This is a genomic window from Candidatus Harpocratesius sp. (assembly GCF_054039255.1).
The window spans coordinates 1-57671 of the sequence record NZ_JBPLBG010000052.1; the positions used below are offsets into that span (position 1 = coordinate 1).

The 57671-nt window shown below is 30.7% G+C and carries 43 protein-coding genes (1 of these 43 running past the window's edge); 10 read left to right on the forward strand and 33 right to left on the reverse strand.

The features are described from left to right. Positions 1-183: 183 nt before the first annotated feature. From ACXLDF_RS12405 to ACXLDF_RS12460, 12 genes are all read right to left on the reverse strand, one after another. Positions 184-1134: a hypothetical protein gene (locus ACXLDF_RS12405; RefSeq protein ID WP_457558853.1), complete on the reverse strand. Its 951-nt coding sequence runs from the start codon at positions 1132-1134 to the stop codon at positions 184-186. A 335-nt stretch (positions 1135-1469) separates the two neighbouring features. After that, positions 1470-2576, reverse strand: coding sequence for a hypothetical protein (locus ACXLDF_RS12410; RefSeq protein WP_457558854.1), 1107 nt, complete (start codon positions 2574-2576; stop codon positions 1470-1472). Positions 2577-2587: 11 nt separating this feature from the next. Beyond that, positions 2588-3463 (reverse strand): DNA replication complex subunit Gins51, encoded by an 876-nt coding sequence (locus ACXLDF_RS12415; RefSeq protein ID WP_457558968.1) that lies wholly within the window; start codon positions 3461-3463, stop codon positions 2588-2590. 126 nt (positions 3464-3589) lie between these two features. Beyond that, on the reverse strand, positions 3590-4864 hold the full coding sequence (locus ACXLDF_RS12420) for a DNA primase small subunit domain-containing protein (RefSeq protein ID WP_457558855.1): 1275 nt from the start codon (positions 4862-4864) through the stop codon (positions 3590-3592). Between the two features lie 13 nt (positions 4865-4877). Next, positions 4878-6188, reverse strand: a complete 1311-nt coding sequence (locus tag ACXLDF_RS12425; protein WP_457558856.1) for a hypothetical protein — start codon at positions 6186-6188, stop codon at positions 4878-4880. Positions 6189-6375: 187 nt separating this feature from the next. Next, a complete protein-coding gene (locus ACXLDF_RS12430) occupies positions 6376-7056 on the reverse strand; it encodes a hypothetical protein (RefSeq protein ID WP_457558857.1) in 681 nt (226 codons plus the stop codon). Between the two features lie 25 nt (positions 7057-7081). After that, positions 7082-7516, reverse strand: coding sequence for a putative zinc-binding protein (locus tag ACXLDF_RS12435; RefSeq protein ID WP_457558858.1), 435 nt, complete (start codon positions 7514-7516; stop codon positions 7082-7084). Positions 7517-7518: 2 nt separating this feature from the next. Next, positions 7519-7941 carry a putative zinc-binding protein gene (locus tag ACXLDF_RS12440; RefSeq protein ID WP_457558859.1) on the reverse strand — a complete coding sequence of 141 codons (423 nt, stop codon included), beginning with the start codon at positions 7939-7941 and terminating at the stop codon, positions 7519-7521. Then, positions 7938-8873 carry a glycine cleavage system protein GcvH gene (gene gcvH / locus ACXLDF_RS12445; RefSeq protein WP_457558860.1) on the reverse strand — a complete coding sequence of 312 codons (936 nt, stop codon included), beginning with the start codon at positions 8871-8873 and terminating at the stop codon, positions 7938-7940. Before gcvH ends, ACXLDF_RS12440 begins: the two co-directional genes overlap by 4 nt. Positions 8874-8915: 42 nt before the next feature. Next, entirely contained in the window at positions 8916-9239 is a 324-nt protein-coding gene (locus ACXLDF_RS12450; RefSeq protein ID WP_457558861.1) for an ATP-binding protein, read from the reverse strand. Beyond that, complete coding sequence (locus tag ACXLDF_RS12455) at positions 9232-9612, reverse strand: hypothetical protein (RefSeq protein WP_457558862.1); 381 nt, start codon at positions 9610-9612, stop codon at positions 9232-9234. Before ACXLDF_RS12455 ends, ACXLDF_RS12450 begins: the two co-directional genes overlap by 8 nt. 79 nt (positions 9613-9691) lie before the next feature. Continuing rightward, positions 9692-10039 carry an ArsR/SmtB family transcription factor gene (locus ACXLDF_RS12460; RefSeq protein WP_457558863.1) on the reverse strand — a complete coding sequence of 116 codons (348 nt, stop codon included), beginning with the start codon at positions 10037-10039 and terminating at the stop codon, positions 9692-9694. Between the two features lie 309 nt (positions 10040-10348). On the opposite strand from ACXLDF_RS12460, the gene ACXLDF_RS12465 reads away from it, so the two are divergent. After that, the gene (locus ACXLDF_RS12465; RefSeq protein ID WP_457558864.1) at positions 10349-11206 is read left to right on the forward strand and encodes a methyltransferase family protein; all 858 of its coding nucleotides are present in this window, start codon (positions 10349-10351) and stop codon (positions 11204-11206) included. Positions 11207-11417: 211 nt separating this feature from the next. On the opposite strand, the gene pcn is transcribed toward ACXLDF_RS12465, so the two are convergent. After that, positions 11418-12203 (reverse strand): proliferating cell nuclear antigen (pcna), encoded by a 786-nt coding sequence (gene pcn, locus ACXLDF_RS12470; protein ID WP_457558865.1) that lies wholly within the window; start codon positions 12201-12203, stop codon positions 11418-11420. A gap of 336 nt (positions 12204-12539) precedes the next feature. Here pcn and ACXLDF_RS12475 point away from each other — a divergent pair, with 336 nt between their 5' ends. Then, the gene (locus tag ACXLDF_RS12475; protein WP_457558866.1) at positions 12540-12887 is read left to right on the forward strand and encodes a hypothetical protein; all 348 of its coding nucleotides are present in this window, start codon (positions 12540-12542) and stop codon (positions 12885-12887) included. A 102-nt stretch (positions 12888-12989) separates the two neighbouring features. Here the strand turns inward: ACXLDF_RS12475 and ACXLDF_RS12480 are convergent, their stop codons facing one another. The 4 genes from ACXLDF_RS12480 to ACXLDF_RS12495 all read right to left on the reverse strand — a co-directional run bounded on the left by ACXLDF_RS12480 (position 12990) and on the right by ACXLDF_RS12495 (position 15277). After that, positions 12990-14165, reverse strand: a complete 1176-nt coding sequence (locus ACXLDF_RS12480) for an alkaline phosphatase family protein (protein ID WP_457558867.1) — start codon at positions 14163-14165, stop codon at positions 12990-12992. A gap of 139 nt (positions 14166-14304) precedes the next feature. Then, on the reverse strand, positions 14305-14655 hold the full coding sequence (locus ACXLDF_RS12485) for a transcription factor S (RefSeq protein ID WP_457558868.1): 351 nt from the start codon (positions 14653-14655) through the stop codon (positions 14305-14307). A 118-nt stretch (positions 14656-14773) separates the two neighbouring features. Then, positions 14774-14974 (reverse strand): 30S ribosomal protein S27e, encoded by a 201-nt coding sequence (locus ACXLDF_RS12490; protein ID WP_457558869.1) that lies wholly within the window; start codon positions 14972-14974, stop codon positions 14774-14776. 21 nt (positions 14975-14995) lie between these two features. After that, positions 14996-15277 carry a 50S ribosomal protein L44e gene (locus tag ACXLDF_RS12495; protein WP_457558870.1) on the reverse strand — a complete coding sequence of 94 codons (282 nt, stop codon included), beginning with the start codon at positions 15275-15277 and terminating at the stop codon, positions 14996-14998. 571 nt (positions 15278-15848) lie between these two features. Here ACXLDF_RS12495 and pyrB point away from each other — a divergent pair. Continuing rightward, positions 15849-16784, forward strand: coding sequence for an aspartate carbamoyltransferase (gene pyrB / locus ACXLDF_RS12500; RefSeq protein ID WP_457558969.1), 936 nt, complete (start codon positions 15849-15851; stop codon positions 16782-16784). Between the two features lie 399 nt (positions 16785-17183). On the opposite strand, the gene ACXLDF_RS12505 is transcribed toward pyrB, so the two are convergent. After that, on the reverse strand, positions 17184-17879 hold the full coding sequence (locus tag ACXLDF_RS12505) for a hypothetical protein (RefSeq protein ID WP_457558871.1): 696 nt from the start codon (positions 17877-17879) through the stop codon (positions 17184-17186). Positions 17880-18310: 431 nt separating this feature from the next. Here ACXLDF_RS12505 and ACXLDF_RS12510 point away from each other — a divergent pair, with 431 nt between their 5' ends. Then, positions 18311-20563 carry an ArsR/SmtB family transcription factor gene (locus tag ACXLDF_RS12510; protein WP_457558872.1) on the forward strand — a complete coding sequence of 751 codons (2253 nt, stop codon included), beginning with the start codon at positions 18311-18313 and terminating at the stop codon, positions 20561-20563. Between the two features lie 37 nt (positions 20564-20600). On the opposite strand, the gene ACXLDF_RS12515 is transcribed toward ACXLDF_RS12510, so the two are convergent. The 8 genes from ACXLDF_RS12515 to ACXLDF_RS12550 all read right to left on the reverse strand — a co-directional run bounded on the left by ACXLDF_RS12515 (position 20601) and on the right by ACXLDF_RS12550 (position 31079). Continuing rightward, entirely contained in the window at positions 20601-21203 is a 603-nt protein-coding gene (locus ACXLDF_RS12515; RefSeq protein WP_457558873.1) for a TetR/AcrR family transcriptional regulator, read from the reverse strand. 140 nt (positions 21204-21343) lie between these two features. After that, positions 21344-22183: a 30S ribosomal protein S7 gene (locus tag ACXLDF_RS12520; protein WP_457558874.1), complete on the reverse strand. Its 840-nt coding sequence runs from the start codon at positions 22181-22183 to the stop codon at positions 21344-21346. Between the two features lie 23 nt (positions 22184-22206). Further along, complete coding sequence (locus ACXLDF_RS12525) at positions 22207-22650, reverse strand: 30S ribosomal protein S12 (RefSeq protein WP_457558970.1); 444 nt, start codon at positions 22648-22650, stop codon at positions 22207-22209. 298 nt (positions 22651-22948) lie between these two features. Continuing rightward, complete coding sequence (locus tag ACXLDF_RS12530; RefSeq protein ID WP_457558875.1) at positions 22949-23317, reverse strand: 50S ribosomal protein L30e; 369 nt, start codon at positions 23315-23317, stop codon at positions 22949-22951. Positions 23318-23483: 166 nt separating this feature from the next. Continuing rightward, positions 23484-24752 (reverse strand): DNA-directed RNA polymerase subunit A'', encoded by a 1269-nt coding sequence (gene rpoA2, locus ACXLDF_RS12535; RefSeq protein WP_457558876.1) that lies wholly within the window; start codon positions 24750-24752, stop codon positions 23484-23486. Positions 24753-24767: 15 nt separating this feature from the next. Next, positions 24768-28349, reverse strand: a complete 3582-nt coding sequence (locus tag ACXLDF_RS12540) for a DNA-directed RNA polymerase subunit A' (protein ID WP_457558971.1) — start codon at positions 28347-28349, stop codon at positions 24768-24770. Between the two features lie 259 nt (positions 28350-28608). Continuing rightward, on the reverse strand, positions 28609-29796 hold the full coding sequence (locus ACXLDF_RS12545; protein ID WP_457558877.1) for an ABC transporter permease: 1188 nt from the start codon (positions 29794-29796) through the stop codon (positions 28609-28611). Between the two features lie 104 nt (positions 29797-29900). Next, positions 29901-31079, reverse strand: coding sequence for an ABC transporter permease (locus ACXLDF_RS12550; RefSeq protein ID WP_457558878.1), 1179 nt, complete (start codon positions 31077-31079; stop codon positions 29901-29903). Positions 31080-31730: 651 nt separating this feature from the next. On the opposite strand from ACXLDF_RS12550, the gene ACXLDF_RS12555 reads away from it, so the two are divergent. Continuing rightward, positions 31731-34682, forward strand: coding sequence for a cation-translocating P-type ATPase (locus ACXLDF_RS12555; RefSeq protein WP_457558879.1), 2952 nt, complete (start codon positions 31731-31733; stop codon positions 34680-34682). Between the two features lie 267 nt (positions 34683-34949). Here ACXLDF_RS12555 and ACXLDF_RS12560 read toward each other — a convergent pair whose 3' ends face one another. The 3 genes from ACXLDF_RS12560 to ACXLDF_RS12570 all read right to left on the reverse strand — a co-directional run bounded on the left by ACXLDF_RS12560 (position 34950) and on the right by ACXLDF_RS12570 (position 46173). Continuing rightward, entirely contained in the window at positions 34950-44048 is a 9099-nt protein-coding gene (locus ACXLDF_RS12560) for a hypothetical protein (RefSeq protein ID WP_457558880.1), read from the reverse strand. Positions 44049-44342: 294 nt separating this feature from the next. Beyond that, a complete protein-coding gene (locus ACXLDF_RS12565) occupies positions 44343-45044 on the reverse strand; it encodes an acetate--CoA ligase family protein (protein ID WP_457558881.1) in 702 nt (233 codons plus the stop codon). 85 nt (positions 45045-45129) lie between these two features. After that, positions 45130-46173, reverse strand: a complete 1044-nt coding sequence (locus tag ACXLDF_RS12570; RefSeq protein WP_457558882.1) for a Rab family GTPase — start codon at positions 46171-46173, stop codon at positions 45130-45132. A gap of 297 nt (positions 46174-46470) precedes the next feature. Here ACXLDF_RS12570 and ACXLDF_RS12575 point away from each other — a divergent pair, with 297 nt between their 5' ends. Continuing rightward, complete coding sequence (locus ACXLDF_RS12575; protein WP_457558883.1) at positions 46471-47190, forward strand: YiiX/YebB-like N1pC/P60 family cysteine hydrolase; 720 nt, start codon at positions 46471-46473, stop codon at positions 47188-47190. Between the two features lie 113 nt (positions 47191-47303). Here the strand turns inward: ACXLDF_RS12575 and ACXLDF_RS12580 are convergent, their stop codons facing one another. Beyond that, on the reverse strand, positions 47304-48188 hold the full coding sequence (locus tag ACXLDF_RS12580) for a competence/damage-inducible protein A (protein ID WP_457558884.1): 885 nt from the start codon (positions 48186-48188) through the stop codon (positions 47304-47306). Between the two features lie 95 nt (positions 48189-48283). Here ACXLDF_RS12580 and ACXLDF_RS12585 point away from each other — a divergent pair, with 95 nt between their 5' ends. Both ACXLDF_RS12585 and ACXLDF_RS12590 read left to right on the forward strand, forming a co-directional pair. Then, a complete protein-coding gene (locus tag ACXLDF_RS12585; RefSeq protein ID WP_457558885.1) occupies positions 48284-49126 on the forward strand; it encodes a hypothetical protein in 843 nt (280 codons plus the stop codon). A 28-nt stretch (positions 49127-49154) separates the two neighbouring features. Then, a complete protein-coding gene (locus tag ACXLDF_RS12590; protein WP_457558886.1) occupies positions 49155-49700 on the forward strand; it encodes a hypothetical protein in 546 nt (181 codons plus the stop codon). A gap of 2 nt (positions 49701-49702) precedes the next feature. Here the strand turns inward: ACXLDF_RS12590 and ACXLDF_RS12595 are convergent, their stop codons facing one another. The 3 genes from ACXLDF_RS12595 to ACXLDF_RS12605 all read right to left on the reverse strand — a co-directional run bounded on the left by ACXLDF_RS12595 (position 49703) and on the right by ACXLDF_RS12605 (position 52763). Then, positions 49703-50623: a sensor histidine kinase gene (locus ACXLDF_RS12595; protein WP_457558887.1), complete on the reverse strand. Its 921-nt coding sequence runs from the start codon at positions 50621-50623 to the stop codon at positions 49703-49705. A 103-nt stretch (positions 50624-50726) separates the two neighbouring features. Continuing rightward, positions 50727-51968: a thiolase family protein gene (locus ACXLDF_RS12600; RefSeq protein WP_457558888.1), complete on the reverse strand. Its 1242-nt coding sequence runs from the start codon at positions 51966-51968 to the stop codon at positions 50727-50729. 258 nt (positions 51969-52226) lie between these two features. After that, complete coding sequence (locus tag ACXLDF_RS12605; protein ID WP_457558889.1) at positions 52227-52763, reverse strand: hypothetical protein; 537 nt, start codon at positions 52761-52763, stop codon at positions 52227-52229. A gap of 408 nt (positions 52764-53171) precedes the next feature. On the opposite strand from ACXLDF_RS12605, the gene ACXLDF_RS12610 reads away from it, so the two are divergent. Together ACXLDF_RS12610 and ACXLDF_RS12615 are read left to right on the forward strand one after the other, a co-directional pair. Continuing rightward, positions 53172-56162 (forward strand): DNA-directed DNA polymerase I, encoded by a 2991-nt coding sequence (locus tag ACXLDF_RS12610; RefSeq protein ID WP_457558890.1) that lies wholly within the window; start codon positions 53172-53174, stop codon positions 56160-56162. 20 nt (positions 56163-56182) lie between these two features. After that, positions 56183-57671 carry the 5' portion of an NAD+ synthase gene (locus tag ACXLDF_RS12615; RefSeq protein WP_457558891.1) on the forward strand. The gene runs 284 nt beyond the window's last position, so 1489 of the gene's 1773 nt are visible here — the first part of the coding sequence; the start codon lies at positions 56183-56185; its stop codon lies off the right edge, out of view.

The window sequence follows — 57671 nt, forward strand, 5'->3', positions numbered from 1 at the left end:
TCTCTTCGAAAATGGTTAATATGGCAATGTCAGCATTATTAACGAGTGAAATATGTGCATAGTGAGATTTAAAAAGATTAAAAAATAAATTATTTTTGTCGAACAAGGGAAATTAAAAATTCTCATTTTATATTAATCAAAATTCATTATATTCATTTCTTTTGAAATTAATTCATCAAAATACTATAGTGGATCTGGAGTAAATATCTTAAATATTAAATTTTCTGCTGATTCAAATTGATTTGTATTTCCAGACCATTTCTTTAGCTTAGCTGAAAACATTCTCTCAAAAGAGCTGCTAAACTCTTTCAATTTCTTGCGAATTGTAATGCTATCTTCAGATACAAATAAAGCGATGAAACAATACATCCCGAATTCAAGAAGTATAATTAAATTATCTTTATGAATCACATCGCTTTTTGATGATTTTTGCGGTGTTATTTCTTGAGCAATAGTGTTCATTGCTAATAAAAGACTTGTTGTAAGATCTGTATCTGTTGATGCCTCTGAGATTGTTTGAAATTTTAGAAAATCATAGCCAAATAAACATAAGCCAGTAGGGTGGATTACAAACATTTTTTGTAATTTATCATACCATGTAAATTCATTTAAGGATGGTAAAAAGAAAAATGCAACAGCTAATAGGAGAATCCCGAAAAGTTGAATAAAATCCCCAACCAATCTCCCACTTAAATCCAAATTTGGAAGATCTCGAGTATTAAAAAGTAGTTGACTGATGAGAAATCCTGCAATAAAAAAGAAAAATCCTAAGAATAAAGCATAAAAAGGGTATCGAAATGTCCGAAATTTTTTTGTTTGGATTAAAGTCATCCATCCATATTGGATTAATAGAATTAAAATTAAGGGAATAGCTAAAAGAAGAAGAAGGATAGTTATATTAGGAGAAAATATAGTAAAAATAAAAATTATTGCAGAAAGAAGCCCAAATCCTTTAGAAATTAAGTAAAAATTCGATTTCAACTCACTTGATTCTAATGAGAAACTGAATAGAGACAAAGATAGTATAAACTCTAAATTTCGCCCATAAATAAAGAAATATCTTATTTTCTTTTCAGAAAAGTAGAAATCGCCAATAATTTGTAAAACCATCATATTCCCAATTAGAAAAAACATAATACCCCAACATAATTCTCTATTTTGGAGAATTGAAAGAATTTTTTTACAATTTTTTATTATTTTTAATATTACTTGTCTAAATACTGAAATATTTAAAATTTGATTTGATTCTTTATTCTGTATTATTGAAAATTTGGAAGATGTGTTGTTCGAGATAGATTCATTTGTTTTTTTCGAATATTGCTCAAAAAATAACAAAAAAAATTCAAAACTTAAAAAAGTAATTACAATCTCAAGGGAAAAGGATATCATTACAGAGAGCGAGGCAAATTTTAATAATATCATTCTGGACAATTTCCTACTTTTTTTTGGATAAAATTTTCTTTCTCTAATTAACCATAAACTATTTGATATAATCGTTGAAGAAATGGTTTAAATTCAACTTGATTTAGCTTAATTCTTCTTTTGCGAATCAGAATATAATGATATTCATATGAAAATTCTACAAGAATTTTCAAAAGTAATCTAGGATAGATATAAAATGGTTGAGAAGTGATTAAAACACCAATTAAATTCTTATAATACAAAATTATCAATTGGTTTTGATCTCTTTCGATATTTATTGCTTCAGTTTTATGAGGATTAATTTCAATCAATTTAAGAATTTCTTCTAAAGCATTGATTGATGAAGAAAAATTAGTTATATCGCTCATTTTTTTCTTAGTAAAATTTTGATATAATAATATTTCTTTAGATTCTTGATGAATTAGTGCAATTTCTAAAATAGAAGAGCGCCAATCAGCATCATTAAGAGTTTTGATTTGAAAAACAGCATGAAATTGCAAGACACAACCAATAAACTGCCCAATATACAAAATAATATAGGGGATCTCAGAAAAAAAATATCCTTCTATCTGTTTATTCATTGCTATCAAATTCAATGAACCAATGATAAATCCAATCATTATATCGAGTAAAAATTTCTTTAATTGATTTGAACTTTTTAGATATAACCTAAGCCAATAGAAAAAAATAAAAAAATTAATTATGAAGAATAATAAAACTGAAAAATAACCTAAAGTCGTATTTTTCCAATTGAAAAGATTAATAAGAATTAAAAAAAACGATAGAGAAGAAAAAAGATATGGATACTTAGAAGTTAGGATGAAACTTCGTTCAAAGATTAAACTTGCTCCAAATCCCCCAATACCGAATAAATACCAACCAATAATATAAAAATATTCATTTGACCATCCACTGAGAAGATCCCAAATTAAAAATCGATCTAAGGATAGGAAAATAAATCCAAACATTTGACTTGTAAGAAGAAAACCATAAGCAAATAGAATTTGACTTGTAAAAGGAGAACTTTTCTTATAGAGAAAACTCCTATATAAAGCAATTCCAGCAGTTTGAAGGAGGAGAATAATAATAACAAACGAAATTGGAATATAAAATTGAAGATTGTTTGAAGTAGGAAAGGAAATTTCGAATAACATGGAACACATTATCATTTGTGATTTGATCTAATAAGCTTGATCATATTTTCTCCTTGAAAAATCTGAGCATTTTTTTCAGGGATACATGCAATTTCGCCCTTTGCTAAAGGTCCATAGATAATAAGATCATGACCAACAAAAGGGGAAATATCAGAATTAGAAATAATAGTTTGATAATTAATTTTCGATCTATTTCTCTCAGATTTAAAGAAGTCTATTGAAGATTCTTTGGTGAAAGAATGTTTTTGTGTGTCAGAATGAAATTTTTGATCTTCTTGAGAGTCATCTGTTGAATGATTATTGGATTTTGGATTATAGCTTGATTCAGACATATATATAGAATATGATGAAGAATTAATATCTTCAGAAATAGATTCTGATGAATCAATAAATGATAAGTTATCTTCATATTTTTGGATAAAATCATTATCATCATTTTCAAAATCTTGAGAACTATCTTCAAAATCGATTAATTTATTTTGCGACAAATTTCCATTGAAATTAAAAGATTGAAGAATTTGTTGTTTTGATTTTAAAAAACCACGAAATGAAGGTTGTAATTGATGATAAAATTGCAGTTCAAAAGGGAATAAGAGTGATTCTTCCACAAATTCATTAGTTTTTGCAGAATTTGTTATTTTTTCTGCACGTATTTCAAGAATATCTGATACCATATAACGGACATTATCTAAAGTTTTCTGAATGATTAATTGTATTGTTGAATTCTTAGTTTCACTTAATTGTTTTATAAGTGCTTTACCCAATTCTCGTACACCAGAGAGAAATTCTTCTTTTTGTTTTATTTTTATAATTTTTTTACTTGAATGCACACGTTCCCAAATTCGAAGTAAATTTATGTAGATTTTTTCTTGGGTAAAGGCATCCATTTCTTTCAATCCTGATTTCTTTCATTCTAACTAATTATAATTTTCATTTTGTATTGAAGAACTGTATTACTATTAATTTGTAAATGGTGTATGAAATATAATATAGGTAAAATTCTCAAATTTTTATTAGTTTTTTATTAATTCCGCAACATCTTTACAAAGTAAAAACAATCCGACATTTATAGGAACAGTATATTCTTTATCATATTGAAAATTATCATATGTTGTTTTACCAATTCTAATTGGAGGGCAGATAGGAGCAGTAATCTTAATTGTTAGTTTGTTTAAACTTTCTTTAGGAAAAGTTAATGCATCATTTAGAGGATCAAATTCATCTAATTTTCCATAGGGAACATCAATTACTCTTAAACCCGCTTTTCCATGAATTGAACCTTCCAAACGAATTAATCGGTGAACATCAATCGAAACAACAACATCAATATCTGCTTTAATCCGATCTCTCAAAATTTCAAAAATGCGATGCCATGTAGCAAGACCAACATGAGGAATTCCCCATATTGAACTTTTTTTCTCAAGTCTTCGAATGAGATCTATTCTTCTTTCAATCAAAGGTCGCAAAACATTGGAACGAATAGGAATCCCATATCGAGGATTAGCAAACACATTTTCAGCATAATCAGTTCCTTGAGATAAAACATTATAGAATTCACGCGCAATTTTACCAGGCCAACCAGGTTGATCAATACGAAATCCATACATATTGGCTTGAACTGGTTTATAATTCCATATATTATAAGAAAAACCTTGACCTGTAACGTAATCTGCAATTTCACGACGTTCTTCTTGATCAAGTGAACGAAAAACCTTAGATTCAATACGCACATGATATCCTCGATGACCAGAAAAATTCAATTTAATAGCAGAAAGTGGAATATTAAAATCATTTTTTAAAAATCCGTCAATCAAATGGTGAACTTGTTCTTTTGAAACATCTAAACATTCATCGCAAATCCAGACAATTTTTTTAAATTTTTTGCTGTGACAGTCCGGACACTCCTCTGGTTTATCTCCCAAGAGAAGTTTACCGCAATTTTTACAAATAACATAGTTATGACGATGTTGACAAGATGTAGGAATGTGATCAGAATCGATATCAACGACAAAATCACAACCTAAATAACCTTTATGCTCCATTTTATCTGCGGATGGAGTGGAATAGATTGTTGCGCTTCGATAACTGTGTCGTGGAGCATATTTTACCAAATAATTCATTAAATAGTCCTTTTTTGGATATCCAATATGACGTTGCATTCCAGGATGATCCCAACGTATAAAAGCAAATTCTCTATTTGGTAAATCACTGATAGTGGGATATTTCTTCAGATGTGCCTTATAATATGCTTGAAATAGTTTATATAAATAATATTGGGTTAAATTCATCTAACAGAACGCCCTATTTTTTGGTTAATTCAGAGTGTACAGAAGATACAGAATCTTGAGAGGTTTGAGAACTTTTGGAACCATCTAATGTCTTAGGAACTTGACTTCTGTGAATTCTTTTAAGTTCAACTTTTTTCCAGAAGACATAATCATTAATTGGATTCTTGATTGGTTGAAAAGTGCCATCTTTTCGCTTTCCCCCCTTTATACAAAGTCGATCTCCGAATTGAGGATCGTCAGCTTTACAAAGTCGAAAACTTTGTAATTTAGCACAATTATACATTTTATATTTTTTCCCCTTTCCCCCTGAACCTGCCGCAAATTCCACCTGATATCGTGCAATAGATTCATCAAAATCTGGAATGGTTCTAAATATATCAACTGTTTCTTCAATACTGTGATTTGTATTTAGAAAATAAAATGCAATGGCTAAACGTTCATTGTGAGACAAATTTTCCCCTTGAGAAGCACGAAATAGGATCATTTTCATACAGGGAGGAAATAATTCATATTCAATTTTTTCATCAGCAATAAATAATGATGAAGCAAATTTTTTTGTATTTTGTTCTACTATTTTTTCAACACGTTCAAGAATTCGGTAAATTTCTGGTATCTCTTCAATTTCATTCTTCAATTCAGGATCTATTGCCTTATAATCCGGCTTAGTTTTTTTTCTAACCATTTCACGGAGCAATAAAATTACATCATCACGAATTAAATTAACTTTTCCTTGTACGAAAATTCTATTAATCAATTTCCATCTATCTCCAGTTAATTTTGTAGCAACTGAAAGATAGGATTTGAAATCCATTTGAAAAGGATAAATCATATGATCAATCATATTTTTTGAAGTTACTTGACATTCTAAGCCCAAATTATGACAAATACTTTGAATCTGATAGTCATTATATTTATTTCTCGAACCATGCTGTTTAGAAGTTGAATGCGATCTTAACTCTTCTTGGCAATGCTTAGCGTAGATATTTGCCATAGCATTACCTAATATACGATTACCTAATAAAGACAAGATTATTTGTAAAAGCGGATACATTGCCAAATTAATAATATCATCGGTGGAAGTGGTAAATTTCTCTTTAGATTCAGCACATTGTTTAAGAAATTCAGTAATTCTATATTCTAAATCATTTTCAATTTGATCTAAATTATGAAATTCTGTAAACAACTTCTTGATCATATTTACCACTGAGGTGGCTTCATTAGATTGTGATAACAAACCCAGATCTTCAAGAAGGATTTCACCGCTACCATTAAGCCATGGAAATGTGTAAAAATATTGTTTGGGAAGAGGAGTTAGCGATTGCATAATCTGTTGATTCACTTTTTATTAACTAACTTGATCATTGTATTTATTTCACTATTTATTAACTAAACAACCTAGTCTTTTTCAATTTTCTAATTTTTATTTTCAATTTAAAAATCTATACTATCATCGAATAATAAAAAACAGGATAAAAAATCATTATAAGATAAAAATAAATATAAATTTATAATTATTCGATATCTTTTTTACCCAAAATAGCTAAAGCTACAAGAACAAATGCGGTTGCTAAAAAAACGTGAAGCGAAGCAACGATTACATAATTTTGTAAAATATTTCCAATTACAGAAGCAGTAGGCGCCATAAGACCGATAAATTGTGCCATCCATAATTTTTGGATTTTTTTCTTCACTATATTATTTGTTTGTTCAATATTTTTCAAAACTTGCGATATTTTAACAAGAGAATAGATTAATAAGGTATACTGCCAAACTCCCATGGAAATAAGTGCCACAAAATTCTTAGTTGTTTGTACAGGATCTAATAATTCTACTTTTACTGGCATAACCACAGAAATGATCGCAATAATGGTAGATCCTGCAATAATAATTTTTGGAATTTTTGATTCCAACCATGCTCTACTATAAATAAAAATCTGCATAGATATAACAAAAAAAGCAGTTGCATAATTTAATATTACTAAAGAAATATAAAAAAGAGTAAGAACCACAATCTCTGAAATTCCAAATTCATATATCATCATTACTAAAGAATAGGTACCGAATAGAATGAAACTTGTTGCAAAATAGCGATTTCCAATATAAGAATCCTTTTTTCGCATAATCACAGTTGTAATTGTATAAGCAGTTACAAAGCCAATAATTTCTCCAATAATTGCTATCTCATTTACCATAATTATTAATTTCGGGTTAAGAATTTTAAAAGATTTCTTCAGATGAATTTATTTTTTGCAATTTTTGAGCAGTTAGGTTTGCCAAATGTTCAGCTAAACGTTGTGTATAGGGGTGATCTTTCCAATAGCGATCATGAAGCTTGCTGTCTTTAATTTCTTTAAGTTCATCTGAATTAAAGAATTGCAATAAATTTACTTCAGCAAATGGCTTTTTCCCGAGTAACTTTAAATTTCTAGCAACACAAGCTTTTTCACATCCATCAATAGCAATGCATGGATATTTCAGCACAAAATCCCGTTCTTGTTCATCACCAGTTAAAAATAAAGGTACACACACAGTTGTAGTTAAGCCAGGTAATAATTCCTGCAAAACTTTCCTTGTTGCAATCCGAGAAATGGTTCCTTCTGGTATTTCTTCCCCACTGCAAGAGAGTAATCCAACAAATTTTGGTTTAATCATTTTTAATCTGCACCAACTTGATCAAAAATTTTTTCAATTACTGGTTTAATTTGTAATGCAATGCGTTTGGCTAATTCTAAAGCACCATCTCCAGGATCAATAATATTTTTCTTATCATAAGTGAGATCTCGATTTTTTGTTAAGAATCGCGCCATTAAATAAGATTTTTGGACATTTCCACCTTTTAATTCGATATTCTTTTTAGCACACTGTTTAGGGCAACCATCTAAAGTAATATTGTAATTATTTAAAATTTTCGACTGAATTTCATTATCCCCTACTACAGCCCGCGCTAAACACATTAATTGAGTTTTTTGAGGACATAAATTCTCAACAATTTCAAATGCAGTCCATCTACTTAGCGTGCCCAAAGTTTTTCCTATTCCGCTACATGGCAAAATATTCACTTTTTTCTTTTTACTCATTGGTGAATACCTTCTTGTTCAATTTTTTCTTTCATAAAATTGAAATATTCTTCAGAAGACATTAATTCTGATGATTCTTCTTCGAAATTATTACATTCTAAAATAACTATCCATCCATTATTATAAGGATCTTCATTTATAAGTTCAGGAGCTTCTTCTAACTTAGTATTTACAGCAATTATTTTACCACTGAAAGGACTTAGTACTTCATTAACAGTCTTGCTTGATTCCAATTCTGCAACGGCTTCAAATTGACCAATATTAGTGCCCATTTCGCTAAATTCACAAATAAGAATATCCGATAGGTTTTTTTGCATATAATCTGTAATGCCAATCACCACTTTTCCTTCACCCAAATAGTAAGCCCATGAATCATTCCAATTAAAGAAAAGTTGATTTGGATATATGGGAACTTGAAATTTAAACTTTGAAAAAGTAAATTCGAGCATTTTTGAATAATTTGGAGTGAATGTAAATGAAATCTTAGAAATTGAAGGTTCATTTGCTTTGATACCTGAATTCTCTTTATGTTTATGTGTAAATTGAACAACAAATTCTTCAATTTCGTTTGAAAGGCGTTCAGTAATAAAAGAAACTGAGGAATCCTTGATCAACTCATGAACTGAAATAACACCTTTTGGGATAGTAAGATCCTTCAAATATTTAGAGATATTTATCACATAGTGAGGTTTGATACTCTTTTGATGTAATATCTTTGTTGTACATCGAAGGTTACAACAATTCAGCGCAATAATCAATGTTTCTGAAGAAAATGAAGTATATTCTCCAGCAGCAATTTGAGTGATAGATGGATTAAGTCTTAGGAAAGGAAATTTATTTGATTTTTCCAAAGAAAAAGCTGCCAAAGTGCCGATCTTTCCTATGTTCTTTTCGCATCCCATACAAGGAATCAAAACGATTTTTACATTCATATATTTCACCAAACATTATTTTAAATTATTTTCTAAAATCTATCAATAATTATCTATGGATTGCTTTTGTTGCGATTTTATTTGCCTAATCTGGGCTAAAACTTTCTTTTTCTCTTGAAATATTAATGCATCTTTTGGACACATTTTTAAACATGCTTGACAGAACACAACACAATTTTTTGGATTCTGAACAATTAATACTCCATTTTCCATATTAAATACACCATGGGCGCAAAATTGAACACAATCACCACAATTATTACATTTATTAAAATCAATTATGGGAAACCAGTCAATGTCTTTTCGATCCACCCCCATAAATCGATGAATTTGCTTTGGAATTCTATTTTTATCAGAATTATTCATCAATTTTCACCCATTTTTCCAATTGAACTTCAATTGCATCGAAAGCTTGTTCTGTAGTCATATTTCGCACATCCAAGGGCATAACCCAGTCCTCAAAATTTAATCCTGCTTCTTTAAAATGAGAACCGATTAATTTACGCTGCATATTTGGAGAACATCCTGCAATGAAATATTTCAACTGATTTTGACGAATTAGCTCCAATAAATTCTGAGTAAATCGATCACCATCAGTTTCACACAACTGAGGATGTACAATTGCCCATTCTACCGGTAACGCTAAGCGTACTTGGTTAATCAAATCCCATACATTCATACTTGCAAAACCAGGACAATCGCCAGTGCAAACACAGAAAATAAATCCTACTTTTCTCATAATTAAAAATAGGTTTTGTAATTATTAAAACATTTTGAAAAATATTAAATTGATTTCCTTTTTTTTCAATTCATTATTTTTAAAGTCGCTTTTTCAGATTAGCAGCCGTATAGTAAATGGTAAAATGACCCCGATTGCGGCCTACAATCAAACCAGCTTCCTCCAACTTCTTTATATGATGGGTGATTGAGCCCTCAGACAATCCCAAAATCCTTGCCAGTGAACAATTGCATTGTTCGCCATCTTTAAGGAGGTGATAAATTAATAATCGATATTTATTTGCCAAAGCACTATGTCGCTTTAATTCTTGAATAAAATCCTTGCTTTGAGAAATTTTTTTAGCTAAATTTTGATATTGCACCACAAAATCCGGCGATGATTGGGATTTATCGCAAGATTTTAGAAATTCATCAATTCGAGAATCCATAGTAACATTTACAGATTAGAAATATAAAATGTTTTGATAATAATTAAAATGTTTTATACTATCTAATTGCTATTCTTTCATCACTTTCATCTTTATTGACTACTCACTGCTTTTCACACACTTTAAATAAGCTTTTTAAGAAATTCTAAAATGTTATATCATGAACGTTAGGAAAACTTTTCAAGTATCAAAGCTTTCGATTAACAGAATTATCTACCATAGATCAACAATTAATAATAGATTTTAACTTATCATATTGCAAATAATATTGATTATTCCATATTATTCAATAATTGAGATGAATACTTTATGAAAATAAAAGGAATGGACAAATTCAGAGAAAAATTGCCTTCTTTTTCTGGAAAACGGATAATTATTTTACCAATATATGCCGTAATGCTTTTAATGATTCTTGTTTTAGTTATTCACTATTTAAATTCAATAAGTATTATTAATCCTTCAACTTTTAGTGGGGTAACTCCTTTAATTGGAGTAATCATAATTGAGGTTGTTGCGCTCATAACAGTTTTTATTATATTTAATTGGCGGGATACTATTAAGGCCAGATTTCCAAAAACATGTTATCAACGGATTCTTTTTGTAGGATTTATTGGAATCGAAAGCTTGATATTTCTAAGTTTCAATAGCTTTTTTCCTCCAAGCATTTTTCATCCTGAAGTTTGGATAAATATGCCCTATTCTATTTGGATGGAACCACTCACTTCATTAATTGGAGGAAATTGGATTATTATTGATGTTATTAGAAAAATAATGGGAATTATATGCTTAATTCTCGGTTTAGGAGCAATTCTACGTTCATTATTCACTTTTGGATTCGATTACATGGCTGTTGTATATCTTTACTTTCCAGAAGAAAGCGAAGTTCAAAATCATAAGATTTATTCAATTCTCAGACATCCTACATATGCAGGTCTTATTTATATCTGCTTGGGCGCATTTATTTTCTATTTTTCAATTTATAATCTCATCTATTTTCTGGTGTATTTTATAGGATTTTTTATCCACATTCATTTTGTTGAAGAAAAGGAATTAATTAGTCGTTTTGGATGTTCTTACATAGAATATCGTCAAAAAGTCCCAGCTTTCTTTATGCATCCGAAAAAATGGATAAAATTCATGGGTTTTCTTGTAGGATCGAGAGATTAATTTTTTCATTCCATTTTTTCAATCCAGAAGAATCTTAGAAAATATTTGGTGTTTTACTTTCTTTTTATATTTTTCATACCCATCAATATATTTAATGAGCATTTCTTCTTCAAACCTAAATTGAAACTTTTCACCTAAGAAGGCGCTGATAATTATTTCAAAGTACAAAATGATATTAATATTAAATGAAATAAAAAAAAGCAATTACATTTTAATCTTCATACATGGAATCGTCGTCGTCTTCCACCCGAGGTGCTAAGAAATACAAGACATGACTTGAATTCAATATATCAAAATTCATCTTTAATGGGGCATCTGAACGCATTTCTGCAGTAATATTCTGTGCAATTGCACCCATCTTCAGAATATTTTTCAAAAATGCAATTGAAAACACACCTGTACTCTCTGATTTGAAATCTGCAGAGATTAATTCCTCCTTTTCCAAAACATATTCCATATCTCCAATACTACCATTTGTTGAAAACACTAAATTTGGTAAAGCTTGGATTTGAAGAACTTCTGCAAATATTTCTGCATCCTTGATTGCTTCATCTAAGTATGAAAGATTGAATGTACAAATATTATCAAATTCCAAATTGTTCAAAGCATTTACATCAATTTCTTCTCCATCATAGTCAATTAAACTCATGGTAAAGGTACGGGCCTTTTTCGCCTCAGGTGGTTTCATTTGGATGATTAATTTTTTCTCAGAAGCATCATGAGAGAAGGTAATCTCATCAGATGAACCACTGCGTTTTAGAATTTTAACCATATCTTCTAAATTAATTCCCAATTCATATAATTCATCTGCTTGAAATTCATCTAAATCATCTTTATGTAAAACTAAGGAGACCAAACAGATATGGGATATATCCATTGCTGTCATTGAGATCCCTACATTTGGGTCAACTTTAAGTACTGTTTCACTAATAATGGAAGATATTGCATCAAAAATTCCTTTAATCATTTTTGAATCTTTAATTTTAACCTTAAACATGCTTATGTCCTCTATTTTTTATCTACTAGTAATATGAATGTTTGTATTGAAAATCAAATAAACTTTCCTTCTGCGAATTTATTAACCTTTAAATAAGTCTTTTTTTCCTTTTTCTAAATAATGCGTAATAATTGATCTTTTTTGATCATTTTTCTTTACTTTTTACTATTCTATATTTACGAACACAATAAACTAATTTACACCAATCCACACTAATTAGTAATTTCTCGTATGAATGGGTTGATAAGTGCAAATAAGTTTTTATTACTAAATGACTGTTAATTACCTCTCCAGTGATTTTAAAAAGCAAGAGAGACATAATTTATTTGACTGTTTATGACCGAATTTACACCAGACGAAATGCGCTCAGATCAGTATTATGAAAAAAAGCTTATAAAAGACCTTCAACCTTCTGATGACTTAGTCCAACTGATAGGATATGCTCGAAATATAAATGCAAATGATGATTTTTATGTCGATGATACTACAGGTAAAATTCAAACTCAAAATATCCCAGATGACGCACCCAAGATAACAGAGGGAAATATATATCGAGTTTTCGGAAAGTATGAAATTGATGGAACAGGGACTCCAGTAATTGTTGCTCAGATTATTCAGGACATGCAAGAATTGGATTTTAACTTCTATTTGAAAACCATGGAGAAATTTAAGGAAATCCAATAAGCTTTTTTATACATCTCATATGTCTTGAATTTTTCACACTTCTCCCACATCTCACAATTTTCCCATATCTATTAAAATTTTTTTGGTATGATACTAAATTTATCAAATATCCACCAAAATGAGAGGTACTTCCATTTCTTCAGGACTTAATCCCCCATGATGCCCAATCATTTTTTCTCTTTTTTCTCCAAGTAATCTTTCCCGAAACACATAATTATCTTTCATAAACAGGAGATAATCCCCTATCCGGTCTGTAAATTGTGGATGGGCTTGATAAAGTCCAAAAAGATTATGATTGAATGTTTGCTCACCTGTCCATAATTCACCCACTTCTCCAAAATGATTTTCCATATATCGTTCAAAAGCTTGGACAGATTTAGGCCGAACGTATAAAAAAGGCACGCGACCTTCACCAACTATCGGTAAGGTCAGCATGTGTCGCAATTCAGGATAATCATGCAACCATAGGGAATGTTCCTCCGTTGTATCAATCAAACCATGGTCGGCTGTAATTATTATTTTCATATTCCGCCCTTTTGTCTTCATTTCATCAATAAAATAACCAAATTCTCTATCTAAAGCATTAAAGTGTTCCATCGTTTGATTACTTTCAATTCCATAAATGTGTGATGACGTATCAAAATCCGGCCAATATGCAAGCATATAAGAAGGGGGATTCTTGTGAGTCATTGTTTTTCGAATAGTTTTAAAAAAAGCGCGTAAATTCTTGATTGGATATTTCAGTTCAATTGATCCTTTAACAGCATAAGAGCTGTAAGGCGATTTATATATAGATTTAGGAAAGAGTGTAGCGGACTTTTGGGAGAGTCTAGCTGCAAAAGAAGGAAATTGAAAAATATCTGATGCAGTTAGGTTATTATAAAGAATCGAAGCTTTAAGCGAACGGACATGCATAGGTAAAATTGTACTGACAACACCAATTTCTCGCAGATAAGTAAACCAGGCAGGAATTCCATGGTTTATCGGAGCGATCCCAGAATAAAACGTGGTCATGGCAGCAGCTGTTGTTGAAGGAAAAACTGATGTCATCTTTCCAGCCAAATACTTATGAAAATTTGATTTACGGCAGTGTTTAATCAAATAATTATAGCCTAATCCATCAATTATGATCAAAATGACAGGAGATGAGTTGTTTGAGTTCAAAAATCCAGTCGGGAATTTTTCCAAGGGAGAATATTCCATAGAAATTCCAAAATACTGCCCTAAAGAAGCCATTAAATTAACAATCGACCCACCATTATATTCTGGAAATAACACAAGATAAATAGGCACACATTATTTTAAGATATTGCCAATATTCTCTATTATAAGAATGAAGAATATAAAATAAGAAGCAATAACGAATGAAAAAAAACAGAAATTGGTTTTTTTTTTTGTAAATTGGATACTTTCTAGCTTAATATTCACGCCATCGGTGTTTACATTTGACGCATGAATAAAATGTTGTGGCAGGTTCATCAGCAGATCGGGTCTGGTATTGTTCATAATACGCTTCAAAATATCCACATTCAGGACACTCGACCCGTGTTTTTGGTTTAAGTTCTAAATTATCACTATTTTCATCTAAGACGCGTGTTTTATTATCGGCGATTTTCTTTTCAATTCGTTTTGATAATTTTTGTTTACGCTCTCTCTTTTTTTCAATCGGTTTCGAATAACCACACGCTACACACATCAACACATATTCGCCCTGGTCATTTTTCTTCTTTCGAAGCAGTTTTTCGCAATTTGGACAGAATTCAACCATATATACAATCGCCTGTTATAAAATTTAAAGATAATAAGGAATAAGGAAAGAATCATAAATTTTTTAAATTGATTCCTTCAAGGATTTGGAAAAAAAAACTAATATGTTCAATAATATTTTATGATAAAACTTCAGAAATTTTTGTTAAAATTCGTGCCTTTCCACCAGTAGATTGAACTAATTGCTTGTCACAGACAAAACATTTCACTTCAACAGTGGCACAACCGAATACAATTTGCTCAGCACCGCAATTCAAACATTTAATTCGTAAAAATCTACTTTTAGGTTTTGGCACTAATTCTGATTTTTTTGCTTTCATGATTTTCTTCCTCTTTTTTGATTATTTAGTTAAGATCTCGAATTTTTTCAAGCGTAATCCCTTGCCAATCACAACTCGATTACATTTGGTGCACTTATATGTTGGAGTTGTTTTTTTATTAACTTTAGCCTGGTTATGCTGAATCGGCTTAGGCTGCGATCCATAACCTCTTTTTTTTCTTGCATATCTTCTTGCGCCTTGAGCTGATTGAGTATCTTTTCCTTTTTTGTATATTGAGACTTTATGGTCTGTGTGTTCTTTACAATTTGGGCAGTAAATACGTTTAGATTTGGGAAATTTCATAATAATTCCTTCAACGAGATTCTGATATGTATGAAAAGATGGCATGAATTTTTAATTTTTTGATTTATAGGATATGGATTTAAAAAATAGTATGTAAATTCAAGTTATGGAAAATGAATTGGATTTAGATTAAAATTGAGATTGAATGCTATTTGATATACTGAATCCTTCTTTTGCAAAGTAAAGCCTAATAAATAATATATCGTAATATATCGTATTCGAAATTTAAAATATATTGAATTCAAGGCGAGATGATTTTTTACAAAGATGATAGGATATTATTGAAATCTAAATAAAAAGAATACCAAGTATCGAACCATTTTTGCATAGTAGGAAGAAAGTATGCTTTTAAATTCAATATTCCTTATCTTTGACACCAATTATACGAAATCGATCAGTAAATTTTCTAGAATTAACTTAGAATTATTTAAATTAAAAAATAGTATTTTATAAGAATTTTTAGTATTAGAAATTTCATTTTAAAATCTTGAAAAATTGTCTTATGTTATTATGTGGTTATTACTTGAAAGCAAAAATCATAAAAAAAGTCGCACGTTGTATTGGTTGGAAAATGGACTTTTACAACATGGATGTCATCTCGGCCAAGCAATTTGACCGAAATGATATTGAAACACTAATTGATTTAGCCACCACGATTGAGCAAAATAAAAAAGAATATTCACAAATCTTGCAAGGAAAAGTAATGGCTACTTTGTTCTTTGAACCTTCAACTCGAACGCGCCTATCTTTTGAGAGTGCTATATTACATCTTGGTGGAAAAGTTATGGGTTTTTCTGAAGCAGGCACTTCATCAGTTAAAAAGGGAGAAACACTGGCAGATACAATTCGAACTGTAGCAAACTATGCAGATGCAATTGTTATTCGACATAAAAAAGAGGGAGCAGCAAAATTAGCTCAAGAATTTTCAGATGTTCCAATTATCAATGCAGGAAATGGATCCCAAGAACATCCAACTCAAGGATTGCTGGATTTACTTACAATAAAAGAATTAAAAGGATCACTAGATAATTTGAATATTGGTTTAATTGGAGATCTTAAATACGGCAGAACTGTTCATTCTTTAGCCCATCTTCTATCAAATTTTAACTCAAACCTATTTTTCATCAGTCCTGAGCAGTTGAAAATGCAGTATCGAGTGAAGGATTCTTTAACTTTAAAGGGAACAAACTTTATTGAAACCCAAGATTTTCATGAAACACTTCCAAAATTGGATGTAATATACATGACCCGCATTCAGAAAGAGAGATTTGGAGATTTAGAAGAATATGATAAGGTCAAAGATCTTTTCATTTTAACAAAGGATGATTTAAAACAAATCAAGCATGACGCAATTATTCTACATCCACTACCCCGAGTAAATGAAATCGACCCAAAAATTGATTCAGATCCTCGTGCACAGTATTTTAAGCAAACATATTTTGGACTAATGATGCGAAAAGCGATTTTGGCCAGTATTTTGCTTCAAGATCCGAAAACATTAAAATAATATTATAACAATGTCATTTGTACAAATAAGCCTTATCTAACACCCTGATGTAATACCACTCATTTAGATAGTCAAGTAAGGTGAAAAGTCATGAAAAAAAGAAATAATTTTTTTTCTTATTTGCTTCTTTCTAGAAAGAATTCGCCTTATTAAATTCATAGAAATATTTACTATATTTAATAAAATACTATTTGGTATTCCATTCTGAGCAATGACGGTATAATAATATGTTTTAGTAACTCCAATATCATTGTGGAAACTAATTTAAACTTATTCGTACTTAAATTAAATTGCTACTCTCATATATCGAGGTTAATACAAATACATTAGCAACTTCAGTATGGATAGGATTTAGATTATTCATTTTATTTCACCACTTATATTATTGAAAAAGGTGGTTTATAATGTTACAGCCAAAATATATAAGCTTATATTAATCAAAGCAAAAATTATAATTGAAATAATTTGTATAAAATATATTTTCCTATGTCGTTCTATTTTTGATGGATCTCCATTAAGATAAAGAAATATGATATTTATAATTAAGAACAAACTATTGAAAGTATAGTAAAATTTAAGCCAGAAAGAATATTTTTCCTTAAAAATATCAATCAATGAAAAACTCAAAATTAATGCAAATATTGCCAATAGAGCCCAGCTGACAAATCGTATGGCATTTTTAGTATGGTTTCGATAATCAGCAAGATTTTCAAATTCATTTAATTTTGCTTTGGTAAAAATATCATTTTTTTCTAAAATTTGCAGAAGTTGCTTAAACTGGGAGAATTCTAAATTTCTTAATTTGAAAATCGGGGAATTGAAGAATTCACCTTTAATTGAAAACTTGATATCATATTTTTGATTATGAAGTTTTTTTAAAATCTTTAGACATAAATTTTCTGGAAAGTTAATTATAAAAAAGTCGTTTTCTCGAATCAGAATCTGTTGATCTCGCATAGAGAGAGAATTTTTGTAAATTTTTATAAAAGATGAAAAATTTACGGGTATTTTTATTCTTGATTTAGAAAAATAAATTCTTTCTGTGTTGTTATTTGAATAAAATTCAATATAATTTGATAAATTTTCTGAAGCCATTTATTCACCTTAGGAAAAATTGTCACAAAAAAAATAAATTCTTGAAATATTGGCATATCCTTGACCAGCAAATAAAAGAAGTAAAGAAACAACATTCATAGATAGACTTTTTTTAAAATGCACAATTGTCTCATGATTTCCAAATTCAATATAACTATATTTCTCATAGGACTATTTAAATTTTGTATTAATTTATGGTGTTTTATACAATACAATTGCCTTAAATACTTTTAAAGTTCACATATCTTACTTATTATACAAAAAAGTATTACATTTTTTTTAACAAAGAATAATACATTTTGTCGTTTTTTGTCTTTTCTGAAATTATTTTGAGATTTGTGTTGAAAAAATCATAGAATTTATTGGTTGAGATTACTCTTATTCATATATCAAATTCTTTTACGTATTTTTCAACACGGAATGGTTATTTTATGACTTCAAAATCTGACAATTCGATTGATCCATTAGTGAAATATTTAGGAGCACTTAAAAATGAAGCACGAATCGCCATTGTTCAGATTCTAAGCCAATATAAAAGACCGCTTGAATACAACGAAATTCAACACGAATTGGAAGATAAATTTGGCATAACACCAAATCTTTCATATCATTTAAACATTCTTAAAGAGAATTTAATTATCACAGGAGATGAAAAAGGCTATCAGTTAACAGAGATGGGTGATAAAACCCGAAATTTCCTTCGATCAGTTGAAGAAGTGGTTACACCTGAAGCACCAATCAGAATTCGAACTTCTAAGTATTCTATGGAATTTTTTGACGAATCAATAATTGAAAAGCATCTTCAAGAAGAAGCAGGAATGCCTTTAGATATTGCTAAAGAAATTGCTATTGAAGCAAAACAAAGATTAAATAAGGCAAATATAACATATCTTACGGCACCATTGGTTCGAGAATACATCAACGCTATATTAGTAGAACATCATTTTGAAAACTATCGTGCCAAACTCACACGGTTAGGTCTTCCCCCATTTGATGTTAAGCAGCTATTAATATCCAAACATTGTTCTAGTCCAGCACAATTTCAAGATATTTTGGGACGAAATGTCATAGAACAATTCGTTTTACTTAACTTGTTGCAACAAAAATATGCAGATGCATTCTTGTCTGGAGATTTTTTATTTGCAAAGTTAAGTCATTTCGGAATTTCGCCAGTTGAACTGGTTATTACTGGAGATCAATTTGAATTAATAATACTCAAATATATTCGCAGATTCGATTATATTAAATTCAATTCTTCTAAAAATAAATCTTCTAAAGGAGTTTACATTCAAAAAGAAGACCCTATAGACATTTCTATAGGTAATTTAAATTTATATGAACTAATTCAAGCAATACAATCATTTTTCAAAGCAATAAAGCCATTTTTCCCCATGGGAATCAGTATTATTCGCTTTGATCTATTTTTAGAACGTTTTCTCAGCCAAGATAGAAGTACTAAGCGTAATCAGGAATTATATCAATTAATAAATAGTTGGAGCCCCTATCTTTCGGATAATTGGAAAATATCATTGGGTGTTTCTTTGATTGCAAATTTTGTAGATATAAGACCTTTGTTTGAAATATATGCAAATGATTGGCAGCATCTGCAAAGAGACTTTTCTCAGTCGGGAATTCATCTCCCAAATTTAGTAATCCACGGACAAAAATCAGATTTTAAAGGAATTCAAAATGCTTCAGAATTCTCTAAACTTTCTTCATTTCAGCAACTGTTAATATCGATTCTTCCACATCCACAAGTCACATTCGATCAATTTATGAAATGGGGATGGCCTTCTGCAGAGCATATTTACACCAATCTTCGTATTCCAATCGCAGTTGAGCACTATGATCAGTTTAAACCTGCTGTAATTCTTGAAAAAATTTCAATAAATCTTTTAGCTTTGTATTATAAATCAAACAAGAACGAAAAGACATTTTTTAAAGGATTAGAAAAAGCTTTATTCAGAGTATTTGATTTTTTTGAATACAAATATACTTTAATTCGTAGAAATTTACCCAAATTTACCAATTGGCAACATTTACAAGAAATTTTGTTTAAATCAACTTCTTCTCAAAAAAACTTTTTACCTAAAGGTTGCACAATCGCAGCGGTCTCATTTCATGGAATGGATGAAATGGTTTTAATGCATACTGATTTATTTATTAGAATGCAAACGAAAAATCGTACTTTCGCAGTAAAAATTATGGATTTCATGCAAAAATTACTGGATAAACAAAATTTTAATGAAAATAATCCCATTCATTATGTTTTAGCAGAAGCTCATCCTCAAAAAGAACTTCTAAATCCTCCAAATTCCATTTTAATCCCTGTAGATCAGAAAGCACAGCAGCTTTTTCAAGAACCAATATTACATTACCGCATTGGATTCCATGATCCTCTTGCATCAGTACCATTATCAACGATTATTAAAATGTATACCGAATTACAAGCATCATCATTCAAAGAATTAACCATTCGCTATAAATTAAGACACAATTCAACCAAAAAAGGTGAATCTATCAAAAATGGGCAAAAAACTCCTTTAAATAAAATTGAAAAATATTCAGAATTTCAAGATATGCTAGTAATTCAAAACTTTACCACAATTCAACAACTTCTAGCCATTAAAAATTGTTTACTTGATCTAACAGTTAATAAGTTCGCATTTCTTAAAGAAAAATAAATACAGAGACAATATGATAATATGTTAAAGTACTAAATTAATTAAGTATTTTTAATATTAATTCTATTGTTTCTTGTTGAATTGTAGTAACTTGGGATTTCTCCTGTTGTACATCATAAATCAATGCAATACTTTTTTTCACAATAGCGGTTATTGCTTCATATGTTAAATCTAAATTTGAAAAATGGAATTGATCTGCTTCTTTTCCTTGACTTAGAAATTTTTTGATAGTATCACTGAATACATCTGCATACGCATTTCCAACAATCTGATTTTCGATCAAGTAATCTTCTTTAGTTTGAGCCTTATTTCCATAAACATAGGGGAGAACCATTTCATATATTTTCTGAAATAGTATAGAAAGAATCTCAGCAGATTTTATTTTAGCGAAATTTGTTTTATCGGATAAGATTTGGTCTATTTCATTTTTTGATTCCTTAGCAATATCATAGAAAATAAAATATAAACAATCTTGTTTTCCCCCAGGAAAGTATTTATAAAAAGTTTTTTTACTGATATGCATATCTTGAGTTACATCGCTGATAATTGTATCAACCATTCCAAAATTGAAGAAATACTCTTTAAATTTCGATGCAATTGCTTTTTTTTTCTCTAAATTCTCAGATCGATCTATCATCATATTACTTACAGAGAACAATAACCCAAGCGATAATTTTAATGTTTACTTCATTATTTACTGGAAATTAGAATTAGAAAGAGAGAAAAAATAAGATATAAATAAAATAAATGAGCAATCCAATAATCCACAACAAAGGAATTCTAACGAGCAGAAATTGCAACTCGTTCCATCTCATCTTTCCGTTTAACTGCAGCGGAATTTGTATCATTTCGACTGGCTAAAATCAACTCGTTGGCCAATAACTCATCAATAGTTTTAATATTATTATATGCTTTACCAACAGTGGCTTGAACTAACAATTTTAGCGCTAAATCCACACGGCGTTGAGGTGCAATATCAACTGCCTGTTGATAACTAATTCCACCTAATGAAATTCGGGTAGTTTCTTCACGAGGTGCACTATTTTCTAAAGCATTGATAAAAACTTGAATGGGATTTTCACCGGTTTTTTGTTCAACAATTGCAAATGCATTATAGACAATTTGGATAATTTTTGATTTTTTACCCATATTATGGGACGCGCCTCGCCCTTTAATGCGTTTTTTAACCAAACCAGGTGTCATTATCTTATTGATGAAACGTTCGATAATCGATATATGCTCAGTCTTCCAAAATCGTTTATGTTGGTGCTTTCCACCAGAATGAGGAATGATAACAGGATTTAAATTAATATAATTTTGCAAGCTGATATCATGTACTTCAATACCTTCATAAGACCATCTATTAAAAAGTTTAATATCAGCAACAGAACGCCTACTTCGCCTCTTCTTGGTTGTATCTTCTTCATCTTCTTCGAGAACAGCAGATTCATCAATTTCATCTTCTAATTCTACTGATTCGTCAGCTTCTAATCCTTCAAGAGCGGCATCGGACAATTCTTTTTCCTCAGATTCTATCGCAGCGGTATCTTCTTTTGCACTTTCTTCAGCTTTTGCTTCTTCTTCAGCTTTTTTCGCTTTACTTTTTCGTTTTCCAACCATGCCTATTTCACCTATATTCAAACTTATCGGACAGCCCGCTCCTTTTTACCTTGGATCATAGCATCTAAACTAACGCCATTCACTTTAATTACTTTCCAGCGAACTCCAGGAAGATCCCCAATAGCACCATGCATGGCGCCTCCGATTCCAACTACAGTAACTGCATCATGTTCTTCTACAAAGGTTAAAGCGGAGTCACCAGGTAAGAATGCGCTAATTTGTTTACCATTTTTACGAAGTTGAACACGGACGCATTTTCGGATGGCGGAGTTTGGTTGTTTTGATTCTACTCCGACTTTTTCGAGGACAATTCCTTCGGCCATTGGTGCGGCTTCTAGCGGGTCGGTTTTCTGTTTAATTCTGAGGGTGCGTCGTTTATAATTTTTATCACTCCAGCGGAATTTTTGTCGTTTCTTTTTTAATGCACGAGCAGCAAATTGACCGCGTGGACTTTTACTTTTTCCCATAGTATAAATAACTCCAATAAATCGATAATCGTAATATGCGATAGGGAAATCAACCTTCCATTTAAAATAAAATTTTGGGTTTTGAAGAAAAAAACTAAGAGGATTATCAAGCAATAAAGTTTAAAAACGAGGAGCGCACTGATAAAAATGAATTTTAAGAGAAAACAGATATTAAAAGAGGATTTCACCTAAACTCAAAATTTTTCATAATTTAACGGTCATAAAAATGCATATTAATTAAATGTTAATTACATTATAGAACTTAAAAAAAAGAAATCAAGGTTGAAATTGAAGAAACTTATTTTTCAACAGCTTTCATAATTGAAGAATCGCCTGGATTAATTACTCCGACTACAGAAACCCAATGTGGGCGAGCACATATAGCACCCAGTTCCCAACTGGAATTTTTTGAAACATATACAGGAATTGGAGATTCTAAACAATTATTTAGTATTTTTATTTGATTCACAACTTTTGCAGGAGCATTTCGCGCTAACACAATCATTTTCAAGTCACCCATTGATAATTCTCGAGTAACTGAACGTTCACCTAAAAGAACTTTCCCAGTTTTTACGGCTACGTTGATTTCTTTACCTTCATCCCATAGTGACTTTGCACTCGATCGTTTTCGGCGCTTTAATTTTTGTTGACCTCGTCGATATGACATAATTTCATCCACTCAATATGATAATTTCGATAATCAACCATATTAAAAAAAATTTATGTTTGTAATATTTAACAGAGCGAAAGCGGTAAAAAAAGCAGTAAATATCAAAGAATAATAAAAATAATAATGATAATAAAGAATGGAAGGAAAAAAAAAGATTTTTAGATTATTGATCAGATTGATCTACATGTTGATTTTGCAATAAACGGAGAGTTTCAGAAAAATCCATAGTTAACTCAATGGAACCGGTTCCAATTGTGGGAACTAATTGTCCAACAATTACATTTTCAGGAATTCCCTGCAATTTTTCTTCTTCACCAGCAATACTTGCATTAATCAACTGTTTTATGGTTACTTCAAAAGCAGCACGTGCCAAGACAGATTCTTTTGTTCCACTAATTCCATGACGACCAATTTGTTGGATTGACCCTGATGCGCACATTAAATCAGCCATACAATTCAAATGTCGAATATTGACTTCTAATGATTGGTCTTCCAACACAGAAACTGCTTCATGAATAATAGTTTGCCGAGCTGCTTCAATTCCTAAGAATTTTTCGATTTCGTGAATGTGATTAGAATATGTACGAGTGGCATCAACGCCGTCAATTTTTATTAATACATCGCCTAAATTAGTTCCTTCTGTTTGAATAGTCCATTCGTCATCTTCTTTTTTGATCATTCCGCGTTTAATTCCACGTAATCCTCGAATAAGGGTTTTCATTACTTTTTCTTTTAATTTTTGAAGCTTTTGAAGATCTTCAGTTTCAGGATTAATAATTATCATATCCATTTCTTCATCGACTTCAATTTCACCCTTCTTTTTGAATTTTTTAAGCTTCTTAAGGATATCATCATATGTTATGTCTTTATCTTCCATTAAATCAGGAATCATAGTCAAATTCAAAGTATATTCAGTAAGATCAATCTCTGCATCGCTAGTAATTGTTTCAATTTTAATTTGTTCAATTTGAGAATGTACTTTTTTAGCTTTTTCAATACTATATCGATGTTCTTCATCAAGAAAGATGGACATAATAGGCGTACTAGGATTTCGACGAGCATCAACTAACTCAATTAATCGAGGTAAACCTTGGGTGACACTAAATTCTGAAACTCCTGCATAGTGAAAGGTTCGTAAAGTCATCTGGGTTCCTGGTTCACCAATTGATTGAGCTGCGACTGTACCAACAGGTTCACCAGGTAAAACTAATGCTCTTTTGTAATTGGTATATATTTCTTTAATAAAGTAATCAATCTCTTCTCCACGAAAATCTTCTTTTTCAATGATTTCCCGAACTTTATTCAGATAATAGTCTTGTAATCCATGTTCTCGTAAAAATTTAATACCTTCATCAATTCGGTGTTCATCTGGGCTTAAAGTGGGTTTTTTATTTGATTTTTTAATCGATTTTCTTGACGATTTTTTTGCCATTATTTTCACCTATAATTATTCTTTCTCCAATTTTTTAGATTCCCAATTTTTGTATATTTTTGTAGTTCCCCCTCTAACAATCGCCTTTTTCCCTGTTTCTTGATTATATAATTGATATCTTTCTTCAATTGTTAGCGATTTGAAGTTACGAGATGCTAAATCGGATTGTTGTTCTTGTTCTTCAGTTTTTTCTTTTTCAATTTCAGCATCCTCAACTACAACATCATCATCTATTTCATGAGTTCCATCAGAAATTTCAAATTCAGATAATTTATCAGATTTCCACTTTTGAAATAGCTTGGTTAGTTTTTTTCGAAATATTGCATTTTTTCCTGTATCTAGCATATAATATTGATACCAATCTTCATCTGACAAAGTATTTAGATCTAAAGAAGAAAAATCGGCAAGAGTTTTAGGAGTCTCAAAAGATTCTATTTTTTCTTCAGCTAATTTCTTCTTCTTACTCTCATCTTTTTTAAGTCCTTCTATTTTTTCTGGGGAAATAGGTTTAGCTGATTTTTTTTCCTCTATTTTTTTTGATTTCCAATTTTTAAATAATTTAGTTGCATTTCCGTGATAAATTGCATTTTTTCCTGTATCTAATTTATAATATTGATACCAATCATTATCGTTCAATTGACTTAAATCACTTTCTTCATAATCAGCAATAGATAATAACTCATCTTTTAATTTTTCAGAAAAAGATTCGGTTGTTTTTATAGGCTTTGAAGTAACCTTTTTTAAAGTCTTTTTCGTTTTACTTTTTACTTCATTAATCGTTGGAGATTCTCCAATCTGTTCTATAACTGAAAAACCATGATTTGTAATATTCTTAACATATGAAACTGGAAATTCTGGATGTGAAGATTCATCTAAATTTTGAGCAATTTTTTCTTCTTTTTCCAATAACTGCTTAAATGATCGTGTTTTTATTATCGCTTGATCAAAATTCAGAATGTCACCTGCATCTGATCGACCTGGATCAATTCCGTCATCACCATATTTAAACTGAACAACCATATTTTCAGATGTACGAACAGATAAATCATTTTCAACAACCATGTCTTGTAAAGCATTAACTAATCTTCGTTGCATATATCCAGATGAACTTGTTCGTACAGCAGTATCAACTAAACCTTCACGCCCACCCATAGCATGGAAAAAGAATTCAGTAGGTGTTAATCCATCACGATATGAATTCAATACAAACCCACGCGCTGCTGGAGATAAATCTTTAACTTTAAAATGTGGTAGAGTTCGATCAATATAACCTCGATGAATTCGGTTTTGTCGAACAGATTGTTGCCCTACACAAGCAGCCATTTGAGCTAAGTTTAAGGGATTTCCTCTTGCACCAGATTTGGTCATAATAACTGAATGAGCAGTATCACCTAAAAAGTGGGATGCAATATTTCCAGCTTCACCCCTAACTTTATTTAATAGACTCATTAAATTCAGCTCTAAAGTCTCGTAAAGAGTACGACCAGGCGCACAAGGTAATATTTCTTCATCTTCTTCATAATATGCTTTAATCAATTCAGCTGCTCTGTCATACGCTTCATAAATTTTATTATGAACATCACTGCGGGCACGACCTATATCTACTTCATCAATTCCCATGGTTAATCCAGTCATTGTTATCGCCCAAACCATCATTCCACAAAAATCATCTAGGAATTGTCGCCCACGAGTTGGTCCGTAATCTCGAATAATACGATGTAAAATACTGGAAGACTTACCATCACCCATCAAATTTTTATCAATTACTCCAGAAATCATTTTTCCATTACGTATTACATCATATCCATCGCTTCCAATACGTGCACCTTCTTCATCTTTATAAAATTTGGATTTCAACTCCATGTTTAAATCGTGGGGCAAAATACAACTAAATATCTCCTTTCCTGTATACTTCCACTCATTTTCTGGATCTTCAGGATTTACAGGAGTAAGATCTTTGATAGAAAATGATGGATTTCTTCGAAAGACATTTCCCCAGTATAGAAGCATAAATGTATCTTTCCTACTATATACATTAGGTACACCAGGTGCTCGTTCATTCCTTGTGAAAATATAACCAATAGAAATAAAATCTTGAATTGCACCAATAATGGGAGCACCATATCTAGGAGAAATTATATGTTCTTGGACTTTTAACAGATATTCGGCTTCAGTTCGTGCTTCTTCGCTTTGTGGAACGTGTAAATTCATCTCATCGCCGTCAAAATCTGCGTTATAGGGAGGACAAACAACTAAAGATAATCGGAAAGTTTTTCCAGACATCACCTTTACTTCATGTGCCATTATTGACATTCGATGGAGTGAAGGTTGTCGATTAAACAGAACTAAATCACCATCTCGCAAATGACGTTCTATAATAAAACCTGGTTTAATAGTTGATGCAACAATTTCTCGATTTTTGACAAATCTCAAATCGATACGGCGTCCGTCTTCTCGAATAATATAATTTGCACCAGGATGGGTATGAGGTCCATTTAAAACTGCTTGCTTCATCTCTTCAATATTAAATTCAGTTACATAAGAAGGAACTGTCAAAATTTTTGCAATTTTATAAGGAACCCCAACTTGATTTAGAGAAATATGAGGATTGGGAGATATTACGGTACGAGCAGAAAAGTCCACCCGCTTTCCAGAAAGATTTGATCTAAATCGCCCTTCTTTTCCTTTCAACCGCTGAGTTAATGTACGTAAGGCACGTCCAGAACGGTGCCGTGCTGGAGGAATCCCACTTACTTCATTATTGAAATAAGTTGTAACGTGATATTGTAAAAGTTCCCATAAATCTTCCACAATTAATTGAGGTGCACCTGCATCGATGTTTTCTCGCAGACGTTGATTAATACGGATAACATCTACCAATTTGTGTGTTAAATCATCTTCAGATCTAATTCCACTATCCAATGTGATAGATGGACGAACGCAAACAGGAGGTATTGGTAATACAGTTAAAATTATCCATTCCGGTCGTGCAGTTTCTGGATTAATCCCAAAAAGACCATAATCACTCTCTGGAATTTTTTCAAGTAATTCTCGGATATCAACTGGAGTCAGACGTTCTCCTCCACGATAGAAGGTTGTAGGCTTTTCAATTGTTATTTTATGTTTTTCTGCACCACAATGGGGACATTCTTTCGATTTTCTTGCAGATTTAAATATTTCTCCAATTAGGGTTTCATCTGGTTTATCGAAAATTTCAATATATTTATCTTGACGGTCGTAATATTCTTCAATTTGCTCCTCAGTCAATAATACTCGTCCACATTCATGACATATACCGCGCAGTATTTTTAAAAGTAATTTGGCATGACCAACATGGACGACAGGCCTAGCAAGCTCAATATGACCAAAATGACCAGGACATGCTCCAACTCGATTACCACATGTCGCACATTTTTGTCCTGGTTCAATTGTACCTAACTTAGAATCCATTAAGCCAGATTTAATGGGAAGACCATCTTCATCATATGTATCAGCCGTAATAATCCGACCAACAGACATTTTACGAATTTCTTCAGGAGATAAAAGCCCGAAGCGAATTTTATCAATAACTTTAAGGGTTTCTAGATTGTATGAGATAGTTGAACACCTTTTAATTGTGTTATTTGGGGATTAGTAATTTTTAGAAAATAAGAAAGTGACAGAGGCAATTCCACTGTTCATGAACAAGAATGAAAATTATACATTTGTAAAAAATTTTTCGATGATAAATTACAATAAAAGATTTTCTTATCCTAAATTTAAATATATTTAAGAAAATATAACAATTATTTGAAAAAAGTGGTTAAATTTAATAGATTTTCTTATATCTTTGAAAAATTATTAGAATTTACCTTTTTTATTTTATTTTCTTATATAAAACAAATGATTTTCTATTGAAAAAATCATAAATCGTTGTGAACATAAGCATAATTACATAAAAACAACTAATCCAAATGATGCACTTTCTCATATATTGAAAAGGAAAAGCTCGTTTTAAAATCCAAAAAGCAATCTGAAGATTTTGATACATTGTAAAAGATAAATCAGATTGTAATCGAATATAACAATATAATCCAGTAAATATTCCCATCGAAATAGGAATACCTAATATTAGGCTTAAAACAAGGATTATTCCATTTTCAATCCAATATAGTGAATAAATTTTGCCTGTTTTCATCCCTATTTGTGAGAATAAAAGAAAATCTTTCTTCTGATTCTGGAATTGAATAATATTTACAACTAAAATGAAGAAGAAAGCAGTTCCGGTACTAAGAAAAATGAAAATTTGAGAGATACTATCTATAAATCCTTGAAATTTTGATTGAATACGGTGAATATCTGTTGAAGTTAAGTAATCTATTTGAGGTGAAAGAGCCTCGATAGAATCAATTTTTGATTTGCTTATTAACAGGTTTTTTTCATTAATTTGTGAATCTTGCAATTTTGGAACGTACATTACAGAAATTAGAGATTTATGATTAGTAATATTCTGTAACATTTCTAAATCTGTGAGAATCACTAAATCCAAAAAGGAATAAGAGAATTCAAAAACACCAACAACAGTTAAATTATAATTTCGTAAATAAACAGTGGAATTCTCTCTTAAATTCCATCCTACAACTACTTCTTGCTGTGAATGCAACCATCTGCCTTGTGACAATGAGAAATTTTGCCAAAAATTGTCTATCATATTGAAAGGCATACCTATAATATATGAAAAATGAAAAGTTGCGATAGATGGAGTATTTGAGATGATTAAAGCAGGATAAACACTATGATTTAATATATTTTCTGTTTTAGTTTGAAATTTTTGGTTGTATAAAGAACTAACAGGTAAAAATTGAGTGAAACTTGTTCCAGATTCAACAATTTGGTCATAACTCTCAAATGGGGAAAAAAAACCTTTTTCAGCTATTAAATATATATTTATCAAAAAACCCATTACTAATGAACTTATTAAAGCAAATGTTATAGCACCCACACGTAATTTAGTTCGATTTTTTTTTATTTGAAAATTTTGAAGAATGTATGAAAAGAGATGCATAATTATTCACTTAAATTTTTATCGATTTTTGTTTGTATGTAAATTTTTTTTTAATTCCTATATTATTCTTATATAATTTTTCAGATTGCAAATTTTGTAAATCACTACTCCATTTCTTTTATTCCAGTAATTATATTCATATGAACGATATCCCAAAGAATCTGCAAACAAACAATTCCTAATAAGAATAAAGCAAGAATTCCAGTATTTACATAAATTCTGAATGGAATTTGTTCTTTCATTTGTAAAATATACTGTTGAATAGAATACCCAATTCTAATTTCAGGAAAAAATAAATATATTATACCAAAATAACTAAAACCAATAATTATTGCAATAAAAAAACTAATAATACCCATAATCATTAATTCAAAGGAGATTACAGAAAAAAGTCGAATATTTGAAGCTCCAATAGCCCTTAAAATACACATTTCTGATTGACGTTCTTTAAATGTTAATTGGATCAACACAAACAAGAAGATCAAACTAATAATTAAAGGAAAGACACTAATCACTTGAGTTAATGCATTAAAACTACCAAAAACACCTTGAATTGAAGTTTTATATGAAAATTGATTAATTACTTTTAAGTTGGGAAATGATTCTTCAATTTTTTCTTCAATAGAAAAGATTGAATGGTTAGTAGCAGAACCTTGTTGAATTAAATCTGTTAAAACAAAAATACTTGAACAATATCCTTCCATCTCGAATGTTGATTGAATCATAGAAAAATCTCCGAAAATACATTGATCAAATAAAGGATTAATACTTTGAAGAATACCACCAATGATTAATGAAAAATTATTTATCTGAACTTGATCTCCCAGCTTTAATCCTTTGTTTGAGAATTCTGCACCAATAAGTACATGTTGATCGGATATAAAAGGCCAATTTCCAGATTCAAGATAATTTTGAACATGATTATCAAATATCAGATCAATTTCATCAAAGGGAGCACCAATAATTGCAGGAGACCACCAAGAATATTCAGAAGAGTTGCTAAATTCCTTAAATATAAGAGGAATACAAGCTATAATATGAGGTATACTTTCAAGTTCTTTAGTATAATTTTCGTTAATATTTGAATCAAAAGGAAGTAATTGAATTAAATTACTACCCTTCTCAACCACTAAGTAATTATTGTTATTCAATAAGGCATGATTTTCAACAATTTGAGAAAAAATAGACACATACCCTTGGATTGTAAAAACTGAACCTAAAGCGAAGGAAAATCCCAGAAGACAAGCCCAAAAGCGAACTTTATGTTGTGTAAAAAAATTCAATCCATATCTCAGAAAATGCATTTTGTTGATTAAATAGAAATGAACATTATTAATTCTTTTCATCTTTATATTACAATCAATAAGATTTTTTTTCTTTTAAAAAATTAATAAAAAATAGTCGAAATTTTTTTTTCATTTTTCAATTATGTCAATCTTTTCAGAGGGTTTTAAAAATCAGAAAATTCAATTTTTAGCACCAAATGATGAATTTCTTTCAGATTTATTATAAACAATCTAAATGAAAGGAAAAACATCTATTTATCGAAATTTAAGCAATCACGAGGATATAATTTATTCAATTAACGATATCAGCAAGAACAATAATATTTAAAGATAATTTATCTCTACTTCGATGATTTTTGCAATAATATTAAATTGTTATGATAATGTCAATAAAAAAAATACAAAAAGTATAAAAAAAGTAAATTTTAGGGCATTTTTAATTTAACTTTATGACATTTTTCCAAAAATTAGTATGTTTTTTTGAGTAGAAGGACTTTTATTTCGGCTTCCTTTTAATTTAAATTAGAGGTTGGGTATAATCAACATCATTAATTTCTTATTCTTTGCTTTTTTTGTATAAGAAATTCACAATTAATGTTGATTTTATCATAACCCTATATTCAATAAAAAATAAATAGGCTTAAAAAAATGGAAACTCAAGAAAATGAAGTGAAGCCAGTTCAAGAAGAACCAAAATGGTTTTTACTTGCTCCAGAAGAAGTTGAAAAAAAACTAGGAACTTCTATGGAAAAAGGATTAACACAAGAACAGGCGGCTTTACATCTGGAGAAATACGGATATAATGAGTTACAAGCAAAAGAAAAACGACCGCGATGGAAAGTTTTTCTGGATCAATTTAAAGATGTCTTAATTTATATTTTAATTGGTTCCGCAATCATTTCAGCCGTAGTCGAGTACATTCATTCTGTTAAAGCAGGTCAACCTCCATCACTTGGGTATGATTGGATTATTATTGCTGTTATTGTCTTTTTAAATGCAATTGTTGGTTTTATCCAAGAAGGTAAAGCAGATCAAGCAATTGAAGCATTAAAAAGAATTTCTGCACCTGATGCTCAAATAATTCGTGATGGAAAAGAGATAACAGTAAAATTCCGGGAAATTGTTCCAGGAGATATAATGATCCTTCATGAAGGAGATATGATTCCTGCTGATGGAAGGCTTTTTGATGTTTCTAATACTAAAGTAGAAGAAGCAGCTTTAACAGGTGAAAGTGTCCCTGTTTCTAAGAAAGTAGATGTAATTGAAGATCCAGAATGTCCTCTCGCTGAACGAAAGAATATGGTCTTTTCTTCAACTCTTTTAACATTTGGTCGAGCAAAAGCTATCGTAACAGAAACTGGTATGAAAACTGAAGTTGGGAAAATAGCCACAATGATTTCTGAAGCAGAAGAAAAAATGACACCTTTGCAGATAAGTTTGGCACAATTTGGAAAAGTATTAGGAAATATCATTTTAGTTATATGTGGATTAGTTGCATTAATTTACATTCTTCGTGGTTTTGATATTGCAGGTTCATTCTTAGCCGGAGTAGCTCTAGCTGTAGCTGCAATCCCAGAAGGACTCCCAGCTGTTGTAACTGTATGCTTAGCTATCGGTGTCACTCGAATGACAAACAAAAATGCAATTGTTAAAAAATTACATTCAGTTGAAACTCTAGGTTGTACAAGTGTTATCTGTTCAGATAAAACAGGAACATTGACAAAAAATGAAATGACAGTTCGGGCAATATGGGCAGGAGGAAAAATTTATACAGTAAGTGGTTCAGGTTATTCTCCTGATGGAAAGATACTTGTCAATGATCAAGAAGTCGATATTAATTCTATTCCAGATTTAGAACTTGTGCTTAAAACTGGTATTTTATGTAATAATGCTCGTCTCAGTCAATCTACTACTAATAAAAAATGGAATACATTTGGTGACCCAACTGAAGGGTGCTTAATTACTTCAGCTTGGAAAGCGGGTTTTGAACATAAAAAGATGATTGAACAATATCCAAGAATTGATGAGATTCCATTTGATTCAACGAGAAAACGAATGACCACTATTCATAAGTATGAAGGTAAAAACGTTGCATTTGTAAAAGGTGCCACAGAAATTTTACTTGACTACTGTGATACTATTCAAATAGATGGTAAAATTCGACCAATTACTGAAGAAGATAAGAAAGAAATTTTAAGTGCATATGAAGGTAAAGCAAAAGATGCATTACGTGGTTTAGGATTTGCTTTTAGAGAAGTAAAAGAAGGAGAAAAACCAGAAATTGAAGTGATTGAAAGAAATTTAACATTCGTAGGAATGCAGTTTATGATTGATCCACCACGACCTGAAGTTAAAAAAGCAATTCAAGAATGCTATAATGCTGGAATAAAAGTAAAAATGGTTACTGGTGATAATCTTATCACAGCAACTGCAATTGCTGAAGAACTCGATTTAGTCAAACCAGGTCAAAGTACACATGAAGGTAAAGATATTGAACATATGACTGATGAAGAAATAGAACAATGCCCTGTTTTTGCTCGAGTAAGTCCAGAACACAAACTTCAAATTGTAAAAGCACTTCAACGACAAGGTGAAGTTGTAGCTATGACAGGTGATGGGGTAAATGATGCACCTGCACTTAAGACTGCAAATGTTGGTGTTGCTATGGGAATAACAGGAACAGATGTTTCGAAAGAAGCAGCAGTAATGGTCTTAGCAGATGATAACTTTGCAACAATTGTAAATGCAGTTGAAGAAGGACGGGGAATTTATGATAATATTAAAAAATTCATCCAATATTTACTTTCATCTAATATCATGGAAGTATTAGTATTATTTATTGCTTCATTAATTGGATTTCCAACACCACTAGTTGCCACACAATTACTCTGGATTAATTTAGTTACAGATGGTGCTCCAGCAGTCGCTTTAGGTTATGATCCTTATGATCCAACCTTAATGCAACAGAAACCACGACCATTAGATGAACCTATTCTAACAAAGAATTTTGTAATTACAATGGTATATCGGGGTGTGATTTTAACCATTTTAGTATTAGGAGTTTATCTCCTTTACGATAGAATCCCTCCTTTTGCTCCAACTGATATAACTACAGTTTCTGCAGATCATATAAATCTAGTATATAAATACGAAAATGTTCAAAATTTAGATGGATTAATCGCTAAATATGCCGATAATCCAGGACATTTAGGTGACCTTGCAAATTTAAATGATGGAGGTCAAAGCTTATTGTTGGAAATATACGTAATGTGGAATGCACGATCAATTACATTTCTTATTATGATGTTTACAGAAATGGCCAATGCATATAATTGTCGTTCTGAATATAACTCAGTTTTCAAAATAGGTTTAACAACAAACATGTTTATGTTATATTCAGTATGTGCATCCGTAATTTTATCATTATCTCTATTTATACCAGGATTTTTCCTTGGAGAAGCTTTCAAAGTGATTCCACTTCAACCTGTCGAATGGCTTTGGGTAATCCCAGCAATTGTTGTAACAATTGGTTCTGTGGAGTTATTAAAGTTATATTTCCGAAAAAGTTTAGGTATTTCTTTTAAAAAAGAAGGAAAATAAGCAATAGAATTCGCATGTAATATTCTTTTTTTTTCTTTTTTTATTTTACTTATCATTTAATAACTCATTCACAATAATATTAACTGATTCTATACTGATTGATTTAATAAATACACAGCTATTAATTTTTTAAAAGATTTAAGAAAGTTTTCAGTGTGAGATCATTGTTATAAGTATATTTCATACTTATTGGTAAAATTTTCAAAAAAAAATAAATGATTACAGAAAAAAAAAGAAAATAAATATGTTATAATTTTATAAATTCTTTTATAGTTCAAACTCAAACATAATTTCATGTAGAAGTTTGAGTAGATCATGATATTTCTGCATTTCTCCAGGATTATTTTGCTCTTCAGCGATAGAAAGTTTTTGGTTGTAATCATCAATTAAATCATATAAATAAGGAACTTTATCTAATTTTGTCTTAATCTGACCAATAAAATAGACACCACGATCGATGTTTCCAAGTTGATATGATATATCAACACGTTTTTGATATAAAAATAGGGACTCCAACCAATTCTCATTCAATTCTGCTTCTTTTATCAATTTTTCCAAGTTTTCAGCCATTTCTTGCAGAACAATGTTATTTTCTTGAATTTCTTTTTGAACACTTTCAGATTCCTTAGATATTGATTTTTTCAGAGAATCAATTTTCTTTTGATAAGTTCGTATATTTTTAATTTCAGAAGCATTTCCAGATTTAAAAAGTAGGTTTGAAATTACAGCTATTCGAGTAAGAATTAATATTTTTTCTCGATAACTCAATTTCTTTTCATTTTTATTATAGAATTTCAATAGATTCTTGCGAGAATTAATCATGATACTTTCATCTAAACAATCTTCATTATTTTGTTCTGATTTGCATTCTTGCTTTAGTTCAACAACTTTATGTGTAAGAGACTTAATTTCTTCTTCATATTCTTGAAAACCTAATTGGAATAATCTATGAGCTGCATCTAGGGCATTTTGATATTCTGAATTTGCAAGTTCAAATTCTTTAGATTTTTCGTGTTTTTTAGCCTGTTTCTTAGATATTTTCATTATTGTCTGTTCTTTAAGTACTGTTGTAGATAAACTTACACGTTCTAACTCCTTAATTGTCTCCTTTAAATTCCATTGAATGGCAATAACCTCAGCAATTTCATAGAATTTTAACGCTTCATCATATGTTTGAGATTTAGCTGCTTTTTTAGCTTGTGAAATCAAAGATTTTATTTCTTTTCTTGCTGCTTTTTCATTGGTGAATTTGGGAATTTCATATTCTTCTTTGGTATATTCAGAAGTTATTGTAACCTTCTGTAATAGTGAACTTAATGCAACTTCACGCTCAGCATCAGATAGTTGAGTTAATTGTTCAAATATTTCTTCCTTTTCTGCATTGGATTTATTTGGAATCTGCCAAACACGCATATGAAGATCTTGTTTTTGTGATTCAGTCAATTCTGGTCTTTCGATCTGCTCAATTTTAATAGGAATTAAAATCTTATTATCGAGTAATTCAGTAATTGAAAGAATAATTTCAGGCGCATCTTTTCCTGTTTCATCCAAGGATTGCTGCAAAAGTTGAGCCAAAAACAAAAATGGGCGATTTTCACTAATTAATGATTGGGCAATTGATAAAACATGCTTCGTCAAAGTGCGTTGTAAATCCTTAGGTTTTTTAATTTCTTGATTGAATTTATGAGGTAATATTACTGAAGTTTTTAGAACTTCATCTACCAAATCTTCTGCACCTTGAAATACATTAAGTTGTCCATGCCATTTTGTCAATTGTTCTTTGAATTGAACTTCAAAAACATTAACAAATTTTGATAAGTTTCGTTTTAAAAATGGAGATGCAGTCTTGCTTAAAACCAAAGTAACCCGAATAAATTCGCCATCAGAAAATAGTAGAATTTTGTCTCCATATGATAATTCATTAAGTGTATTTTGAGTTTTAAGTTCTTTTCCAAAAGATTGGACCGCGGATAAAAATCCACTGATCAAATCTGGATCAAATGTATCTTCTGCAAAGGACTTAAAGAAGATGGATGTTCCCCAACTTTTATAAATTACCATAATGTGTTGGATATTAATTGCATCTTCAAAAATTGTAGCTGAAGACATAACTAAATCAGTAAAATGCATCCGACGGGGCTGAATAATTTTCTTTTGAATAGTAACAGCAATCGTAATGAAACCAACAAAACCTAAAATAATGTAAACAACCCAAATTGGAATGCTGGGTGGTGGTTCAACTGTAATTTCAATAGAATTTTCACTTTCAGCAATACCATATTGCTGGCCATTATATTCTACTGATATATTCAAATCAGAATAATCACCAATTGGAAGGACAAATTCAAAGTAAACTTTACCAGTCTCATCTGTAATATTGGTAATTGGACTAATATCGGGGTGATTTACGCGGAGAGTCACAGACTCCCCTTCTAATGGAAAATTTTCATCTCCAATTGAATAAGAAAGTTGGAAAACTAAAGAAAGTTTGTCTCCTTGAGTAACACTTGTTGGTTTACTCAATAAAGTAATAGATACAGAATATTCAGAAATTACGTTGATGTTTATTGAGATAGAGATATTCTCATATCCATATTGAGAAAATTGTATTACAATTTCATTTGTTCCAAGTAAAAGATCGCTTGACAATATCGTAAAAACAAAATTACCCGAAATAATTAAAGCATTATAGTGTTGATCTCCATTCAGTGTTAGATCTACCACAGATATATTATTAAAGGTTGAATTAATCACAGTATCAATAAATTGATATGATAACAAGATATCAAAAGGTGCAAATGCAGTATATTCTTGAGAAGTTTCATTAAAGGAAAGTTCTTTATCATCTTGTTGCAAATATACTAATTCACCTTGACTTTTTACTATAGAAACATTCAAAAAGCAAATAAAAACTTGAGATTGATAATCTTCTATTTGTAGAGAAATTTGTACGGTAAAAAGACCTATTGAAAGTAATGATTTTGGTATGATCCATGAATAAATTCCATTTGATTGAGAATTTATTGATACAAGCGAACCATTAAGTGTCATCTCTGCTACAGTTGCTGAACTAATTGGAATAGTATTATTTAAATCCAAAAATTCTACAGTTAAACTAGTATCAAATGGAAGATAAATGATATGAGATGAAGAATTTAACAAATTCTGTGAAATTACACCTTGATGTTCAGATTGTTCTAGAGAACTGACGAGTAATTGCGTACTTAAGAGATGGCCTTCAATATATATCACACTTGTTGCATTTTCATAAGTTAATTTCCCAAATTTCAAAGTAGCGTTAAATAATCCTAAAGATAATACAGATGCGGGAATTGTAAAACGATAATTGCCAGGTGAAAACTCTACTCCTGTTGTGTTGAAATTTCTATAAGACAGCAACGCATAATCTGCAGAAGCTAAAGGAGTATTATCAATTTCATTATAATAAACCACATCAATGATTACATCATATTTTATGAAAACATGATAAACACCCCCAATTAACTGAACAGGATGAAGAAGGTAATTCGGTCGATCTTCTTGCCGTAAATCATTATCATTAGTGTTTTCATTAAAATGGATACTTGTAGCAAGAACTTCAACAGTTACATTAAATGTTTTTGTCACATTTTCATATGTGTCAAGTCCAATTTTAATTTGAATTTCATATTTACCAGGAATCAAATCATTTGCTGGAATTAGCCATCCATATTTATCATTGACAAAATAATTTAAAGAATATACAGTGTTGTTAAAGATAACTTGATTCCAAGCACCAGATATATATTTTGAGTTGTTTAAATCATAGAAACTACCAAACAAAGTTAAATTAAAAGCATCATAAATTACATATCCGATTGTTGCATTCTCAGGTTCATCACTAGATGAAAAATCATTGTCATATTGCGATATTTCAAAATTTCGGAATTCTGTAGGAAGATTTAACACAGTTAAATTTAAGAATATTGTCTGCGCTTGTAATCCAACACCCGTGAAGTGAACTGAAATTATAGCGTTTCCAACAGTTAAATTTTCTGCAGGGATAACATAAAAATATGTTCCAGATCCAGAACTAAAGCTCAGATTATATGGTATACTATTGTAAAGGAAAGAAACGGACGCTGTTGAAATTGGGCTATTACTATTTGTTGGATCTACCAGACTAAATTCTAATCGAAAATCATAAGCACGATATAAATAATAACTTCCAAAGGTTGCATCTGCAATTAATTCATCATTTTCATATCCTAAGTGATTTGGTTGCCTTAGACTAACTAGACTTTGGGAAGTAGGAAGCTTTTTCACAGAAATTGCAATTGAATAGGAAGAATTCGCATAATTATCTAAACCAAAATAAAATGTAATAACTTGGTTTTCTCCTTCAACCAATAATGAAGAATCAATATTAAAGCGATATAGAGCACCACTATAGCTAGAATAAGAATAGTTAACACCATTATATTCAATTATTGCCCATGCACCATTTACAGACTCATCATTAAATGTATCCCAATATGAACAATTTAAATATAGATTAAAAGGAACGTAAACAACAAAAGGATTTCCAGATAACTGCGAATTATTATGTTGTGGTTGTGTTATTTCAAAAGTGCTACCCGAAATAGTTGGAAGAACAATAATTGTCAAATTGAAGGCAATAGTTTGGTTGTAGTGGAAAGTTTCATTAAAGTGGATCAAAACAGGAATGAATTCCCCTGGATGTGTTTGAAGATCATTTGCATTAATATTTACAAGAAAATGTGATCCCGAATACACGACAGGAAAATTCACACCATCTAACCAAAATGTGACTGTTGCAGTTTCAATTGGTGTGCTTCCATTTGTGGGATCTGTGAATGAAAGGGAAAGATTCAATCCATATTTCATATAAACAGTATAATTATTCAACGGATCTGCACCTTTTATTAAAGTAGCACTGCTATGCTCTTCTTGAGTGATGTCAACTAATTGTGCTGTAGTCACTTGATGATCCACTGAAATCATAAAACTTTTTGAACTATTTTTATAATGATCTTTACTGAAATTTAACCAGATTTCATGAATTCCAAGTGATAATCCTGAGATATCCAAGACCCATCCATATGCAGTTGAATTGTATGAATTAGAATTAGAAATGAATGTACCATCAAGATATAGCTGAGCATTTGCTAATGAAATATAATCTGAATTGTTTGTATCATAATAAGAACAGTTTATAACAACTGAATATGCAGTATAAACTAAAAATGGTTCATTAGAAATTGTAGTTGAATTGTGATCTGGTTGTGATATAGTGAAATGACCATAAACTGCTGTAGGTAAATCATAGATACTAATATTAAACGAATATGTATTATTGAAATAGTAAGTTTTCGAAAAAGTAATAGTTATATTAAATGTTCCTAAATCTAAATCAATTACAGGCAAAACCCAGATAAACATATCGTTTAAAGTAAAATTCGGATAATAGATTTGTGAGTTGAATGAAAGCTGAACATTAGCGCTTGAAAGAAATGTATTGTTTACAGTATCATATGTTGACATATTCAAAGTAATACTGTAGGCAGAATATGCCGTGTAATTATAATATGTTGAATTATATGGAAGCATATTTCCAGGTTGATGATCAGGTTGAGTTATTTCAACAAATGAGATATTTGTAGGATTATATCTGCATTCTATATCAAAACTGTATGATGCATTTTTATAATTATCCAGACCAAAATAAAGAGTAATTGTTTGAACTCCTGTAATTAAGTCTGATAAAGGTATTTCCCATCCGTGTAGATTACTACTAAAGTAATTAGATGTGTAGTTTTTACCATTGTAATTTAAAACTGCATAAGACGCAGTTAAAAATTGAGAATTATTTGTATCAAAATAAGAAGAATTTACCCATAACTTAAATGGGCGATACACAATAAATGGAGTTCCTTCAAGCATAGAATTATTATGATCTGGCTGATATAATGCAAGATTTCTTCCAGCATCTGTTGGCAATTGTAAAATTGTGAGATTAAATGAATAAGAGGCATTTATATAATCTGCTTTTCCAAAATAGACCGTAATTATATGAGATCCAATAATTAGCGAAGAAGATTGAATGGTCAAGCGATAAATATCTCCAGCTGTTGGTGTTAAACTAAGATTATTACTATTGTAATTGAGTTTTGCATAAGAAGCACTTTGGATATTCACGCTGTTATTTAGATCTTGATATAAGAAATCCAATTGTAAATCATATTGTGCATAAACAAAATAAGTATTATTTCCAGCATTGTATTCAGGATTAGTATGATTAACATTTCCTATTTGTGTAATACTGTCTAAAACAGCCTGGGTTGACACAGGTTCGATAACTAAAGTAAATGTATATGAAGCATTTTCATAATTATACATACCAGCAATAATCTTAATTTCATAAGTTCCAACTGATAATGAACTATTTAATACTAATCGCCCTCGATGATATAAGTTCGAGAGAGAATATTCAAAGAATGAAGTTGTATCCAAAGCTGTAGTACTATTTAAATAAGCCCAATAATTAACACTTGCAGTATTAATTTCAGAATTACTATTATCATTATCAATCAAATCAAAATGTAATCCAAATTCGACTGAACCTGTGGGATTTTGAAGAATATGATATGTATTCGCAGGTGATTCTGATAATGGAATCCCATCATAAGCTGGAACAGAACCATCGTTTATTTCTAATAATGAAATAGAAGTAGAATTGCCTAAAATATGAAAAGATAACTCAAGAGTACTCCAATTATAATTTGGAGAATAGCTAATATTCAATCTAATCGAATAACTTCCATAATCAATGCGATTGACACCAGTTGATCCTAAACTTATATTTACTCCATAAATACCATTACCTACTTCCCATAAACGCCAATCTGATGCTTCATCTGTATCCCAAACAGATTCAGAACTTGTAATATTCATTACAGTTAAAGAACTTGGTGTAATTCCTGCAACATTCCAATTATTGTCAGTATCTTTTACCCGAATATATGTAGTGAAATTTAAATCACTAATTCGTTTGATATTATTTGTTTGATTGATTAATTCGATAGATGTTTGAGCCTGAATTATTGTAATATCAAATTGGAAATTCTGGGTTTTATAATCAGCTTTTGAGATTCTAAAATCACATGTATAAGTTCCCACATTAACTTGTGAAGAATTTATCCGAATAGTATAATTGCCACTGCCATCGTCTGAAAAACTCCAAACAAGCCCTGGTTCTAAGGTATTTTCAGTTATTGTTGCACCTGTAATTGGCGTATTTTGCCAAGTTTGATTAAAATTAAAAGTGTATGTAGTATTTTGACCACGTATGGCAGTAAGAGAATTTGCTTGAGTATATTCATAGATCTGAGAATTATTAACAATATAAAAGCCGTAGGAAATGGAATAATTCATGTACTTGGTTTTGTTAATATGAATAGGTATTTCATGATAACCTATTGTATATTGTGTTGGATCAACTGTAATATTATAAGTTTTATCTGCATTTGATTGTGTTGCATCTGTTTGCCAACCACTTCCTAAAGAAAGATCATATTCAAGTGTAGCACTGCTGATATTTTCAGATTTCATCACATCGATATAGAATAATGAGATATTAAATGGTACACCTGAGTTAAGATATTCTGAATTATTGGTGGTGAGGAACTGAAAATTAGTTGCTGCAGCAATGAAGATGGTTGTGTCCTGAATACCTGCATCAGTAGAATTTTCCCAGTATACTTGCACCCGGAACTCCCCATAATCAGAAATATTATTTGCAATGATCCAAGATCCAAAATCAACGCTAGTTGCATCAGTAACGCTAACTTCTTTAGTATAATTAAGTTCATTGCTGATATCAGCGGGGTTGTAAACACTTAAGTTGACTGTTCCGGTGAGTGATTTTGAAAAAGTAGCATTGAATGAGATAGTCTCATTAGAATAGGCTAATGAAATCTCTTTGCTACCTCTTCCCACTTTAACCGAAGAGATTAAATTGGAAGATTGGGTCTTAAGCGTCCAATTTCCATCAAGAGCCTCTGAACCAAATACCGTGAGAATTTTATTGGTGCTATTACTATGGGAAGTATAAGTTATGGAAGTAGATCCGCGTTTCAAAGAATTAACTGTCCAACTGAGCGGAATCGTGAAGTTAACCGTATTATTATTCAAACGATGGTCAAAAGCTGTGAAGATGGCTTGAGAATTCCAATAAACACTAACTCCGCTTTCTACGGTGTATGAAGTGTTGGCATAAAATGATTTGGTATAATTTACTAATGTTTGGTTTATATCTAATGAATAAATATACCATGTTGATGATATTTGATAATTAATGCTGTTTGCACCATTGCTACCAAAACTTGTATAATTCCAAAATCCAGAATTTAATGCAGGATGATTAGAATTATTATATACGGGGAGATCATTTATTTTTAAATTTATTTCAGACGGTGCTACATTAGTTTTATTTAAGCTAAGACCAATCTTTGCTGTAAAATCAATAGCGTAATGTTGCCAGCTTTCTGCACCCAACCAGTAATACGCTTCAGAATTATCTACTCCATCAGTGTTGTATTTCCAATTCGCAAGAAATGCTGAACCTCCTGATTCTTCTTCAAAACCGATGAACCAAGTTTTATTGTCTGTGAGAGAATTATCAAGAAAAGTATTAGAAGTTGCTCCAAAACTTGCATTGAACCAAAGATTATCATAATTTATAACAATTGAACCTAGATATTTTTGGCTTGAATAGATCGGTTTACTCCTACTATTATCAGAATCCCAAGTAGAATTGAAAAGATAAGCAGCTAATGTTCCATTTCCTGTTTTTAAAAGATCCTTTACAACCCAAATACTTAAATTAGTAAGATAACAGTTCATTCCTACAGTAAATGAAGTAACCCATAAATCTGTAATATCAGTATCTGATGAACTTGAATCCTCGACAACATACGTATAATTCTGAGTTTTTATATTATCTAGCTGAAAAAGAGATCTAGAAACGTTAAAAGCAGTTGAATTTGGTGCAAAAATAGTAAAAGTATTTGAATTTTGATTAAACGATTGAATTGAAGTGGAATTATACGCCTGATGAAGAGAAACCTTGACAATATCTTTTGAAGCAGTCAAATTTTGGGAATAAGATGAACTTTCAGGGGTATTTATCACTTCAAATTGATCATCGTCTATTTTTATATGATCTTGTGACATATCTTGATTTAATCGCGTTTCTCTAATGTAAAAGCCGCTAGGATTTTGAAATTGAACTATAATTATAAAGGATATAAATAAAATTGAGATTAAATTCTTTCTCGAAAGATGAATGTAAATGTTTTTTCCCATAATTTTATTGCATTGCAAAAAGATTTATAACTTTTCATTTTATTATAGAATTCTTAATCCATATAATAGTTTAAAAGAGTTTTCTCTTTTTGTAAAGAATGGCATGTTTTTTAATCCAGTTAAGTTAAATATCTTTACATTTTTTTAATGACTAATTACAAAAACTTAATAGATGAAAGTATCTCTTTTTTCCAATCAAAAAAAATAATATATTAAATACAGTTGGATAAGAAACCTAATAAAAAAAAATAATAATAGAATTTTAATTAGAATAAGGAAAAAAATAAAAATATTTTATTCAGATTTCAAGATAATCCTGGCATCTACCGCCAAAATTCCATCTTCATAGGTAAATAAAGGATTTAAATCCATTTCTGCGATTTCGGGATGATCATAAGCTAGTTGAGCTAATTTTTTCAAAGCATCTTTAATTGCTTCTAAATCTGCTTGAGGTTTTCCCCGATATCCATCTAAAATTTTAAATCCTTTAATCTCGTGAATCATTTCATCTGCATCAAAATCAGAAATTGGAGCAATTCGAAAAGCAACATCCTTCATTACTTCTACTAAAACACCCCCAATTCCAAACATAACGGTTGCTCCAAATTGAGGATCTTGAAGAGAACCAATAATTATCTCGACAATGGGATCTTTAGCCATCTTTTGGATGGAAATAGCCTTCTTATCATCTTCACATTCAATAGCGAGTAAATCATTGAGTGCAATTTGGGCATCAGTCTCGGTTTGGATATTCAGTTTTACTGCCCCTGAATCGGATTTATGCACAATTTTATCACTCATTAATTTCATCACTACAGGATAACCTATCTCACTGCATGCTTGAAGCACTTTTTCTTGACCTTCAGAAGCTAGTACTAATCTCTGTTCAGGTATAGGTATTCCAATGGTACGGAGTAATTCTTTGGATTCGAATTCAGTTAAAACTGTTCGGTTGTCATTTTTTGCCCGAGCAAGAATTTCTTCCACGGTTGCCATAATGATATGTAAAGAAAGATGATAAAAAATGATTTCCTTTCCTTTTTCTAGAAGAGAAAAAATCATGAAACAGCGTATTCTTATATTATTTTTCATTTTTCGTAGAGTACAATTTGAAAAACAAACCTATTCCCACAATTGAGAAAGCATCTTTTACATATTCACCACTTTTGGCACTAGTTTCAATAAATGAACAATGTAAACGTCGAGCTAATTGTTCCCCTTCCATATGGGAGACTTGTCGATCTTCAAAAAGATCAATTTTATTCCCTATAATTACTATTGGAATCCCTGGAAGCACGCTTCGAATATCTTGATACCAAAACTCAACTCGATCAAATGATTCTCGACGGGTAACATCATAACAAATAAATGCGACATTTGCTCCTTGATAGTAATATTTCCTCACACGTTGAAAAAATTTCTGCCCTGCAACGTCCCAAATCATAAAATTTAGCTGATTTTGTTTGAAGCCTTGCAAATTATATACTTGATTAGTTATAGATATTCCTAATGTTGGCTTATAATTTTCTAAAAATTTACCGTGAACAAATTGATATATTAAAGTTGTTTTTCCTACTGCTGGTTCTCCTATAACACATAATTTAAAATGAATTTCTTTCTGAGCTTGTTCGGGATCGACATTAAATTCAATATAAGGATAATTTGTAACAGAAGGATCGAATGAAAGTTCGTATCCTAAGAATAAATTTGGAACAGTTAAATCTACCATTAATTCAGGTTCGTCTATTAAACGAGCAACTTTCTCAGCGACTAAAAAGCCATATGGCATCACTTTTGAAAGCAAAGTCTCCAATTTAAAAACAGAAAGCATGATAGCATTTTGCCCACATTCAATAAATACTAAACGATGTTCATTTGTTTCAAATGTACTTGTGCCAAAACTACCTGGATATTGAGATTTTATACGTTCGAGAGTTTGGTCTACAATTTCTGCCACGCTGCTATAAAGATTATCTTCAGAAATTATTGTTTCTGGCGATTCTGATAATTTTTTAGCAATTAATTCCCCCTCACGCTGAAATACATAAACAGCTTCCATCATATCAATGCAAGCTTGAAAATAATTATAAAGTAATATCTCGATTTTTTTTACTGTCTCTTCCATAGGAATATCCTCAATTTGGGAAATTAACTTATTAACCTTGAATAAATCCCATTTTGAAATTTAAAATCTATTATCAATTAGATCCACTTTATTCTATTAAGCTTTTGCATCCACTTTTCATTTTCTAAAATTCCAGTAAATTGACAAAAAAAGAGATTTTCAAACAAATTTGCACTTTTTAGAGAAATTTCTTAATTTTTATAAATAACAAAAACAAATGTTTGATCAAGTTTACTGTGGATATTTCTATCATTCACAGGAAATTTGGAATTTTTTTTTAAAATTTGGAGGATTTATATGAAATTAAAAAAAAAGTATCTTCTAGCAGCACTTGTTATCCTCGGTATGTCTTTGAATTTCAATAATGTTGTTGCAATCGGGGATGAAGGAGATGGAAATGCACTTGATATTCCAGGAATTGCTCGACCAGGAGATTTAATTCTTACTGCAGGAGGAAAATATGAAGATCTAATTCCGGGCCATTGGGATCACGTAGCTATTTATTTAGGTTATTCATACCACTACGATTCAGAAGCAGGATATTCACATTGGGGATATTTTGTAATTGAAGCAACTCCTGATGGTGTTGTATTTAATGACTGTTCTCGTTTAAATAAAGCGGATGAAGCGGAAATTCTTGGAGTTTATGGAGCTACCGACTGGCATCGTGCAAAGGTTTTGGAATATGCAAATGCTTATGCAACTGGAGCTTGGGAAACATCATGGTTTAGAGATTATTGGACTTGGGGCGCTAAAACTGAATATGATTATAATTATCTCTATGGTATGAGCACGTATAAATCCATGTACTGTTCTGAATTAGCTGCAAAGGCTTATGATTGGGCAATGGATGGTGCACCTGGCAATCCATGGGATTATAAATATGATAACAGTGATTCAAACACAAATACTATTGATGCTGATCCAGGTTGGAGTGGTTGGGATTATTATTGGGCATGTGCCCCTAGTGAGGTTCATGATTCTGCAAGAACCTACTTGATTGCTTATTCATCCTAAGAAATCTGTAAAGAAAGTTATTTTTCTTAAGTTTTTTCTTAAGTTTTTTTTACTTTTTTCTTATTTTTATTTTTGTGTTATAGTAAATTTATTAACCTAAAACTTATTCGCACCTAATGATGCTCATCTATTATTATTCCGTTTACAGCAATTACATATTCTTTGAGAATATGATATAATCGATTCATCTTTGATGGAATGGAAATATCCCGAGAAAATGAGGTCAAATGTACTTCAACTTCGTATTGACGTTTTCCATTAATAATTTTCGCACGAGGATGAGTTTTTATCCAAATTTCGGGATATTCATCCTTAATTGCATATATTAATTCAGTAAATCGACTTTCGCCAAGATTGATAAATGTAAAGCCGCTTTGAAAAAAATGCAAATCTTTAGTTAAAAATTGAATACGAGGAAGAACATGTTCAAGAAAAATTGCTTTTAATTCTTGAGGAACTCCTGGAAGAGCAATAATTTCAGTAAATCCATTTGTAAATTTTTTAGGAATCAAAACACCTGGAGCAACCCCTTCAGAATTAAATAGAGGAACAGCACATGTAGGCAGTTTTGCCATTTTATGATGTAAAGGATATTTCTTTTCTAGTATTTCTTTTGCATCTTTTTTGGATTTATTGAATCTCATAGCGTAAGATTTATAGATCATCTCTAATGCATCTTCATGTTCAACCAATTCTTGAAATGGATAAATTACTTGATTTATTCCATCAAGAGTTATATCATCAAAAGTTGGTCCCAAGCCACCAGAAGTGAAAATAAACAAGGGCTTACGAGATAGAGCATATCGAAGGCATTCTTTTATACGAATAATATTATCAGGTATTATTGTAATTTGAGATATTTTCATTCCAAGGGGGATAAGTTGATTAATTATAAATTTTCCATTTGTATCTTGCACCTTTCCAATTAGTAGTTCATTCCCGATAAGTATGATTTCGCACTCCATTTTAGTCGTAGTAATTATATGCAGAATGTCCATAAAAATGCTGTGAATTGAAGAATTTTTATTTTTCAGAATAGCAAAGAATCGCTAGAAAATCCTTAAAGGGAGTTCTTCGCTTTTCTCCTCACGCGATGACTGTTGAAATAGATGATAGTGGAACGGGTGATTTAATTGGTCCGGCCTTTATTTTATTCTGGCGCCGAGAAACAAATACCCTTGTAAAAAAAAGAGTACCCTTAGAATTATACCAGAATAAAAACTTCAACAATCTCACTAAAAGTTTTATTAGAAATTTATTTATCTCAACATTTCAAGAAATGAAAATCCCACAATCAGAAGATATTTGGTTATGTACAGGACCTTGTTTTGATGAAGCTCGAAAATGGTTAAAAGAAAATAATTACAATTATCATGATGCGAAAATTGAAGGATACTTACAAAATCAAGTAGAATCGACATACATTAATTATATTATCGAAAATTATGATTTTCCACGGGATAAAGCATCTATTGAAAGTGGAAAAGAACGATTTTTTACAATTTTTAATTGGGTAGTAGAGGATTATCCAAGAAGGAAAATTTTTGTTAAATCTGGTTTTGAAAAATGGCAATCAAAATGGAATAACGAAGCAGAATCCCTTTGGATGAAAAAAATGGTATCAGAAGGAAATCATATCAATAATAACATCAAAAGTAGTGCCGATAATAATAATATTGTAAAAACCAAGAGTAGTCATTCAAAATCAGTAAACACAATCGAAAATATCGATCTTAATATTAATAATATAAAGAATAATAAAGAAATAAAAAAGACTCAACAAAAGAAAAGTAAAAAAACATCAAAAAAATCAGTAAAAAAAAAGCATGTAAAACATAGAAATTTCAAAAAAAAGAAAAAGTCCTTTCAAAAAAAAAAATCAAAACATCCAAAATACTCAACTAAAAATGTTGATCCATATCAAAAGTTTTATTAATCACATCTCCATTAAAAAATAGTGAAAGATGAGAGTTTATTCAAAACTACAGCCAATTTCAGCATCTTCAACTATGTTTATCTCCAATTTGGGTGTATTTTTCCAATCTATCTTCTATTTTTATCAAGATTTAAATGCAACCAAAAAAAAGAAGAACTACAGAAATTATCTAAATAATCCACAAAATTACTCCAATGAAATCGAACTTTATTACAGTAATATGCAAAAAATACTAGATTCAGAAAAAAATTACGTGAATAACCATCAAGTATTCCCAAAGGTGATTAACTGTTCTATTTTTCTTCTTCATGAAAATTTAGTTCAAGTTCAATGGAATATAAAATTCAAAGGTATTTTTTCCTCAGGGGAAAATATTTATACGAGTTTTATCGATGAAGCAGAATTAGAATATCCTATCTCTTCAGTTTACCTATTTGATACTAAATTTCAAGTAAACACAGTCAGCACATCTTTGAAATATAGAATAAGCGAATCAAAGAATATAATTGAATATTGGGGTGAAAAGGGAGATTATTTAGATAATTTTGAAAGAATTTGTTTCATTAAAAGATAATCTTAAAAAATAATTGTATCATCGTTTTCTTCTCCATTTTTGGCAATATTTGATTTTGTAACATGCTTTACTGAAGATTCGATTTTACTTTTACTATTCTCATCATTGAGTGGCAAATAAATAGTAAATTTAGTAAATTTTTTTGACTCAGACTCAAATTCTATAAATCCTTTATGATTTTGAATAATATTCTTACAATATGCTAATCCTAAGCCTAAGCCTTGATATTTTTCACTTTCTCGCTGATTTGCTTTACTCTTTTTGGTAGTTACAAATGGCTTAAATAATTGAGATTGAAGATGTTTTTCGATTCCTATACCATCATCATAAAATTCAATTGCAATGAATGATTTCGATAAACCATTCTGATTAACATCTTGATGATAAATGCTTATTTCAATAAATTTTTCATTGGAAGAATGGCTATTACCGGGATATTTTTTCTGTAACGCAAATATTGAGTTATCAATAAGATTTACGAATACTTGTTGAATTTGATCAGATCTGACGATACATTGAGAATTAGCCACATTTATTTTAATATTTAATTTTATTTGAGCTCTTACTATCATAGGCTGCATTAGTTTTATTACTTTAAGTAAGATATGTTCCAAGTCTGCTTTTTCTGGAATATTTGATTTTGAACGAGTGAATTCAAGCAAATTTTTAGTAATTTTAGAAATTCTTTTACATTCTTCCATGATTTCTTGAAGAGCAGAATAATAATCATTATTAGGTGCAATATCTAAATGCCCATGTTCTGTAATTTCATCCAGAATTAAAGAAACATAGTTTTGAATTATCATAATGGGGTTATTAATTTCATGAGCCACTCCAGAAGCCATTTTCCCCATAAGTAAAAATTTTTCTGATTCAAACATCCGTAGGTATAAATCATTTGGAGATTGTAAAGGGTGAGCCATGTTCAAATATTCTTATCACATTAAGCCATATATAAATTATTCTTTGCAAAGAAAGGAGTAAAAAAGTAAAAAACCTATCAATAATATAATTTCAATTTCAATTTTAAATTCTTTCAAGATGAACTGCTTCTGATACTCCACCACCACCACAGAGTGTCGCCAGACCATGTGTTTTTTGACTGTGAATTAGTTCATATAACAAAGTAACCATAATTCTTGCTCCTGTACATCCAACTGGATGCCCTAATCCTATACCAGATCCATGAACATTTGTGATTTCCCTATTTAATCCCAATTCTTTCTCAACTGCAAGATACTGAGATGCAAAGGCTTCATTCACTTCAATTCTCTCAAATAGATCAAGAGAAACTCCAGTTCGTCGAATGAGATCTTTTACTGCAGGGATTGGACTTTCTCCCATGTAATATGGTGCAGTCGCACCCATTCCAATCCCAGCAATTCGAGCTAATGGTTTTATACCCAATTCTTTTGCTTTTTCTTCAGACATAATAATCAATGCAGCAGCACCATCATTAATTCCTGATGAATTTCCTGCTGTGACGGTTCCAGTTTTTCGGATAAAAGCAGGGCGCAAAGCAGCTAATTGATCCATTGTTAAATTTTTACGAAAATGTTCATCTTTATCCACGATCATTTCCTTTCGACGACTTTTAACTGTAATTGGTACAATTTCGTCGACAAATATACCTTCATTTGTAGCACGTTCTGCTTCATTATGTGAACGTAGTGCAACTTCATCTTGTTCTTCTCTTGTAAATCCATGTTTTTGAGCTAAAAATTCCGCAGTCAATCCCATAATGTAAGGTTTTCCCCGATAAAATTCATCAGGAAAATCTCCAGTCCCTTCAATAGGAAAAGGAACAAAATGACTTCCTGCATGTAAACCATGAATTAAACCATCTTTAAATGTCCTATCTTGCAATCGCGCACCCCATCGTGTCTCTTCACTTACAAAAGGTACATTCGACATTGATTCAACACCACCAACAAGTGCCACATCAGTCATACCTGCCATTATTTGCCAGGCACCTGAAACAACTGCTTCCATGCCTGAAATGCAAACACGGTTTATAGTTACAGCCGGTATTTTTTCAGGTAAACCAGCTATTAACTGAGCAACCCGTGAAATGTTTAAAGCGTCGACAGGTTCTAAACAACAACCAAAGCGAATATCACCTATTTCTTTAGGGTTAATTTTTGCTCTTGATACTGCTTCTTTCATTACATGAGCGGCTAATTTTGGAGCTGGTACATTTTTCAAAGAACCGCCAAAAGACCCTATTGGAGTTCTGCAAGCACTCACAATTACAACATTTTTATTCATTTTTTCCACCTCATCGATTTTTTTGCATTTTATTTAATCGATATGAATTTATTTTTATCTTGTTACTTTTAAGAATATTTTTTTATTTTCTCAAAATAAGGAAAGAGAAATATATTAATTTAAATGTAAATTGCAATGATACAAGTGTTATAGTTATGTGCGTTAATCTATATTTTATATAAAAATTGAAAGAAAAAACATAATTGGTAAGAAAAAGAAAAAATATTCTTTATTTTCCTGTTTTCCAGATAAATAAAATTATTGTTCATTATAAGGAGAAGCTCTTTCTTCTTCGGGGTTTGGTATTAGAAAAGAACCAAGGTTAATGACAACTAATACAACTCCTAAGAAAATTAACCAAATATAAAACCCTTTCACTTCAGTTTGTTGGAAAAATGAAATATGAACTTTCAAAGGATAATTTAATGAACGAAATTGGATTGAAATCTCATGAATTTCAGGTACAGGAAATTCTAAATGGACAGTTTCATTCGCTTCAATAGTATCTTCAAAAAGAGTAGTATCAATAGGTGCTGCAGAAATATTGTATGGAGTATCCACAATTCTATACATAAGTGTTACATTGGGAGTTATATCCATATATATAATGTCATTATCGCTAATTTTAATGGAATATAACGTAGTATAAGTATATATTTGCTCATTGGCGTCTCGGATATCTCCACTTTTATAGAGATCCATTGATTTTCCTCTCATTAATAAAAAAACAGGAAAAGATAACGCCACAATTACGAGAATTGCAATTGACCATTTTACGCGTGAATTTAATGCCATATTAATCACTATTTTTTTTAGGATTTCACATTATGTGTTCCCACATTTGTGGGAAAAATTGATGTGAATTAACCCGTTATGTATTCTAACGTTGGGAGAAATTTATACATACCCTTTCACTTATTTTAGGGTAATTGAAATAGGGAATGAACATATTTAAAGAAATCTTTTGAATATAAAAATCATTCAAATTTCAATGAATAATAATAAAGAATTGATAACTTGATTGAAATTTTTCTTATTTATTTGATTTATTAATTGCGTCATGCTTATCTTTTTTTAAGATATTAATTTTATTTTAAGATAAGAATGACACCAGCTTCAAAAAAAAGGGAAATAAGTAATACAAAGAAAAAGGGAAAAAAAAAAAACAATTTATCAACTTCATTTTCTAATTTATCAGATTTTATGAAAAAAAACTCAGTAAACTCTAATAAAAAGGAGAATAAAAAAAAAGAACCATCAAAATTACCTTCTAAATCATTTAAACAATCAATAAATAGAACAATAGAAAAACCATCACATAAAATAACACTTGAATCAAAATCAATAAAAGAATCAAAGGAGAAAAAGAAGAAAGTAATTTCGAACGAGGAAGTTAAAGAAAAAAATGAAGTTACAATCAAGGCAACAATGAAGGAATTTAAAGAAGTAATTCAACCAATAAGAGAACAATACGAAATACATAAAAAAAAGGCAAATGAAAAAACAGATAAAATATCATCTGACAAAAAAAGAAAATTGGATAAAATTTTTTATACTAAGAAATCAATTGATTTTGGAGATTATCTCTACAAAGATAAATATCCACGGAATCCTAATGAAAGTCAAAAGTCTTATCACCTTAGAATTTTACAGCAAGAGAATCAAATTGTTTCAAATTTCGAGAAAGGTATGCTTTTAACAGTGGAATATGACGGTCAACTTAATAAAGCTTTTGCTAAGTTCTATGATTTCAGCGATGACTCGATTAAAATTTGGATTGATACGACCAATCATCGCCCTTATTGTTATCACAAAGATTCACGTTCGAGTTTAAAACAAAATCAACAATTAACATCCTTTGCAGGATATGACGGAATGGAGACAGTCAAGAAATATGATCTTTTAGAGGATAAAGAAATCGAAATAACGAAAATATATGGAAAAACGCCTACAGATATTGGTGGGAAACAAGGAATTAAAGCTCTACTTGAAGGTGCTTGGGAAGCAAATATTCGTTATCATCATAATTATATTTATGATAGAGAACTTATTCCAGGTATGCTCTATAAAATGAAAGATGGAAATATTATTCCTCTTGATCCACAATTAGATCCTTCTTTAGATAAAAAACTACACAATGTGTTTAAGCAAGAAGTCCCAGAAATTCAATCTATGGCAAAAGTCTATCATCCAATTTTTTCTTCTGCCGTTCCATCACTGAAACGAATGGCTTATGATATTGAAGTGGAAGAGTCTGAAGATGGAAAATTACCAGATCCTACACTAGCGAAATATAAAGTTATCAGTGTATCATTTGCTGATACAGATGGAATTAAAGAAGTTTATTGCTTGAATCGCGAAGACTTAACAGATGGAGTCTATAATGAAAATTTCCCTGATGATGCAAAAGTGATTTTTTTCCAATCAGAAAGAGATTTAATTCTGGAAACCTTTCGGAAAATTTGGCAGTATCCAATTATAATTACCTTTAATGGTGATAATTTTGATAATTCCTATCTTTATCACAGAGCTAGAAAACTTAAAATTGACGAAACACTTAACCCCATTTTAACATCTCGTGGAGGTGGAATGGTTACAAGAAATACAGACTATAAACAAGGGATTCATTTGGATATATTCCAATTCTTCGCAAATAGAAGTATTAAAGGCTATGCTTTCGGTGGAGCGTATTTAAAAAACTCTTTGGAAGATATCGCCAGCAGCTTATTGGGTGAAGGAAAAGTCAAACACGAAGGGATTCTAATAGGAGATATGAACTTAGCAAATTTAATTCATTATAATTTAATGGATTCCATACTTACTTTAGAATTGACAACTTTTAACAATAATTTAATGTGGAATTTATTAGTAGTTTTAATGCGAATTACTCGATTACCAATGCAAGATCTGTTCAGATTACAGATATCTGCCTGGATTAAATCATTGTTACTCGCTGAACATCGTAGATTGAATTGTTTAGTCCCCAGAATGTCAGAATTAGAAGAAAGAGGAGGTTTTGATCGAACAAACACAGAGAAATTTCAAGGAGCCTATGTTATAGATCCAATACCCGGAATTCATTTTCAAGTAGCAGTTTTAGATTTTTCCAGTCTATATCCCACTACAATTAAGACCCGTAATCTTTCATATGAAACTATCAATTGTCTTCATCCAGAATGCAAAAACAACCGATTACCAGAAATTGGTTATTGGATCTGCACCAAGAAGATGGGGATTTTTGCTTCAGTGGTCGGATATCTAAGAGATGTGCGAGTTAATTATTTTAAGCCACTTTCTAATGATAAAACAGTTTCCCAAAAAGAACGACAAACTGCTATGGTTATGGCAAGCGCATTAAAGGTATTTATCAATGGTGCGTATGGCGTCTTTGGCAGTCCCATGTTTAATCTTTATTTTCGCCCAGTTGCTGAAGCCACAACCGCTTTAGGACGATATTCGATTCATGAAACGATCAAAAAATCGGAAAGTATAGGAGTAAAAGTTTTATATGGAGATACAGATTCGGTCTTTCTTCTAAACCCTTCTTCAGATCAAGTTAAGAATTTAATTAAATGGTCTAAACAAGATCTAGATCTTGATCTTGAACTTGAAAAAACATATCAGTTTTTGGCTTTATCAGAACGAAAGAAAAACTATATTGGAGTTCGTACAGGAGGAAAAAAAGTAGATATTAAAGGATTAATGGTAAAAAAATACAATACTCCAGAATTTATTAAAAAACGTTTTAAAGACGTGCAAGACGAATTAGTTACCATAACAGATCTTAAAACATTTCAACAAAAACGCAAAAAAATAATTCAAATTGTGCGATCTACTCTTAAATCGATTGGTAAACCTCCTGAAAAAGGAGGATTTCACATTGAAGATTACGCCATTACAGTAGTTTTAAGACGTGAAGTTGATACTTATACTAAAACTTCCCCACAACATGTCAAAGCAGCAAAGATGATGACCGGAAAAGAACAAGCAAACCTTGGACGCGGTAGTTTTATCAGCTATGTAAAAACTCGCAGTTCAGAAGGAGTAAAACCATTAAGTCAAGCAAGTATTGATGATTTAGACATCTCTAAATATAAAGATCTCGTAAGAAGCACTTTTGAACAAATTCTTGATCCTTTAGGAATTAACTACGAAGAAATCCAAGGAATAAAGAAACTCGAAAGTTTTTTCTGATTTTTTTCATTTTACTATCTATGACTGCGGGTTTATCCTGTCGCTTTCTTTTAGCACAATTGAATTTTAATGTGGGAGATTTAAAGGGAAATGAAAAAAAGATAAATTCTGTTTGTAGTTATGCACAGAAATCCCATGTAGATATCATAATTTTTCCTGAAATGGCGATATCCGGCTATCCAATCAAAGATTTGATTTTTGATCGGGATTTTTTAGAATCAGAATTAAAAAGTCTGACAAACATTGCTCAAAATTTTCCTGATCTCACAATTATTCTTGGTGGATTTGGACAGGAAAAAAACCCTAATCATCATCCAAGATATCAAAATAATGCATATATCTTAGCAGATGGTAAAATTCAAACATCCATCGCAAAACGTCTTACACCCACTTATGATGTTTTCGATGAAAAGCGCTATTTTTGGTCAGGTACAGATTTTACACCAGTAAACCTTCATGATTTAAATATAGGAATCGCAATATGCGAAGATTTATGGGATCATGACTATCAACTTGATGTAGCTTCAAAATTGGTTCAAAATGGAGCAAATTTCATCGTTTCAATAAATGGATCACCTTATCATATTCAGAAACAGAAAACAAGGGAAACTTTGATTAATGAAAAGGCAGCAAAACATAAGATCCCTATAATTTATTTAAACGCCGTTGGAGGTCAAGATGAACTTGTATTCGACGGAAGATCCTTTGTTTGCAATTCTAATGGTGAAATCATTCTTCGTGCCCCTTTTTGTCAGGAATCTTTAATGGTTTTAGATTATAATCTTCAAACGGAAGATTTTTCATATATTCCAGCTTCTAAATTACCAGAACATCGTTCTTTGTCAAATTCTATTTATAAAAATACTTTATACGATCCACCTCTTCCAGATCTTAACCCAGATCTTATACCTGATAATGCAATTTCAGATTTATTTTCGATAGAAGAAGAAATTTGTATTGCTTTAACATTAAATTTACGAGATTATTTTGTAAAGACTGGTGTATTTTCTCAGATTGTGGTTGGACTTAGTGGTGGAATCGATTCTGCTTTCACGGCCTATATTGCATCTAAAGCGATAGGATCAGCGCGGGTGATAGCACTACTGATGCCATCGAAGTATTCATCCTCAGGTTCGATTGATGATTCTATTTTATTATGTAAAAATCTCGGAATCAAATATTATATTCTCCCAATTACAGATTCACACGCTCTTCTTCGCAAACAATTCGATGAAATATTAAAAAATCCTGGAACTGAATATTATGAAGATTTAGCAGATCAAAATCTTCAATCACGGCTGCGAGGACTCTTTTTAATGTACTATTCCAATAAATATCAAGCTCTATTAGTATCTACTGGAAATAAATCAGAAATCGCCACAGGATACTGCACATTATATGGTGATACAAATGGAGGAAAGAATGTGCCAGGAGATTTGTACAAAACTCAATTGTACGAAGTCGTAAATTGGATTAATCGTGAAGAAGAAATAATTCCATTAGCGATAG

Coding starts and splice junctions, on each gene's coding strand:
- gcvH (WP_457558860.1), bottom strand. CDS start 8,873: ATGAATGTAAAAATCGTTTTGATTCCTTGTATGGGATGCGAAAAGAAC.
- rpoA2 (WP_457558876.1), bottom strand. CDS start 24,752: ATGGCAAAAAAATCGTCAAGAAAATCGATTAAAAAATCAAATAAAAAA.
- ACXLDF_RS12490 (WP_457558869.1), bottom strand. CDS start 14,974: ATGAAAGCAAAAAAATCAGAATTAGTGCCAAAACCTAAAAGTAGATTT.
- ACXLDF_RS12520 (WP_457558874.1), bottom strand. CDS start 22,183: ATGGTTGGAAAACGAAAAAGTAAAGCGAAAAAAGCTGAAGAAGAAGCA.
- ACXLDF_RS12460 (WP_457558863.1), bottom strand. CDS start 10,039: ATGGATTCTCGAATTGATGAATTTCTAAAATCTTGCGATAAATCCCAA.
- ACXLDF_RS12505 (WP_457558871.1), bottom strand. CDS start 17,879: ATGGCTTCAGAAAATTTATCAAATTATATTGAATTTTATTCAAATAAC.
- ACXLDF_RS12600 (WP_457558888.1), bottom strand. CDS start 51,968: ATGAATAAAAATGTTGTAATTGTGAGTGCTTGCAGAACTCCAATAGGG.
- ACXLDF_RS12510 (WP_457558872.1), top strand. CDS start 18,311: ATGACTTCAAAATCTGACAATTCGATTGATCCATTAGTGAAATATTTA.
- pyrB (WP_457558969.1), top strand. CDS start 15,849: ATGGACTTTTACAACATGGATGTCATCTCGGCCAAGCAATTTGACCGA.
- ACXLDF_RS12450 (WP_457558861.1), bottom strand. CDS start 9,239: ATGAATAATTCTGATAAAAATAGAATTCCAAAGCAAATTCATCGATTT.
- ACXLDF_RS12515 (WP_457558873.1), bottom strand. CDS start 21,203: ATGATGATAGATCGATCTGAGAATTTAGAGAAAAAAAAAGCAATTGCA.
- ACXLDF_RS12545 (WP_457558877.1), bottom strand. CDS start 29,796: ATGCATCTCTTTTCATACATTCTTCAAAATTTTCAAATAAAAAAAAAT.
- ACXLDF_RS12430 (WP_457558857.1), bottom strand. CDS start 7,056: ATGGTAAATGAGATAGCAATTATTGGAGAAATTATTGGCTTTGTAACT.
- ACXLDF_RS12610 (WP_457558890.1), top strand. CDS start 53,172: ATGAAAAAAAACTCAGTAAACTCTAATAAAAAGGAGAATAAAAAAAAA.
- ACXLDF_RS12475 (WP_457558866.1), top strand. CDS start 12,540: ATGACCGAATTTACACCAGACGAAATGCGCTCAGATCAGTATTATGAA.
- ACXLDF_RS12525 (WP_457558970.1), bottom strand. CDS start 22,650: ATGGGAAAAAGTAAAAGTCCACGCGGTCAATTTGCTGCTCGTGCATTA.
- ACXLDF_RS12590 (WP_457558886.1), top strand. CDS start 49,155: ATGAGAGTTTATTCAAAACTACAGCCAATTTCAGCATCTTCAACTATG.
- ACXLDF_RS12410 (WP_457558854.1), bottom strand. CDS start 2,576: ATGTTATTCGAAATTTCCTTTCCTACTTCAAACAATCTTCAATTTTAT.
- ACXLDF_RS12595 (WP_457558887.1), bottom strand. CDS start 50,623: ATGGCTCACCCTTTACAATCTCCAAATGATTTATACCTACGGATGTTT.
- ACXLDF_RS12495 (WP_457558870.1), bottom strand. CDS start 15,277: ATGAAATTTCCCAAATCTAAACGTATTTACTGCCCAAATTGTAAAGAA.
- ACXLDF_RS12465 (WP_457558864.1), top strand. CDS start 10,349: ATGAAAATAAAAGGAATGGACAAATTCAGAGAAAAATTGCCTTCTTTT.
- ACXLDF_RS12530 (WP_457558875.1), bottom strand. CDS start 23,317: ATGTCATATCGACGAGGTCAACAAAAATTAAAGCGCCGAAAACGATCG.
- ACXLDF_RS12560 (WP_457558880.1), bottom strand. CDS start 44,048: ATGGGAAAAAACATTTACATTCATCTTTCGAGAAAGAATTTAATCTCA.
- ACXLDF_RS12585 (WP_457558885.1), top strand. CDS start 48,284: ATGACTGTTGAAATAGATGATAGTGGAACGGGTGATTTAATTGGTCCG.
- ACXLDF_RS12605 (WP_457558889.1), bottom strand. CDS start 52,763: ATGGCATTAAATTCACGCGTAAAATGGTCAATTGCAATTCTCGTAATT.
- ACXLDF_RS12575 (WP_457558883.1), top strand. CDS start 46,471: ATGAAATTAAAAAAAAAGTATCTTCTAGCAGCACTTGTTATCCTCGGT.
- ACXLDF_RS12425 (WP_457558856.1), bottom strand. CDS start 6,188: ATGCAATCGCTAACTCCTCTTCCCAAACAATATTTTTACACATTTCCA.
- ACXLDF_RS12555 (WP_457558879.1), top strand. CDS start 31,731: ATGGAAACTCAAGAAAATGAAGTGAAGCCAGTTCAAGAAGAACCAAAA.
- ACXLDF_RS12565 (WP_457558881.1), bottom strand. CDS start 45,044: ATGGCAACCGTGGAAGAAATTCTTGCTCGGGCAAAAAATGACAACCGA.
- ACXLDF_RS12580 (WP_457558884.1), bottom strand. CDS start 48,188: ATGGACATTCTGCATATAATTACTACGACTAAAATGGAGTGCGAAATC.
- ACXLDF_RS12455 (WP_457558862.1), bottom strand. CDS start 9,612: ATGAGAAAAGTAGGATTTATTTTCTGTGTTTGCACTGGCGATTGTCCT.
- ACXLDF_RS12405 (WP_457558853.1), bottom strand. CDS start 1,134: ATGTTTTTTCTAATTGGGAATATGATGGTTTTACAAATTATTGGCGAT.
- ACXLDF_RS12485 (WP_457558868.1), bottom strand. CDS start 14,655: ATGGTTGAATTCTGTCCAAATTGCGAAAAACTGCTTCGAAAGAAGAAA.
- pcn (WP_457558865.1), bottom strand. CDS start 12,203: ATGTTTAAGGTTAAAATTAAAGATTCAAAAATGATTAAAGGAATTTTT.
- ACXLDF_RS12440 (WP_457558859.1), bottom strand. CDS start 7,941: ATGAGTAAAAAGAAAAAAGTGAATATTTTGCCATGTAGCGGAATAGGA.
- ACXLDF_RS12435 (WP_457558858.1), bottom strand. CDS start 7,516: ATGATTAAACCAAAATTTGTTGGATTACTCTCTTGCAGTGGGGAAGAA.
- ACXLDF_RS12415 (WP_457558968.1), bottom strand. CDS start 3,463: ATGGATGCCTTTACCCAAGAAAAAATCTACATAAATTTACTTCGAATT.
- ACXLDF_RS12570 (WP_457558882.1), bottom strand. CDS start 46,173: ATGGAAGAGACAGTAAAAAAAATCGAGATATTACTTTATAATTATTTT.
- ACXLDF_RS12420 (WP_457558855.1), bottom strand. CDS start 4,864: ATGAATTTAACCCAATATTATTTATATAAACTATTTCAAGCATATTAT.